Here is a 54,762-nt window from a genome sequence, read left to right as displayed (position 1 = left end):
AGCAGCACGACGACCGCGAGGGCGAGCCGCAGATATTCGGGCCGCGCACGATTGGCAAAGCGTGCGCCGATCTGCGCACCCGCGACCGATCCGACCAGCAACAACCCGGCCAGCACGATGTCGACCGCCTTGGTGGTGGTGGCGTGAACCATCGTCGCCACCATCGTCACGAACAGCGTCTGGAACAGCGAGGTGCCAACGACGACACTGGTCGCCATGCCGAGCAGGTAGATCATCGCCGGCACCAGGATGAACCCGCCGCCCACCCCCAGCAGCACGGTGAGCATGCCGACCCCGAGCCCGAGCAGCAGCGGCGCGAGCGGCGAGATGTAGAGCCCCGAGGCGTAGAAGCGCGTCCGCCACGGCAGGCTCGCGACCAGCGGGTGATGGCGGCGGCGGCGCGGGCGGGATGCGGCGGCACCATGCAGCACGCGGATCGAGCGGATCGCCTCCGTCGCCATCAACGTGCCGATCCAGCCGAGCAGCACGACGTAGATGATGCCGATCACCGTATCGATCTGCCCCGACGCCTGCAGGAAGCGGAACAGGAACGCGCCGACCATCGATCCGACCACGCCGCCCGCCACCAGGATCGCGCCCATCTTCACGTCGACGCCGCCGCGGCGGAAATGCGCGAACACGCCCGACACGCTCGCCCCGGTCACCTGGCTCGCCGCCGAGGCCGCCGCGACGGTCGGCGGGATGCCGTAGACGATCAACAGCGGCGTGGTCAGGAAGCCGCCGCCGACGCCGAACATTCCCGACAGAAGTCCGACGCCCGCGCCCAGCGCGATCATCACCAGCGCGTTCACCGACAGGTTCGCGATCGGCAGGTAGACGTCCATGGCGCCGGGTTAGTCGTTTACCGCCGGGCGCGATAGCCGCGGGCGGCGCACCACGCCTTCGTCACGTCAGAAATCGGTACCGAGCGACAGCACCGCACCCGATCCCGGCCGGGCGTTGCCGGCCACGCGCTCGCGCCATTGTATCCCGATGCGGATCGCGCGGCGGTCGACCGGCAGCACCACGATCGCCGCGGGGCCGAGATCGAGCCGCGATGCGCGGCGCTGCGCCGCGCCCCAGGCGCCGACGCCCAGTTCGACGTGCATGGCGTCGCGCGTCACCACCGGTCGCGCGATCACCAGGGCGCCGTCGACGTAACCATCGGCACGGTTACGCGCGACGACCCCCGCCTGCGCGTAGCCATCCGCTTGCAGGCCAGCGCCGAGCGGCAGCGCGCCGACGCCGCCGACGAGCCCCAGCGCGGGGCCGCCGCGGATGCCGGCGACACCGATCCGCTGTTCGGCGACGAGCCGGACCGGCAGGCGCGTCGGCTGCCATTCGACGCCCAGCGCGGCTTCCTGCTGGCGCGTACCGAGCGCGGCGGCGACACGCGCCACCGCCGCCACGCGACCGCTTCGATCGAGTCGGTAGGCAAGACGCGCGCCGACCTGACCGCCGCCCAGTTGCGGCGTCGCGACCCCGCCGGCCGCGCCGCTGCCGCGGACCAGCGCCCACCCGCTGCCGGACCAGCGCGCGCGGCGCGGCAGCGTGGCCGCGACCGGTTGCGCCGCGTCGCCGCCTGCTTGAGCATCGAGAAGCGGCGCAATTGGCGCGGAGGCAACGGTTGCGATCACGGGGACGAGCGGGGGTGAGATGCGGCGTGCAGGTGCTGTCGCCACCAAGGGTGTGGCACGGTCGCGGCGCGCGAGGGTGACGATCGCAGTCTCGCGCGGCAGCGACAGGCGCGCGATCGTCGACGCGGCAGCGCTGCCGAGCGCGATCAGCGGCGCCGGCGCGGGTTGCCTGGCGGGGGATGCGGCGGCGATGCGCCGTGCCGCGACGACCCGATCGAGCGCGGGATCGGGCCACAGCAGCGCGATGCGCGCGCCGCTCCAGCCGCCGACCACCAGCATCAGGAAGCGCAGGGGACGCCCCTCGCCGCCGATGCCGCGCGCGAGCATCCCGCGCGCGTTCATGCCGGGCCGGGCAGCGCTGCGGGGAAGCGATGCGCGGTCTTGTCCCAGCGCGGTGCGCGGCCCGCCAGCATGCCCATGTAGCGCCACACCGCGCGCCTGGCGGCGAGCAGCGCGATGACGTTGCCCAGCACCGCGCGCGGCACCGATCGCAGCCCCTCGCGCCAGCCATGTTCGTGCGCGGTGGCGCGCGCGCGCACCAGAAGCCGCCACGCGAGCAGCGCGGCGTTGATCGACAACAAGGCCGCGAGCAGATCGGTGATCGCGGGCGGCGCGCTGTCGAGCCAGGCGTGACCCAGCATCGACACGCCCCAGGCGACGAGCGCCAGGTAACCGACCGCGAGCGTCAGGACCGCGAGCGGCGCGCGCCGGTCACGCATGCGCATCCACAATTCGACGAGGCGCCAGCGACCGCCCCAGCCGGTACGATCCCAGCCGGCGAGCGCGATGCCCGTCATCCAGCGCGCTTTCTGCACCACCGCGGCGGCGACCGTGTCGGGGAAATAGGCGCGCACCGCCACCAGCGTGCCGTTCGCATCGCGCGCGCGCACGAAGCGGCTGCTGAAGCCGAGCGCCGCGACGCGCAGGCCGAGCTCGTAATCTTCGGTCAGGCTGGCAGGCTCGAACGGTGCGTCACCGGTCGCACGCGCGAGCCGGTCGAGCGCGTCGCGCCGGATCGCGCAGCCGACGCCCGCGAGCGGCATCGCCGCGCCGAGCGCATTCCGTACCGGCAAGGCAATCGCGTGCGCGAGCGCGAACTCGTCGGCGTAATGCCCCGTTACCATCGGTGCGGCGGGATCGATCAACGGGACGACGGGCAATTGCACCAGCGCGTGGTCGCCCAAGTGATGCGCGACCACGCGCAGCTCGCACGGATGAAGCACGTCCTCCGCGTCGTGGAGGATCACCGCGCGCGTTCGTCGTCCCGCACACGCGTCGTCGCGTTCGAGCGCGCGCCACAGCGTGTTGAGGCAATCGGCCTTGGTGGTCGGACCGGCGCGCTCACCCACCACCAGCCGGACGCGCGGGTCGTGCGCCGCCACCGCGCGTACCGCCGCAACCGTGCCCGGGTCGTTTGGATAGCAGCCGACGAAGATGCGGTAATCGGGATAATCGACCCGCCGGAGCGCCGCGGTCAGCATCGCACCGATCACCGCCTGCTCGTCCCACGCGCCAACGAAGATCGCGAGCGGCGGTGTCGCGCCGGCTGGCAGGTCGGTCACGAGGCCGGCGGGTTGGCGGCAGAACAGATACGCCAAGTCGACCAGCAGATCGTCGATGCCGCCGATGAAGAACATGATCGCGGCGAACAGCATCGTTTCGTGCAGCACGACCTCGCAGGCCGCGAGGCCCGCTGTGACAACGCTTTCCATTGGTGCCCCCGCGCCAATTACGCGCGACAAATCTGCAAAATACATGATCGGGGCACAAGCCGGAGAAATTTACGCTTTGTGACGTCGGGCGATCATTGTCCGGGGCCGCGGATGTACAGTGATCGCGCGTCGTGCGCGCTCCCCGTTCGTGTTCAAGGGGAAATCTATCGGGGGATGGAGAACAAAAGCGGCGCGGCTGCGTTCGCGATTTTGGTCCCTTTATCCCCCTTTCGGGACCGGTACCGTTCCCAAGCCGGTACAGGCCGCGCCGTCGCGTAACCAGCGGCGCGGCCGATCGGTATCGAACCGGGCGCGACGCCGACCGGGATCGGCGCCGTATCCTCACTTTACCAGTAGAAGTTGCGGATCACGTCCACCACGACGCCGCGGCGCGGGTCGACGAGGATCACGTCGTTGTAGTGGCGCACCCAGCGCGTGTAGCCGCGCGCCGGCGGCAGGCGGTAGCGCCACGGATCGTTGATGACGTAGCGCGACCCGTAGAAGTTGGGCGCGATGCGGACACCGGGCCGGAACGTCTGGTAGCCGAACGGCGCGCGCCAGTTGCCACGGGCGTAGAGCGCGCGGTTCTGCTGGCGGTAGGCCGACCAGTCGCCACGACCCCAGTCGCGTCCGCGATCGCCCTGCCAATCGCGGCCACGGTCACCGTAGCGGCCGCGCAGGTCCTCGCGATATTCCCGGCGCGCCTCGCGCAGGTCGCCGCGCTGGTCGCGGATGTCGCCGCGATCGCCGTAGCGATAGGCACGGTCGAGATCGCGCTGCTCGCGGCGGATGTCCTGGCGGTCGCGCCGCAACTCGTCGCGCGACTGCGCCGTGGCGACGGTGGGGATCGCGGGCAATGCCACGGCGGCGAGCATGGCGGTGGTGATCAGACGACGCATCAACTTGCTCCTCTTCACGGCCCCTCGCCGAACGGGCGAGTGGGCATGAAGCGAGGATTAGCCCTGCGCGACTGAACCGCGCGGGAATGCATTCGTCAGCGAAACGACAGCTTCGCGCGTGCAGCGGGACCGGCGGGCGTGGGGCGACGCCGTTACGGCTGGTCGCGACCGCCCGGACGCCCGCCAGCCCCGCCGCCCGCACCAGGCGCACCGACCGCGCCGATGTTGCCGAACAGTTCGGAGAAGAAACTGCGGCTGCGGCCCAAAGTCGGCGTCGTCTTCTTCGACGGATCGATCGAGACGACCTGATCGACGCCCGACTTGCGGATCGCGGTGACGTTACCCGCGGCGTCGAAGCTGATCCGCATGGTCAACTGATCAACCGCCTTAGGCGGGTTGAACGCGAGATTGCGGCTGTCGCGCGCGATATAATACCAGTCGCCCTGGTTGAACTGACTCGCGAAGCTCGGATGACCCAGCGTCGCCAGGACTGACTGGCGATTGTCGACCCCCGGCTGCACCGAATTCACCAGATCGGCGTCGACGATGTAACCCTGGTGCGAGCGCAGCGGCGTGCAGCCCGCGGCCAGCAGCCCGGCGGTGAGGGCGAGAGGAAGAAGGAAACGCATGGACTCTCCGGCGGACTCGGGTTCGAGGGTGCGCACCCGCCCGCGAGCACGCATCAACGAGGACGGTCGAGTGCCCGGACGTGGACAGGTGCGACCTTTGCCCCCAATATGCCCGGCGTGGGCGCGACACAAGCGCGCCCGCATCGACGCCATTGTTGTTGAAGTGTTGAGATATCTTGGGCTGGCTCAAATCCCTGTTCGCCGGGCGTGATCGCGCCGCTGCACTGCCGCTGTACGATGCGGTGATCGCGCGCGCGCGCGCGCCGCATTGGTATCTGGACGGCGCGGTGCCCGACACGCTCGACGGGCGGTTCGACATGGTCGCGGCGGTGCTGGCGATGGTGCAGCTGCGGCTGGAGCGCGATCCCGACGGAGCCGCGCCGTCGGCGTTGCTGACCGAGCGCTTCGTCGACGACATGGACGCGCAGGTGCGTCAGATCGGCTTCGGCGACATGGTGGTCGGCAAGCACGTCGGGCGGATGATGGGGATGCTGGGCGGACGGCTGGGTGCGTATCGCGAGGGGATCGCGCAGGGGACGCTCGATGCCGCGCTGGTGCGCAACCTGTACCGCGGCGAGGCACCCGATCCGGGAGCCGTCGCGCATGTCCGGCGCGAATTGCTCGCGCTCCACGCGGCGCTGGAGCAGACGTCGATCGACGCGCTGATGGAAGGACGGCTGCCATGAGCGTCGAGGGCACGCCCGAGTTCAGCCGCGTCGAGCGGCTAGACGCGATCGGATCGGAGCCGCGCGAAGTGATGATCAGCGCGCGCGAGGCCGAACGCACAGCACTCGCCGAACGATTCGGATTGCTCGCGGTCGAGCGGCTCGAAGGCCGCTTCACCGTGCGGCAGGAGGCCGCGGGCGTCGCGGTGCGCGGGCGGGTGACCGCAACCGTGACCCAGGCGTGTTCGGTGACGGGCGATCCGATCCCGGCGCAGATCGACGAAGGCGTCGAGCTGCGCTTCGTCCATCCGCAGGGCGCGCACGCGGGCGACGAGGAGGAGCACGAGCTTGCCGGCGAGGAGATCGACACGGTCGAGATCAAGGGCGGCGGCATTGATCTCGGCGAAACCGCGGCCGAGACGATGGTGCTGGCGCTCGATCCGTTCCCGCGCAGTCCGCGCGCGGCCGAGGTCCTGCGCGAGGCGGGTGTCATCACCGAGGAAGAGGCGCGACCCGCCAGCCCGTTCGCGGCGCTAAAGGCCAAGCTGGAAGGCGGCGCCTGAGCACGTCACCCCGGACCTGATCCGGGGTCCCGCTTACCCTCGCGATCGGAGACGCGCGACCTCGGGTGACATCCGCGCTTTCGCGATCCTATTCCGCGCCTTCGGCGCGCGCGCCGGTGATCATCCGCTGCGCGATCGCGCGCACCGCCGCATCGTCCTTGGTGTCGTCACGCGCCGGATCGCCGAGGTGGTCGAGGCTGCCTTCGAGAAAGTCGAGCAGACCGGGATGCCGCGCCTCGACGTACTCGATCAGCTTGAAGAGCAGATGCTCGCTCGCGATTTCGCGGCGGCGGGCCTGGACGGCGGTGTCGTCGGTCATGGTCTTGGCTCCGTTGGCGTGAGGACGCACAACGCACGGGCGCGCGGATGGGGGCATGTCTGCCCGACGCCGCCGCATCGATCGTCGCTGCGGCGCGCGCGGTGAGGCAGCCGGTCGGTCAGGCGGGCGTGGCGCTCACCCCACCGCCGCGCAGCCTGATCGCCGCCGCGAGCGCAAAGGTCGCGCCGAAGAAGGCCACCGCGGCCCACCAGTAATAATGCGCCGGGGTGAAATGCTCGACCATCATCTTGGTCAGCGACAGCAACGATCCGAGACTGGCGAGCAGCAGCGACACTTTCAGCGTCAGATCAATGAGACGGTCCACGGATACGCTCTGGCAGGATGATGCGGATCGGCCTAGGACGGCAACCGTTGACAAAGCCCTGGAAAGGCGAAGACCGGCCTGGCGCGCGATGTTCGAGCAAAGCCGGATTGCCGACACTGTGCCGGTCGGGCATCCTCGCGGCAAGCTGGCGGGAGGACGAGCATATGAGGGTGTTTCGCGTGCTGCTGATCACCGGCTGGTCCGCGCTCGTCGTCTATACGGCATGTGTCGTCGCGCGGCACGGCCTCGACCTGTTGCCCGTCTTCTTCGGCGACATCGCCGCGGTGACGTGGCCGGGCCAGTTCAACACGGATTTTCTCTGCTTCCTCGTTTTGGCGGCGCTGTGGACGGCGTGGCGCAACGATTTCAGCGCCGGCGGGCTGCTGCTTGCGGCGCTGGCGTTCATCGGCGGAGCGGGGTTCATGCTGCCCTATCTGCTGCTGCTCAGCATTCGCGCACGGCTTGGCATGCCGGAGGTGTTGATGGGCGCGGCGCGGGTACGCCGGTGGTTGGCGGCGCAGCGATCGGGCGAGGCGTGACCCGCCTTTCTACAGCAGTGCCAGCTCCACCAGCCGCCCGACCAGCACCGGCGGCATCGCCGCGACGCCGTCAACCGTATCGCCCGACAGATCCTCGGGTGCTTCGTGCGCCTCGAGATAGCGCCAGCCCTGGTGCGCGCGGCGCGGGCGGGCGTGGATGAGGTGAAAATCGGGCGAGAGATGGATCGTGACGCGGCCACCCTCCGCCTCACCGAACCCGGTAATCGGCGAGCGCGCGACGAGCTGGTGCTTGATGATCCAGTAGAGCGAACCGCGCCCCGCGACCTCCTCGTGCCGCTTGGGCAGGTAGCGCGTCGTCAGAAACAGCTCGCCCGCGGCGGCGCGCGCCTTCAGGCGGTCTGTCAGGACGTCGAGGCTGGTCGCGCCGAACGCGACCTTGGTTAAATGCAATGGTGGCAGGGACATGCCCTGCTGATGTGGGTCAGCCCGACAGCCCCCACAAGGCCGCGAGCCCCAGGAACGACAGGAACCCCATCACGTCGGTCGCGGTGGTCACGAACACCGCCGAGGATACCGCGGGGTCGACGTTCGCCTTGTCGAGCGCGACCGGCACGATGACGCCGACGAGCCCCGCAACGACGCTGTTGATCATCATCGCGATCGCGAACACGATCGAGAGCTGCAGGTGGCCGAGCACGAGATAGCTGCCGACCGCGCCGACGGTGCCGAGCGCGACGCCGTTGGCGAGCGCGATGCGGAATTCGCGGAACAGCATGCGCAGCGTGTTGGAGCTGGTGAGCTGGTTGGTGGCGAGCGCGCGCACCATGACCGCGAGCGTCTGCGTCCCCGCATTGCCGCCGAGCGCGGAGACGATCGGCATGAGCGCGGCGAGCAACGCGAAGCGCGCGATCTCGCCCTGAAACAACCCGACGACCGAGGCCGACAGGATCGTCGCGCCCAAATTGACCACCAGCCAAGCGACGCGCGTGCGCACGGTCAGCCGGATCGGCTCGTTGATGTCGCCCTCGCCCGCGCCCGACAGGCGCAGCACGTCCTCGCCCGCTTCCTGCTGGATGATGTGGACGATGTCGTCGACGGTGATCATGCCGACCAGCCGGCCGGAGCCGTCGACCACCGCCGCCGAGATCAACGCGTATTTCTGGAAGCGGAGCGCGACCTCCTCCTGGTCCATGTCGACCGGGATCAGCGTCTGCTCGCGCTGCATTACGTCCGCCATGGCGATCCCGCGCGGCGTGCGCAGGATCCACGACAGCGCGCAGGTGCCGACCGGACGGTGTGCCGGGTCGACCACGAAGATTTCCCAGAAGTCGGTCAACAGCTCGTCGTGGCCGCGCAGGTAATCGAGCGTATCGCCCACCGTCCAATGTTCGGGCACCGCGACCAGGTCGCGCTGCATCAGGCGTCCGGCCGACTCTTCGGGATAGGAGAGCGCTTCCTCGATCGCGGCGCGGTCGTCGGGCTCCATCGCGCGCAGGACCTCGCGCTGGTCCTCGACGTCCATGTCCTCGATGATCGCAACCGCGTCGTCGGTGTCGAGTTCGCTCGCGATGTCGGCGACCTGCCGCGCGTCGAGCGCGTCGATCAGCGATTCGCGAACATAGTCGTTCATCTCCGCGAACACGTCGGCATCGAGCTGGTCGGCGATCGCGGCGGCGAGGTCGCGGCGGCGGTCCTCGGGCGTCAGCTCGAACAGGTCGGCGATGTCGGCCGGGTGCAGCGGCGCGACGAGCGCGCGCGCGGCATCGACGTCGCCGTCCTCGACCGCGTCCAGCACCGCCGCGACGAAGGCGGGTTTCAGCCGGTCGTCCTCGTCGAGCTGATTGGGGGCGAGCTGGTCGCTCTGCTCGACGGCCTCGTCACGTTCGAGGTCGGGAAGCTCGGTCTCGCTCATGTCGCGTGCCTCCCTGCTGTGCGCTGACTGAGCGCGCCTTATCGTCGGGGCACGCGATTGACCATGCACCATTTGCCCGGCTCGGCCGTTTGCCTCCCGCGGCGTGCGACACTAACTGTGCGACACGAACACGAAAGGATTTTTGAGTGGCCGATACCTTTTCCACCCTGACGCTGACGCTTGACGGCGGCGACGTGACGATCCGCTTCCGCCCCGATCTCGCGCCCGAGCACGTCAAGCGTATCGGCGAGCTCGCCAACGAAGGCTTCTACGACGGCGTGCCCTTTCACCGCGTCATTCCCGGCTTCATGGCGCAGGGCGGCGACGGCGGAAACCACAACGGCACCGGCGGGTCGAAGAAGCCCAACCTCAAGCAGGAATTCAGCAAGGAGCCGCACGTGCGCGGCACCTGCTCGATGGCGCGGACGATGGACCCGAACTCGGCCAATTCGCAGTTCTTCATCTGCTTCGACGATGCGCGCTTCCTCGACAACCAGTACACTGTCTGGGGCGAGGTGACCGACGGCATGGAGCTGATCGACGCACTGCCCAAGGGCGAGCCGCCGCGCGAGCCGGGCAAGATCGTCAAGGCGAAAGCGGAGTAAGCATCCGCCCGAGGCTCGCCGCGTCGAGCGCGGCGGGTCAGTCGGTGCGCAGCGTCGCGATCAACCAGTCGCGAAAGATGCGCACCGGCTTCGTCTGCAACGCGCGCGGGCGGCAGACGAACCAGTAGGAATACGGGCTCTCTACCTCAAGCTCGAACAAGCGCACCAGCCGCGGATCGTTGGCGTCGTTGAAATGGCTTTCGAGCATGAACGCGACGCCCAAACCTTGCGCCGCCGCCTCCAGCATCAGCGCGCCCGAATCGAAATGATCGACCGCCTTGGGTTCGACCTCGGCAATCCCCGCACTCTGGCGCCAGGCAGTGAAATTGTCGGCCATGTCGCGGTGGAGCAGCACGCTATGGTCGGCGAGCTGTTCGGGCCGCAGCAGCGGGTCCGCGCCTTCCACCAGCGTCCGCGCGCCGATCGCGTACACCTTGTTGCGGTCGAGCCGCTCGGCATAGAGCGTCGGGTCGACCTCGCGCGCGAGCACGATCACTGCGTCGAGCCCCTCGCCCAGCCGCGAGATCGCGTTGCTGCCGGTATCGACGTCCAGGTGCAGCTCGGGCCGCGCGGCGCGCAGTTGCGCGAGCCTGGGGAACAGCCGCTGCGACGCGAATAACGGCAGCACGCCCAGGCGCAGCCGCAGCACCTCGCCGCCACTGGTCATCGATTCGACCGCGTCCGACAGGCTATCGAGCGCGGGTGCGATCGCGGCGAGCAGTCGGTCGCCGTCGGCATTGGGGGTCATCGCCTGGTGCCGGCGGTCGAACAACGGACGGCCGAGGAAGCGCTCCAAGGTCTGGATGCGTCGGCTGAGCGCAGGAGCGGAGAGCGCGAGCTCGGTCGCCGCGGCCTTGATCGAGCCCAGCCGCGCGACCGCGACGAAGGCTTCGATGGCAGTGAGCGGTGGCAGACGGCGCATGGCTGGTCCGTTTCGGGCGCGGCGCGAACCGCAAACTGTAAGCGCAGGGTGGCAGGCGATTGCCGTTTCTGCAATCGTACTACGACCTTTTCGCACTTGCAACATGACCTGCTGCGACGCAGAAAGATCGGGCCTTTCAGGCATCCTCTCCTAAAAACTTTCACGGGCCGGTCATCTGATCGGCCCTTTTTTTCGTTTGCGCTGGATCAGCATGCACGCCGCATGCGCTCGCAATCGGGAACCCGCCGCCTATCTCCTGCGCTCGACGCTTTCGAGCGAGTGAGGGACCGATGGCCGACGCCGAACAACCTACCAAATTGCAGGTCGCCAATGCGCGGCCCGAGGATTCCGGCCGCGGCATCGCGCATCTGCCGCGCGCGATCATGGCCGCACTTGGCATCACCGACGGCGACGTGATCGAGATTTCGGGCAAGAAGGTGACGCCCGCACGGGCGGTCGGCCCGTATAACGAGGACGAAGGGCTCGCGCTGATCCGCATCGACGGGTTGCAGCGCGCCAACGCCGGGGTCGGCTCGGGTGACTTCGTCGAGGTACGCAAGGCCGAGTCGAAGCCTGCAACGCGAGTCGTGTTCGCACCCGCGCAGCAGAACCTGCGTCTCCAAGGGTCATCCAACGCACTGAAGCGCACCTTTATCGGACGTCCGTTCGCGCAAGGGGATGTGGTGGCGACCGCGGGGCATCAGCGCGTGCAGAACATGCCGCCGGGCATGGCGCAGTTCGTCAACGCCCCCGCCTATGCGTTGCAGGAAATCCGCCTGCTCGTCGTGTCGGCGAGCCCCAAGGGAATCGTCCACGTCGACGAGAATACCGAGATCGAACTGCGCCCCGAATATGAGGAGCCCGAGGCTGCGCGCCGCGCCGACGTCACCTACGACGACATCGGCGGCATGGCGGCGACGATCGATCAGTTGCGCGAAATGGTCGAGCTGCCGCTGCGCTACCCCGAATTGTTCCAGCGGCTAGGCGTCGATCCGCCCAAGGGATTGCTGCTCTACGGCCCGCCCGGGACCGGCAAGACGCGCCTCGCACGTGCGGTCGCGAACGAATCGGACGCGCAATTCTTCCTGATCAACGGCCCCGAGATCATGGGCTCGGCATACGGCGAGTCGGAAGGCCGGTTGCGTCAGGTGTTCGAGGAAGCGGCCAAGAACGCACCCTCGATCGTGTTCATCGACGAGATCGACTCGATCGCACCCAAACGCGGGCAGGTTTCGGGCGAGGCGGAGAAGCGCGTCGTCGCGCAGCTTCTCACGCTGATGGACGGGCTGGAAGCGCGCGCCAACCTCGTCGTCATCGCCGCCACCAACCGGCCCGAGGCGATCGACGAGGCGCTGCGCCGGCCCGGCCGCTTCGACCGCGAGATCGTCGTCGGTGTGCCCGACGAGCGCGGGCGGCGCGAGATCCTGGGCATTCACACGCGCGGCATGCCGCTCGGCGATCGCGTCGATCTGGCCGAACTCGCGCGCACAACCTTCGGCTTCGTCGGCGCGGACCTTGCCGCCCTGACGCGCGAGGCGGCGATCGAGGCGGTGCGACGCATCATGCCGCAGTTGAATCTGGAGGAGCGCACCATCCCACCCGAGGTGCTCGACACGCTGGCGGTCACGCGCGAGGATTTCATCGGCGCGTTGAAACGCGTTCAGCCGAGCGCGATGCGCGAGGTGATGGTGCAGGCGCCGACGACCAAGTGGAGCGACGTCGGCGGACTGGACGACGCGCAGATGCGGCTGAAGGAAGGCGTCGAGCTGCCGCTCAAGAACCCCGACGCGTTCCGCCGTTTGGGTATCCGCCCGGCGAAGGGCTTCCTGCTCTACGGTCCGCCCGGCACCGGCAAGACATTGCTCGCCAAGGCGGTCGCGCGCGAGGCTGAGGCGAACTTCATCGCCACCAAGTCGAGCGACCTGTTGTCGAAATGGTACGGCGAGAGCGAGCAGCAGATCACGCGGCTGTTCCAGCGCGCGCGTCAGGTCGCGCCGACGGTGATCTTCATCGACGAGCTCGACAGCCTCGTCCCCGCGCGCGGCGGTGGGCTGGGTGAGCCGCAGGTGACCGAGCGCGTGGTCAACACGATCCTCGCCGAGATGGACGGGTTGGAGGAGCTGCAATCGGTTGTCGTGATCGGCGCGACCAACCGGCCCAATCTGGTCGACCCCGCGCTGCTGCGTCCGGGCCGGTTCGACGAGCTGATCTATGTCGGATTGCCGACACGCGAGGGGCGGCGCCGCATTCTTGGCATCCAGACGCAGAAGATGCCGCTGGCGAGCGACGTCGACTTGGACGACATCGCTGCGCGGACCGAGCGTTTCACCGGTGCCGACCTGGAGGACGTGGTGCGCCGCGCCGGCCTGATCGCGTTGCGCGAGCGGATCGACAATGCCGAGGTCAGCCAGGCCAATTTCGAGCGCGCGCTGGACGACTCGCGGGCAAGCGTCACGCCCGAGGTTGAGCGCGAATACGAGCAGATGGCAGCCAAGCTAAAACAGGAGGCCAACGCGATCCAGCCGATCGGCTTCATCGCGCCGGGCCAGCTTACCCCGCGCGGACCGAAGGGCAGCGACTGACCTGATGGGGGCGCCGCTGCTCCGCCGCGGTGGCGTCTTCACACCTCGGGATCGCTCCACACCTGCGCGTCGGCATCAGGCGTGCGCAATGCATGCCACGCATAGACCAGCAGGATCACGCATGCCGCGCCCGCGGTCAGGTACGGCAGTGAGTGCTGCACCTCGTACAAGCCCACCCCGATCGAGGGGCCGAGCACGAAGCTCGCGCCATTGACGCTCGTCACCTTGCCCGCGACCGAGCCTTGTGCGGCGGGGCCGACCGCGAGGCTTGATCCTGCGGTAAAGCCGGGGCGCGTGAAGCCGAAGCCCAGGCTTGCCAGCGCATAAGCGGTCGCGATGCCGTAGAGCGAGGTGGCGAGCCCCGTCAGCGCGGTACCCGCCGCGGCGAGCACCAATCCCACGAGTACCAGCGCGCGGGGTTTGAGGTTGAGCGTCGGGATCAGCCCCCATTGCGCGAGCAGCGCCGCGCCTGCACCCATCATCAGCACGATGCCGGTCGGCTCAAGCGCGGCGGCGGGCGCGACGTTCAGCCGGTCGATCACCAGAAAGCCGATCGCCTGTCCCGTCATCGCCTGCGCGTGCCCCATCACGAGCCCGGCGATCATCCATGCCCTGATCCGCGGGTCGGTGTAGCGCACCTCGGTTCGTCCCTCTGCGGTCGCGGCGGTCACGCTCGCGCCCGATGCCTGCCCACCGATCGAGGGATAAGCGTTCGCCGCGCCGTGGATTCCAGGGGCAATGCCGCGATCGTCGGGCAGCACGCGCCTCACCGTCACGAACACGATCAGCCCGAATATCGCGAAGACGAACGCCGGCCCTGCCAGCCCGACCTCGATCGTCCCGGCATGGCCGAGGATCAGATAGGGCGCGAGCGCCGGCCCCAGGATCGTCCCCAGCCCGAACGCCGAGGCGAGCAGGGTGAGTGCGCGCGTCCGCTCCTCGCGCGTGGTGTTGCCCGCGACCAGCGCCTGTACCGCGGGCGGTGCCGCTGATCCGAACGTGCCGTAGATCAGCCGGCCGAGGATGAAGAGCACGAACGCGGTCGTGCCACCGATCCAGCCGTTGATTCCGGCAGCCAGGAACACGCCGCACAAGGTCAGGCTGACGCAGAAGCCGCCCATGCCGAACAGGATCATCAGCCGCCGCCCGTGCCGGTCCGATCGCCTGGCCCAGAAGGGCGCGGCCACCACCCACAGCAGCGCCGACACCGAAAAGGCCGCGGCGACCGCGCTGTCCTTTACGCCCAGCGATCGCCCGAGCGCGGGCAGCACCGATTGCAGCGCGGTGTTCCCCGCCGCGATCGTCAGCATGACGAGGAACATGAGCGCGAAGCTCCGATCGAACCCGCGCTTCATGCCGCTTCCTCCTCTACCCTGCGCCAGCCGTAGCTGCGCGACACATGTGCGACGTGCAGGTCGTAGCGATCGTACCACCGCCCGCGGCCCGCCTCGCGCACCGCCGCATGCTCGGGGTGCTCACGCCACGCGACCGCGCTTGCCTCATCCGCCCAATAGCTGACGGTGACGCCGAATCCGTCGTCGCCGCGCGCGGCGTCGATCCCACAATAGCCGGGCTGCTTCGCGGCGAGCGCACCCATCGCCGTGGCCGCGGCAGCGTAGCCCGCCTCGTCCACGCGCGTGCGCCAGGCAGCGAAGATCACCGCCACCTGACCGCCCCTATCCTCCCGGGCCCTGTCCTCCCGCGCCGCTGTTCTGTCGTCCGGCATATCCAAGCGATTAGGCGCTTGGGGCCGCGGCGCAACCCCGCTATGGCAACCGACGCGCTTGACCAAGCGTTCGTCCAACCGGGCTGCGCGGAGCATGCAGCGCGGACATAACGGGAGCAGTGCTTTTCCTCATGCCCAGTTCGACCAACGCGATGCGTCGCGCCCGGCCCGCCGGTGTCCCCGGACCGCTGCAGATGTTCTTTCAGGGTTTCCTGAAGCACCCGGTCATGGTCGGCTCGATCATCCCCTCGTCCGACCGGCTGATCCGCAAGATGCTCGCGCCCGTCGACTGGGCCAATTGCAAGCTGTTCGTCGAATATGGCCCTGGTGTGGGCACCTTCTGCCGCCCGATCCTGGAGCGGATGGCGCCCGACGCGATGTTGATCGCGATCGACACCAACCCCGATTTCATCCGCTACCTCGACCACACGATCACCGATTCGCGCTTCGTCGCGGTCGAGGGGTCGGCCGCCGACGTCGAACGGATCATCGCCGAACACGGTCATCAATCGGCCGATTACATCCTGTCGGGCCTGCCCTTTTCGACGCTGCCCGACGGCGTCGGCCCAGCAATTGCGGCGGCGACGCACCGGGCGCTGCGCAAGGATGGCGCGTTCCTGGTCTATCAATTCAGCCCCAAGGTCCGCGACTTCATCGCCGCGCATTTCACGCGCATCGACCACGACATGGAATGGTGGAACGTGCCGCCGGCCCAGCTGTACTGGGCACATAAGGACTGAGGTGAAGCGCGCGCCGCGAGGATGATGCGGCAGGCGGTGCCGGACTGCTGGTGAACCTTTTCCTTACAGGTCCTCACCGCGAAAGTTCAGGCCGCGCGACACCGTGGGGTCGAGCACGCCGACGATCAGGTATGCCGCGAACTGCTTGGTGCGCTGCCACCAGCCGGTCGCCTGCGCGTATACGTCGCGCGTGATCTCATGCGAGTGTGAGATCTCGCCATCGACATAATCGCGCACCTGCGCAGCGAAATCCGCATCCTCGATCCGGAGCATCAGCTCGAGATTGATGAACAGGCTGCGCATGTCGAAATTGGCGCTGCCGACATAGACCGCGTCGTCGACGACGTAGAGCTTGGTATGCAGCTTGGTCGGCTGATATTCGTAGACACGCACGCCTTTCTTCAGCAGCCCGCGATAGGTGAAGCGTGCCGCGGCGATCGTCGCGTCATTGTCCGACTTGGCGGCGGTGACGACGCGCACCGACTGGCCCAGCCGCCCCGCGCGGTCGAGCCGCCGCAGGATCGTGGGGCTCGGCGTGAAATAGGCCGCGATCAGATCAATCCGGTGCGCGCGGCGCATGTCGGTACGGATCGCGCGCGCCCAGGGCGACAACCGCCGCGTCGGTCCGCCGATCAGCCAGCGCAGCCGGCCTTGCGTCTCGCTCCAGCGCGACAGCGCGCGGTTGAGGTGGCGCAGCTTGCCCTTGGGCTCGCGCACCCATTCTTCCAGCGCGTCGAAATAACCCGCCATGCGCGACGCGGCCTCGCCCTCCACCAGCAGGCCCAGATCGCGCCACGCCTGTTCGCGCGCGGTGCCGAAATAATCGTCCTCGACGTTGAACCCGCCGGTCAGGATGCGCGCGTGCGCGGTCCCCGCGTCCGCGAGCGCGAGTTTCTGATGATTGCGCAGCAGGTAGCGCCGGCCGAACCGCGGCGAGAAGCGACACACCGAGATGCCGGCGGCGCGAAGGGGATCGAAGAAGTGCGCGTCGGCGTCGTCGCTGCCGAAGCCGTCGACGATCAACGCCACGCGCACCCCCCGGGCTGCCGCTGCGACCAGCGCATCGTTGATCCGCCGCCCCGACGCGTCGTCGGCGTAGATGTAGAAGATCAGCCGCAGCGACGTGCGCGCCTGCGCGATCAGGTCGAGCAGTGCACGGCGCCGGTCGGGCCCCTCGGTCAGCAGCGTCAGGCGGTGACCGTCGACGGTTATTGGTCGGGCGGTGCCGGCGCCCTGTTCGGCGGATTGCGCGTTCGTTGACTTCATGACGCCCTCGTCATACACAGGCATCTTCCCGTTTCCGTTTTTTTGCAAGGAAGCCGCCCATGGCGCGCGTGACCGTCGAGGATTGCGTCGATAAGATCCCGAACCGTTTCGACCTGGTGCTGATGGCCGCGCAGCGCGCGCGCCAGATCTCGGGCGGGGCGGAACTGACGCTCGATCGCGACCGTGACAAGAATCCGGTCGTGGCGCTGCGCGAGATCGCCGAGCAGACCGTGCGCCCGCGCGACCTGAACGAGGCCGCGATCCAGGGCATGCAGCGGGTGCAGATCGACGACGAGGACGAGGCGGACGAGGTCGGCAGCCTGGCCGCGTCGGCGGAGGCGCTGCGGCTCACCGCCGCCGCCCCGCCGCGCAACCAGAATCTGGGCGCCGATTACGACGGCTGATCGTTTGGCGACGATTGCTGCGACGGCCGGCCGCTCGCCCGAGCGGTCGGCCGTTGTCGTCTCTGCCGTCCGGGATCATTGCCGGAGCGTCACCGACATGCTGATGCGCTTCGCATCGCCGGGGGCGATCAGGAACACGCCGGGCTTGTCGCGGAACTCGCCGGTGTAATCGACCGGGTCGGCGATCCCGTGCCACGGCTCGATGCAGACGAACGGCGCGCCGGGCTTGGTCCAGATGCCCAGCATCGGCGTGTCGGGAAAGGCGATCTCGAGCGCGGGTCCGGTATCCGCGCCGTAGCGGACCGACTGGCTGTGGACCCGGTCCCAGATCAGCGCGTCGCGCGCGAACAGATCGTCGGCGAGGTGCAGCGTCCGGTCGTCGAGCGGCGAGGTGCGCCGCTCCGCGGTGATCTGCCCATCGGAGTCGAGGACGCGCAGCGGCTCGAACTCGTCCGCGGCAAAGGTGATGCGATGATCCTCGCGCGTGGCGCCATATGGTAGCGGCCAGGCAAAGGCGGGGTGGAAGCCGAAGCTGGCGGGCAAGGGCGTATCGCCCGGATTGTGGATCGTGATCGCGAGTTCGAGCGTCGCCTGCACGATCGTGAACGCCGCTCCCAGTTGGAACGCGAACGGATAGGATGCGCGCGTGTCGGCATCGTCCCCGAGCGCGAACACGACCCGCGACTCCTCGTGCGACACGACCTGGAAGTCGCGGCGGCGCGCGAAGCCGTGCTGCTTCATCGGATATACCTGACCGTCGACGCGGATCGTCTCGCCCGCGGGCTTGCCGACGACCGGAAACAGCAGCGGCGCGCGCCCGGTCCACCAGCGCGGGTCGGCATCGGTCATCAACTCGCGCCCCTCACCATCACGGATCGACGAGAGTTCGGCACCGTGCGGGTTGATCGCGGCAGACAATTCGTCGGACGCGATGGTGAGCCAGCCGTTCTCGGCCGCGGAAGGGTGATCGGACATGCGAGGCGCAACGCGCGAGGCGCGATTTGGAACCCTTGCCCACGCCGGATCATTGACGAGCCGCAACGAACAAAGGGGTGCTATCAATGAAGACCGTTCTGAAGGCCGCGGGCGTGGCCGGCCTGCTGATGCTGGGCGCGTGCGGCGGCAATGCCGACGACAAGGCAGCCGACAACATCGAGGCGATGACCGAGAACCGCGCCGACGCGCTCGACGCGCAGGCCGACGCGACTGCGAACGAGCAGGTGTCCGACGCGCTCGAGGACCGCGCCGACAACGTGCGCGAGATGGGCGAAGACGCGGCGGACAAGGCCGACGACAACGACGACGCGCGCGTCGAGCAGCAGGTCAAGAACCAGTTGTGATCACAAGCGGCGGCGGGGCAACTATGTCCCGCCGCCAGCGATCGTACGCGCGGGCAAGTCGGCTGAGCGACGGTGCGTAGCGGCTGGAATGAGCGGCTGGAATGAACGATTGGGGTGAGCGACTGGGGTGAGCCGATCCGCTACAGCGTCGATATGACGCATCCCATTCGAGTCGGCATTGGCGGCTGGACCTTCGAGCCGTGGCGCGGCAGCTTCTATCCGCCCAAATGGCCGATCAAGCGCGAGCTGGATTACGCCAGCCGGCACGTTTCCGCGATCGAGGTCAACGGGACCTTCTATTCCTCGTTCAAGCCAGCGACCTTTGCCGCGTGGCGTGACGCGACGCCCGAGGGCTTCGTCTTCGCGCTGAAGGCATCGCGTTACTGCGTGACGCGCAAGGTGCTGGCGGAAGCGGGCGAGTCGATCGCGCGGTTCGTCAACCAGGGTATCGTCGAGCTGGGCGACAAGCTTGGTCCGATCCTGTGGCAGTTCGCCGACACCCGCCGCTTCGACGCGGACGATATCGCCGCCTTTCTGTCGCTGCTGCCCTCCGCGCACGAGGGCATCCGCCTGCGCCATGCGGTGCACGTGCGCCACGACAGTTTCTTCACCCCCGCGTTCGTCGCGCTGTGCCGGTCGGCGGGGGTCGCGATCGTCTACGCCGATGCGGCCGACCATCCCGCGATCGGCGACGTGTCGGGCGACTTCGCCTACGTGCGGCTGGAAGATGCGCGCGAGGACGAACCGACCGGCTACGCGCCCGCGGCGCTGGACGGCTGGGCGGAGATGGCGCGCACGCTCGCCGCCGGCGGCACGCCCGCAACGCTGCCGTGCGCTGCCGCACCGGCGCCGGTGCAGCCGAGAGAAACGTTCGTGTTCATGATCAACGGTGCGAAGATCCGTGCCCCGCAGGCCGCGATGGCGTTGATCGAGCGCGTCGGCACGCCGATCACCTGATCGCGCGCTAGAGGTAGTTTCCCAGATCGGCCGTCGGCGCCGGTTGCGGCGGGATCGTCGGCGCCGGCGCCTCGATCGCGCTGCCGGGCGCGGCAGCGGCAGCGGGCGTGGGCGCGGGTGAGGCTTGCGCAACCGGACCGACGATCGCGATCGTCTCCAGCTGGTCGAGCGCGCGGTGCGCGTCGACGTAGCGCTTCGCCGCCGCGGTCCAGCTGCCCGCATTCGCCGCGCCGGGCAGCCGCTGCGCCTCGGCGAGCGCGTCTTCGATCCGGTCCGCGTCGATCAGCCGGCGTACGCGTGCGAGTCGATCGGCCGGTAGCGGCGACGGCGTGCCAGCCTCATGGATCACGACCAGGTTGCGCAATTCGGCGCCGAGCCCGCCCCACCAGCTACTCTCGCGCGCGAGTAACGTCGGCGCGGCGGCATCGAGCCCCTCGCGCAGTGTTTCCAGCGTGACGGGATTGCGCGAGGCGCGGATCACCGCCGCCGCTTCACGCGAGGCAGCCGGGAAGCGCAGGCGCAACTGCTCCTCGAGATAGCCGAGCTCGAGCCCGCGATCGATCGCGCGGCGCGCGGCAAAGGCGATCAGGATCGCCTCGGCGCGGGCGGCGCGCCCTTCGGCGTCGCTGGCGCTGGTACCGATCGTCGCCGCGCGCGCTTCCAGACTGGCGATCTGCGCGGCGAGCGCGGTTTCGCGCGCCGACAGCGTCTGCGGATCGACGCTGGCGGACGGCGCCTGCTGCGCCGTCGCGCGCGCGGGCGCGGACACGTTCGATTGCGCTTCGCCGCGTCGCAGCCAGCCGGGTTCGTTGCGGATCGCGTAGATCATCAGGCCGAGCCCGACCGCGAGCACCAGCGCCGCGATCAGCACCGCCGGCCCCATGCGCGATCGCCGCGCGCCGTCGCCGAACGGATGGTCGTCAGTCATGCCGCGCGTTATCCTCGCGCCCGCGTGCCGGGTCAATCGCGAGCATGGCGGCGAGCGCGACGAGCCGCGCGTCGCTGGGGGCATCGGCGACGGCGACGCGCCGCCATCCGCTGCCGGCCGCCGCCGCGACCTTGGCACTGAGCACGGCGAGCACGATTTCCTTGCGCGGCAGGTCCGCCACCAGTGCCGCGAAGCGGGTCGCCGCGCGCGCCGAGTGGAGCAGCACGACGGCGGGAAGCGCCGCCGCGAGCGCGGCGGGCGCGACCGGTAGCGGCTCGCTGGCATAGACGACCGCACAGGCGACGCCGGGAAGCGCGACATGCTCTCGCCCGGCGAGGTGGAGCAGCCGCGGGTAGGCACGCGCGGCGGCGACCACGGCGGCCGCATCGTCGTGCCCGGTCACCGCGACCGTCAAACCCGCCGCGCGTGCCGCCTGCGCGGTGGCCGCGCCGACCGCGACGACGGGCAGGTGCGCAACGCACGCGAGTGTCGCACCTGCCATGCGGACCGCATTGGCGCTGGTGAGCAGCAGCGCGTCGAAGCGTCCGTCAGGCACCTGCCACGCGAGCGGTCGTACCGCGAACAAGGGAATACCCACGGCCACGACCCCGGCGTCGCGCAGCGCCGCAACCGTGCGCGTGTTTCCCGGCTCAGGCCTGAGCACCAGCGCGTGCGCGGCCCGACCGCCATCGTCGCTCACCCCGCGAACAATCGCCTGACCGCCGCGGGCGCGCGCGCGAGCAGATCGTGCGCCAGCGCAGCGCCGACCTCGTCGCCGGCGCGCATCACACCCTCGACCGACTCGTCGCCGCGCTCGGTCAGCAATTGTGCGCGCAGCGACACGCCACCCTCCTCTACCCGCGCGAGTGCCGCGACGGGCGAGTGGCAGTCGGCTGCCAGTACCGCGAGCAACGCGCGCTCGACCGCGACGGCGCGGTGCGTGTCGGCGTGGTCGATCGCCGCCACCAGCGCGCGCGCGCGCCCGTCCGCCAGCGTCTCGATCCCGACCGCGCCCTGCGCGGGGGCGGGCAGCATTTCGTCGAACGGAATCGCCACGCCGGTGTCGTGCCGGCCCAGCCGGTCGAGCCCCGCCGCCGCGAGCAGGGTCGCGTCGACCTCACCAACCGCCAGCTTGCCCAGCCGCGTGTCGACGTTGCCGCGGAACAGCACGGTCCGGATGTCGGGACGCAGCCGCCCGAGCTGTGCCGCGCGCCTGGGGCTGCTGGTGCCCACCACCGCGCCGTGGCGCAGGGCCGCGATCGACTCCGCGCCGATCAACCGGTCGCGCACGTCGGCGCGCTCCAGCATGGCGGCGATCGCGATCGCGCGCGGGCGGATCGTTTCCACATCCTTCATCGAGTGGACGCAGGCGTCGACCTCTCCCGCCAAGAGCGCGCGGTCGAGCTCCTTGGTCCATAGCGCCTTGCCGCCGATCTCGGCCAGCGCGCGGTCCTGCACGCGGTCGCCGGTGGTGCGGATCACGACGATCTCGACATCCGGCCAACCATGCGCTGACATCAGCGCGTCGCGCACCATCCCCGCCTGTATCAGCGCGAGCGGCGATCCGCGTGTCCCCAGTCGAAAGCTGTCAGCCATGTGCCGCCTATCGCCGACCGATCCGGCCTGAGCAACCCGCGCGTCCCGTCGCGCGAGTGTCGCCACGCCGGTGGCAGAGACGGTAGCATGGTCGCACCGCGTTCCCCTTTGCCGCGCGATCCCCTACATCGCGGCAATGCTGATCCTGGGTCTTGAATCCTCCTGCGACGAAACCGCTGCCGCGCTGGTCACCGGCGACCGCCAGGTGCTGGCGCATCGTCTGCTGGGGCAGGAGGCGGCGCACGCGCCCTATGGCGGGGTTGTGCCCGAGATCGCGGCGCGCGCGCATGTCGAGGCGCTGGAGCCGCTGGTCGCCGCAGCACTCGCCGATGCAGGGGTCACGCTCGCGCAGGTCGACGCGGTCGCCGCGACCGCGGGGCCGGGGCTGATCGGCGGCGTGATGGTCGGGCTCGTCACCGGCAAGGCGCTGGCGCATGCGGCGGGCAAGCCGCTGGTCGCGGTCAACCACCTCGAGGGGCATGCGCTGAGCCCGCGACTGTCCGATCCCGATCTCGACTTTCCATACCTGCTGCTGCTCGTGTCGGGCGGGCATTGTCAGTTGCTGCTGGTCGAGGGTGTCGCGCGCTATCGCCGGCTCGCCACCACGATCGACGATGCCGCGGGCGAGGCGTTCGACAAGACCGCGAAGATCCTGGGACTGGGGTTCCCGGGCGGCCCCGCGGTCGAGCGGGCCGCGCTGGACGGTGACCCGCGCGCGGTGCCGCTGCCGCGCCCGCTGCTGCGATCGAGCGAGCCGCATTTCTCCTTCGCCGGGCTGAAGGCCGCGGTGGCGCGCGCGGCGAACGATCACGCAGCGGTTGATCTGGCCGCGTCGTTCCAAGCGGCAGTGGTCGATTGCCTAGTCGATCGCACCCGCCGCGCGCTGGGGCGCGCCGGGCCGGTCACCGCGCTGGTCGTCGCGGGCGGAGTTGCCGCCAATTCGGCGATCCGCGCCGCGCTACAGTCGCTCGCGGCCGAGCACGACTTGCGCTTCGTCGCGCCGCCTTTGTGGCTATGCACCGACAATGCCGCGATGATCGCCTGGGCGGGGACGGAGCGCTTCGCCGCCGGGTTGACCGACCCGCTCGATGTGCCCGCGCGCCCGCGCTGGCCGCTCGACCCGCGCGCCGAGGCGGTGCGCGGCGCGGGGGTGAAGGCGTGATCGGCGTCATCGGCGGCGGGGCGTGGGGCACCGCGCTGGCGCAGGTCGCGGCAAATGCGGGCCACGCGGTGAGATTGTGGGCACGCGAGCCCGAGGTGGTGGCGGATATCAACGCGGCGCACCGGAACGCCGCCTTCCTGCCCGACATCGCGCTGTCACCCTCTATCAAGGCGACGCAGGACTGGTCCGCACTCGCTGGTGCGCGCGCCATCCTGGTCGTCACCCCGGCGCAGCACATGCGCGCGGTGCTGGCGCATCTGCGTGATCACACCGCGCCGCTGATCCTGTGTTCCAAGGGGATCGAGGCCGGCACGCTGCTGCCCTTGCACGAGGTCGCGCGGCAGGCGGTGCCCGGCGCGCCGATCGCGGTCTTGTCGGGCCCGACCTTCGCGCATGAGGTTGCCGCGGGTTTGCCCACCGCCGTGACGCTGGCAGCGGAGGACCCTGCGCTCGCCGCCGAACTCGCCGCATTGATCGCGCAGCCGGCCTTTCGCCCTTACGCATCGAGCGACGTGATCGGCGCGGAGATCGGTGGCGCGGTCAAGAACGTGCTCGCGATCGCGTGCGGCGTGGTCGATGGCGCCGGACTGGGACAGAATGCGCGTGCCGCGTTGATCGCGCGCGGATTCGCCGAGATGACGCGTTTCGGGCTGGCGCGCGGTGCCCGCGCGGAGACGCTCGCGGGGTTGTCGGGGCTCGGCGATCTGGTGCTGACGTGCTCGTCGACCAGTTCGCGTAACTTCTCGCTCGGGCGCGGTATCGGTCAGGGTAGCCCGGCGGCAACGCTGCTGGCGAACCGACTGACGGTCGCCGAGGGCGCGCACACCGCCCCGGTGCTGCGCGAGGCCGCGGCGCAGGCGGGCGTCGACATGCCGATCACCGAGGCGGTGTGCCGCTTGCTAGAGGGCGCGCCGGTCACCGCGACGATCGAGGCGCTGCTGTCACGTCCGCTCCGCGCGGAGGCGTGACCCGGTCGCGCGCTGGTTCGCGCTTATAAGCGGTCGGGCGCCAGCGCAGTGTTGGACGAGCGCTTGTCCGACACGACCGGCTGGACGAGGTTCAACCGGGTCAGCAGCATCGGCAGGTCTTCAGTCACGAAGGTGTCGAGCGGGGGTGCCCAAGCCTGGCGCAGCGCATCGCGTGCGGCGACGAATGGCGCACCGTGCGGGGCGTTGCCGGGGTTCGTCGGCGCGCCGTCGCGCTCCTGCAGGCGGAAATCGTGGTGAACGGGACGCTCGCCCCGCATTGGCTCGTTCATGGGTCACGCACTAACAAAAGAAACAACGAAGGCGGCGATGGCGACGCCATCCCCGTTCGATCATGCTGCACCAACGCACGACGCGGCTGACGGTTGCTACAAAGCTGCGGCGATCGCTCGCTTCGCCGCAGACGACTCGCCGATCGCCGCTGGCGCCGACGCCTCAGCGCGCGCAGGCGAGGCTTGCCGCGTCGATCGCGGTAGCGGCACCGTCGAGCGCGTAGGTGTCGGCGAACGGACGCCCGCCGGTCGCAACCCCCGACACGCTCATGCTGCGACCGCCGCGCATCGCCGCGACGATCGCGCGGTCGGCCGCGGCATCGGGCGCGCGCGCACCGCGCGTGTCGCCGCGCAGACCGAACCGCCGTTCGCCAATCGTCAGCGTGATCGGCGTACCGGGCTGGCGGAGCACCGAGAAGCGCACGAACACCGCGGGGCGTCGCGCCGCGTCGGTGCGCGCGGCCACGCTCGCGAAGCCGCCGCGCGTGTCGGTACCGCCGCTGGCAGTGACTGGTTGCGCAAGTGCGAAGCAGCGCCGCGGAGGCCCCGCGTCGCGGATCGCGCCCCAACGCTGCCACACGCCAATCGCGTCGCGCTCGCCCAGCAACAGCGCGAGCGCGAGAAGGATTACGCCGCCGCTCACGCGCGCGTCACGCCGGCGCGTAGCCGGTGCCGCGGTGCACCAGCGTCTCTTCCCCGCGCTCGATCAGCGACACGCTGCCCTGCGGATGTCCCGGCAGCACCGGAGCGCCGCACGCCCCGACGGGCGCGCCGGTCGCCACACCGCGCAGGACCCGGCTGGAGATACCGTGCATGACGACCAGCCGGTCGCCCGGATCATGGTCGGTGTCGGCGAGCCAGCCGCCTATCCGCGTCGCGATCGCCGGGTAGCTTTCCCCGTCCGGCGCGCAGCGGAGCAGTCCTTCGCCGTCCACTACCGGGCCGACCTCGGCGACGACGTCGGCGTAATAGCGACCGCCCCAGCTTCCCATGTCGATCTCGACCAGCCGTGCGTCGGTGCGCGCCTGGTGCCAGTCGAGTTCCAGATGTTCGGCGATGATCGCCAGCGTCTGGAGCGCACGCCCCGTCGGCGAGGCCCATAACGTCAGCGTCGGGCGCACGCCCAACCGGTCGCGCAGCGCCCGCCCCATTTCGTCCGCCTGCGCGAACCCCGCGCGGGTCAGCGGCGTGTGCGGGTGGTCGCCCTGCATCCGCCGCGCGGCGTTGAACACCGTCTCGCCGTGGCGCGCGACGAAGTCGCGGCCCTGCCGCCGCGCTGGCTGCACACGCTGATCGAACCCTGTTCCCATGACCGCGGTGTCAACCGGGTGTGGCGCGAAAGCAACGCGAAAAGCTGTTTAGGTGAGGTTCATGCAACCGGCAGCGCTGCTGACTATTTCCCGCATCCCGCCCCAGATCAGGGGCGCGAATGACATGGAGTTGCTCATGCGTACGCTCGTTCTCGCCACCACGGCCATCGCCGCCGCCATTGCCGCGCTTCCCGCCGCCGCCCAGACCGGCCCCGCCGCGCCGTTCACCGGCCCGCGGATCGAGGCGCTCGCGGGCTATGACAATCTGCAGGACGGCAGCGACGGCAGTTCCGAGGGCCGCGACGGTTTCCTCTACGGCGGCGCGATCGGGTATGATATCCAGGCGGGCGGCGTGGTGCTGGGCGCGGACGCGGAACTGACCGACTCGACGTCGCGCGCGCGCAGCTACAATGCGTTCACCGCGGGCGACCGCTTCTCTGTCAACGCCGGCCGCGACATCTACCTCGGCGGCCGCGTCGGCTACGTCATCTCGCCGCTCGCGATGATCTACGCCAAGGGCGGTTACACCAACGCGCGGATCGAATCGCGCTACACCGCGGGCACCACCGAATTCCGCGACCACACCAACCTCGACGGTTTCCGCGTCGGCGCAGGGCTGGAGTACAACATCACGCCGACCGCGTACGTGAAGGGCGAGTATCGTTATTCGCACTACGGCGACGTCGACGGCTACAACATCGACCTCGACCGTCACCAGTTGCTGGGCGGTGTCGGCATCCGCTTCTGACGCGATTTCATGCGCGATCGACGCTTTCCCCCAAGCTCTTAACGCTTTTCACAGGGTAAGCGCACAAGAAAGACGGCCGGGGCGCTTGCTCCGGCCGTTTTCTTTTGGCTAGGAAACATTGGCCATATCGCCCCTGGTAAAGACCTGCGGGCCGGGGGATTTTCGATGAAGGCGACGATCGAACGCGCAACGCTCCTCAAGGGGCTGAGCCACGTGCAATCGGTGGTGGAACGGCGCAACACCATCCCGATCCTGTCCAACGTGCTGATCGAGGCCGTGGAAGGCTCGCTCAGGCTGATGGCGACCGACCTCGACCTGCAGATCAACGAGAGCGTCGCGGCCGCGGTCGACCAGCCCGGTGCGATCACCGTGTCGGCGCACACGCTGTTCGACATCGCGCGCAAGCTGCCCGAGGGCGCGCAGGTGTCGCTGTCGGCGGCGGACGGGCGGATGGCGATCGTCGCGGGGCGCGCGCGGTTCAGCCTGGGCACGCTGCCGCGCGACGACTTCCCGGTGATCGCGGAAGGCGAGCTGCCGACCAGTTTCGAGCTGCCGGCCGAGACGCTCAAGCAGATCATCGACAAGACGCGCTTCGCGATCTCTACGGAAGAAACGCGTTATTATCTGAACGGCATCTTCCTGCACCTGTCGGACGACGTGCTGAAGGCGGCGGCGACCGACGGCCACCGCCTCGCGCGCGTGACGGTCGCGAAGCCCGAAGGGTCGGACGGGATGCCCGACGTGATCGTGCCGCGCAAATGCATCGCCGAGCTGCGCAAGCTGCTCGACGAGGTCGACGGCTCGGTCGGCGTGTCGCTGTCCTCGACCAAGATCCGCTTCGATCTGGGCAGCGCGATCCTGACGTCGAAGCTGATCGACGGCACCTTCCCCGATTACAGCCGTGTCATCCCGACCGCGAACGACAAGATCCTGAAGCTCGATCCCAAGAGCTTCATGGAGGGCGTCGACCGCGTCTCGACGATCGCGACCGAGAAGACGCGCGCGGTGAAGATGGGGCTCGACCGCGACCGCATCACGCTGTCGGTGACCAGCCCCGAGAACGGCACCGCGGCGGAGGAAGTGCCGGGCGAGTATGTGTCGGCGCCGTTCGAGATCGGCTTCAACAGCCGCTATCTGCTCGATATTCTGGGGCAGATCGACAGCGACCTGGTCGAGGTCCACCTGGCCGACGCCGCCGCGCCGACGCTGATCCGCGAGAACGACAAGTCGCCCGCGCTCTACGTGCTGATGCCGATGCGGGTGTGACCGCCACCTGACCGGGCGTCGCTGCGTCCGGCCACCATGGTCAAAAGTTCGAACGGGCGGGCGCGGTGGCACCCGCCCGTTTGCTTATCCGCGAAGCGTCGCGCCCTGCTTCGCGGCGGCGATGACGACCTTGTCGCTGATCGCCTTCAACTCCGCGTCGGTGAAGCTCTTCTCGCCCGGCTGGAGCACGATTTCGAGCGCGACCGACTTGGTATCGGGCTCGACGCCCGCGCCGGTGAACACGTCGAACACGCGCGCGGAGACGATCGCCGCCTTGTCCGCGCCCTTCACCACGCGGGTCAGCGCGTCGGCGCTCACGCCCACCGGCACCACGAACGCGAAGTCGCGGCGGACCTGCTGGAGCGCGGGCGGCGCGTAGGGCGCGCGCATGAAGCCAGACGCGCCGCGCTTCGCGGGGATGGCGTCGAGGTAGAGCTCAACTGCGGCGACCGGGCCCGACAGGTCGAACGCCTTCAACGTGCGCGGGTGGAGCATGCCGAAGGCGGCGAGCACGGTTTTCGGCCCGAGCCTGAGCGTGCCCGACTGGCCGGGATGCCACGCCTCGCCCGACCAGACACCGTCCGCGCCCAGCACCTGCAGATTGTCGACCGGCGCACCCGCGGCGGCGAGCAGCGCCAGCGCCTCCGCCTTGGCATCGAAGGCGTCGAACGCCGCCGCCTTGCCCGTCCGCCAGCCGCGCGCGCGCGCGTTGCCGGCGAGCACGAGGCCGAGCGTCGCGCGCTCGTCCGCCGCGCCGTCCTTGCCGCCGGCAAGATAACGGCGACCGAGCTCGAACAGCCGCACGCTTTCCGCCCCGCGCTTCAGGTTGCGCTCGGCCGCCGAGAGCAGGCCGGGCAGCAGCGACGGGCGCATGACCTTGAGCTCCTCGCTGATCGGGTTGGCGAGCGTCCAGTCGCCGCCGCCGAACACCGCCGCGGCGGGATCGGACACGAAGCTCCACGTCACCGCCTCGTCGAGCCCGCGCGCGGCGGCGGCGCGGCGAACGCGGCGTTCCAGCTTCTGCGCGGGCGTCGCGGTCGGCGTCGCGACGCCGGCGGGGCGCGGCAGCGCGACCGAGGGGACGTTGTCGATCCCCTCGATGCGGATCACCTCCTCGACCAGATCGGCGCTGCCGTCGATGTCGGGGCGCCAGGTCGGGACCGTTACCTGCCAGTCGTCACCGACCGTGAAGCCGAGCGACGTCAGGATTTCGCGCTGGCGCTCGGGCGCGACCGCGAGGCCGCCGAGCGTCTCGGCACGTGCCGGATCATAGGCGTAGCGGCGCGGCTCGAGCGGCGGCTCGCCAACGCGCGTCACCGCGCTCGGCTGCCCGCCGCACAGCTCGACCACCATGCGGGTCGCGATCGCGAGCCCGTCGTCGAGGAAGGCGGGGTCGACCCCGCGCTCGAACCGGGTGCGCGCGTCGCTGCTGAGTTGCAGCGCCTGTCCGGTGCGCGCGATCGCGTCGGGGTCGAAGTACGCGCACTCGATCAGCACGTCGGTCGTGTCGGCGGTGACACCCGAATGCTCGCCGCCCATGACGCCGCCGATGTCGTGAACCGCGGCGTCGTCGGCGATCACCGTCATGCCCGCTCGCAAGGAATAGCTGCGGCCGTTGAGCGCGAGCACCTCCTCGCCGTTGCGCGCGGGACGCGCGACCAGCGCGCCCGACAGCTTGGCGCGATCGTAGACGTGCAGGGGACGGCCAAGGTCGATCATCACGTAGTTGGTCACGTCGACCAAAGCGCTGATCGGCTTCTGCCCGATGGCGGTGAGTCGGCGACGCAGCCATTCGGGTGACTCGCCGTTCGCGACGCCGGTCACCGATTGCGCGTAGAAGGCGCGGCAGCCCGCCGTGTCCTCGATGCGCACCTCGGGTCCGGCACCCTCGCCCGCGACCGCATGCACGTCGAGCGGCTTCATCGTGCCGAGCCCGGCGGCGGCGAGGTCGCGCGCGATGCCGCGCACGCCCATGCAATCGGGGCGGTTGGGGGTGACCGATACGTCGATCACCGGATCGTCGAGCCGCGCATAGGCGGCGAAGTCGGTGCCGACGGGAGCGTCGGCGGGCAGTTCGATGATTCCGTCGTGGTCTTCGCCCAGCTCCAGTTCGCGGGTCGAGCACATCATGCCGTTCGATTCGACCCCGCGGATCGCGGCGACGCGCAGCACCATGCCATTCGACGGGACCGTCGCGCCGGGCAGGCCGAACACGCCGACGAGGCCGGCGCGCGCGTTGGGTGCGCCGCAGACGACCTGGAGCGGTCCCCCATTATTTATATTGGCGCCGGCATCGACCGACAGCACCTGGAGCTTGTCCGCCTGCGGGTGACGCTCGGCGGTCAGCACGCGCGCGACGCGGAAGCCCGACAAACGCTCGGCCGGGTTCTCGACGCCCTCGACCTCCAAGCCGACGCGGGTCAGCGCGGTCAGGATGTCAGGCAGCGTCGCCTCGGTGTCGAGGTGGTCCTTGAGCCAGGAAAGCGTGAACTTCATGGATTTGACTTCCGTGATCCCGCGGGGCGGGTCGGTAAAAGAATAGGCTGGTTCAGGCGGTGCCGACGCCGCCCGACCCAACGCCTGCGGAAAGGGTCGGCACGTCGAGCGCGGCGAAGCCGTAATGCTTCAACCAGCGGATATCGCCCTCGAACACCGGGCGCAGATCGTCGATGCCGTATTTGAGCATCGCGAGCCGGTCGATCCCGCAGCCAAAGGCGAAGCCCTGCCACTCGGCGGGATCGAGCCCGCAGGCCGCGATGACCTTGGGGTGGACCATGCCCGAGCCCAGCACCTCCATCCAGCCGCCGCCCGGCCCGTTCGGATCGCCACCGATCACGCGCTTGCCCTTCTCCATCGTGAAGCCGACGTCGACCTCCGCCGAGGGTTCGGTGAACGGGAAATAGCTCGGGCGCAGGCGGAGCACGACGTCGTCGCGCTCGAAGAAGGCGCGCAGGAACGTCTCCAGCGTCCATTTGAGGTGGCCCATGGTGATGCCGCGGTCGATCACCAGCCCCTCGATCTGGTGGAACATCGGGGTGTGCGTCGCGTCCCAGTCGGAGCGGTAGACGCGGCCGGGCGCAATGATGCGTAGGGGCGGCTGCTGCTGCATCATGGTGCGGATTTGCACGGGCGAGGTGTGGGTGCGCAGGACCAGCGGCGCTGGTCCTGCGCGGCCCGCGCCGTCGGACGACGGGCTCTGCCCGTCACCGGCCGCTCTCGCCTGTGGCTCGAGGTAAAACGTATCCTGCATCGCGCGCGCGGGATGCGTGTCGGGAATGTTGAGCGCGCCGAAATTATGCCAGTCGTCCTCGATCTCCGGCCCCGTCGCGACCGCGAAGCCGAGGTCGGCGAAGATCTCGGCCAGCTCGTCCATGACCTGGCTGACCGGATGCACGCTGCCGATGGGAGCGGCATCGACCGGCAAGGTCACGTCGACGCGCTCGGCGGCGAGCTTCGCTTCGAGCGCGACATTCTCCAGCTTGGCGCGGCGGGCTGCGAGCGCCGCGGTCACCGCCTCGCGCAGGCCGTGGATCGCGGGGCCCTGTACCTGCCGCTCGTCGGGCGACAATGCGCCCATCGTCTTCAAGAGCGCGGTGACGCGGCCCTGCTTGCCGAGCGCCTCGACCCGCACGGTGTCGAGCGCGTCGAGGCTCGCGCACGCGTCGATCGCGACGAGATAGTGCGCCTTCAACTCTTCGATATCGGTCATGCGCGCTGCCGTCCGCGAGGACGCCGCGGAAATCAAGCCCCGCGCGCCTCCACCCGCCCCGACAATCCCACACCGGACCTTCCCGCTCGCCCCCCGATCGGCTAGGCGGATCGGCGATGCGCTCCACCATCCTCTGCGATGTCGCGATCGTCGGCGGCGGGCTGGCCGGGTCGCTGATCGCGCTCGCGCTTCATGCGCGCCGGCCCGATCTCGACGTGCGCGTGATCGAGGGTGGCGCCGTATTTGGCGGCCATCACCTGTGGTCGTTCTTCGGCGCCGACGTGGTGAAGGCGCACCGCCCGCTGATCGCGCCGATCGTCGCGCACGCCTGGCCCGATTACGACGTGCGCTTTCCCGCGCACGAGCGGACGCTGGCGCAGGCTTATTATACCGTCCGCTCCGAACGGCTCGACGCGCACGTCCGCGCGACGCTGCCGGGCATTGCGCTGATGACGGAACGCAAGGTGCTGGCGTGCAGCGCGACCGCGGTGGTGCTGGCGGACGGTGACCGGGTCGAGGCGCGCGGGGTGATCGACGCACGCGGTCCCGGCGACCTCGCGGCGCTCGAATGCGGCTGGCAGAAGTTCGTCGGACAGGAGTTGAGCGTGTCCGCCGGCCACGGCGTTGCGCGCCCGGTGGTGATGGACGCGACGGTCGAGCAGCGCGACGGCTATCGCTTCGTCTACCTGCTGCCCTTCTCCGCCGACACGTTGCTGGTCGAGGACACCTATTACAGCGACACGCCCGAGCTCGATCGCGCCGCCATCCGCGAGCGGATCGGCGATTACGCGCGCACCAAGGGCTGGACGGTCGGCAATCCGCTGCGCGAGGAACACGGTGTGTTGCCCGTCGTGCTCGGCGGCGATTTCGAGGCCTACTGGCGCTCGACCGGCAAGGTCGCGAAGGCGGGTGGGCGCGCGGGGATGTTCCATCCGACGACCGGTTACTCGCTGCCTGACGCCGTGCGGTTCGCGCATCTGATCGCGAACGCGAACGACCTGTCGGGTGCCGGCTTGCACGAGCTGACCCACGCCCATGCCGCGCAGGCGTGGCGTGCGCGCAAATTCTACCGCATGCTCGACCTGATGCTGTTCAAGGCGGCCGAGCCCGCGGAGCGTTACCGCGTGCTGGAACGTTTCTACCGCCTTCGTCCCGGGTTGGTGTCGCGTTTCTACGCGGGCCGTTCGACGACGCTCGACAAGATGCGCGTGCTCGCCGGCAAACCGCCGGTCCCGATCGGGCGCGCGATCCATGCTTTGAAGGATGCATCATGACGCGTGCAGTGGTGATCGGCGCAGGCTTCGGCGGCCTCGCTCTCGCGATCCGGCTCCAGTCCGCCGGGGTCGAGACAACGATCCTCGAGTCGCGCGACAAGCCGGGCGGCCGCGCATATTATTGGGAGTGTGACGGCTTCACCTTCGATGCCGGGCCGACCGTCATCACCGATCCGGCGTGCCTGGAAGAATTGTGGGCGCTGTCGGGCAACCGCATGGCCGACGACGTCGTGCTGGAAGCGGTGCAGCCCTTCTACCGGCTCCACTGGCCCGACAGCACCAGCTTCGATTACACCAACAACGACGAGGTGCTGCGCGCCGAGATCGCGAAGCTCAACCCGGCCGATGTCGCGGGCTATGGCCGCTTTCTCGATTATTCGGCCGGCGTGTACCGTGAGGGTTACGAGAAGCTCGGCCATGTCGCGTTTCTCGATTTCGCATCGATGGTGAAGGCGGCGCCCGCGCTCGCCAAATATCAGGCGTGGCGCTCGGTCTACTCGATCGTGTCGAAGTTCGTTGAAAGCGAGAAGCTCAGGCAGGCGCTCAGCTTCCACACCCTGCTCGTCGGCGGCAATCCGATGACTACCAGCGCGATCTACGCGCTGATCCACAAGCTCGAGCGCGACGGCGGCGTGTGGTTCGCCCAAGGCGGGACCAACCGGCTCGTCGCGGGCATGGTCGCGTTGTTCGAGCGGCTGGGCGGCAAATTGCGCCTGAACGATCCGGTCTCTAGAATCGAGACGCTGGGCGACCGCGTGACGGCGGTGGAAACCGCGGGCGGGTATCGGCAGGAGGTCGACCAGGTCGCGGCCAATGCCGACATCATGCACGTCTACCGCGACCTCTTGCCCGAGTCGGGCGCGGCCAGGCGGACCGCGGAGAAGCTGGAGCGCAAGCGCTACTCGCCGTCGCTGTTCGTGGTCCACTTCGGCGTGACGGGAACGTGGCCCGGCATCCCGCACCACATGATCCTGTTCGGCCCGCGCTATAAGGGGCTGCTCGACGACATCTACGATCACGGCGTCTTGAGCGAGGATTTCTCGCTCTACCTTCACCACCCGACCGTCACCGACCCGAGTCTCGCACCGGAGGGGCATTCGACCTTTTACGCGCTGGCGCCGGTGCCGCACATGGGCAAGTTCACCGGTGATTGGGAAACGGTCGCGCCGATCCTGGAGAAGCGCATCCTCGACGAGGTCGGTCGGCGGCTGATCCCCGACATCCATTCGCGCATCGTCACCAAGTTCAGCTACGCGCCAACCGATTTCCAGCACGATCTGAACGCGCATCTGGGCAGCGCCTTCAGCCTCGAACCCGTGTTGACGCAGAGCGCCTATTTCCGCGTCCACAACCGCGACGACGCGATCTCGAACCTGTTCTTCACCGGCGCGGGGACGCACCCTGGCGCGGGCATTCCGGGCGTGGTCGGCAGCGCCAAGGCGACGGCGGCGCTGATGCTGGAAGGGTATCGCACGCCCGTCGCGGCGTGACCTTCACGCGGCGCACGGTTGTCGCCGTGCGCTGCTTGGCCTAGCGGGGCGGGCATGAAGCGTCTCGCCGTTTATTGTGGCTCCGCCACGCCCGCCGATCCCTCCTACGTCGACCTCGCCCGCAACGTGGGTGAGGGACTCGCGCGGCGCGCGATCGGCCTCGTCTACGGCGGCGGGCGGCTGGGGTTGATGGGCGCGGTCGCCGATGGTGCGCTGGCGGCCGGCGGCGAGGTGATCGGCATCATCCCGCAGGCGCTGGTCGACGCCGAGGTCGCGCACCGCGGGCTTAGCGAGCTCCACGTCGTCAGCGGCATGCACGAACGCAAGCGCGCCTTCACCGACCTGTCGGACGGGTTCGTCACGCTGCCGGGCGGCACGGGCACGATGGACGAATTGTGGGAAGCGCTGAGCTGGGCGCAGCTCGGCTACCACGCCGATCCGGTCGGGCTGTTGAACGCCGGCGGCTATTACGACCATCTGATCGCGTTCTGGGTTAAGATGGGCGAGGTCGGCTTCCTGCGCGCGCAGCACCGCGACCTTCTGATCGTGGCCGACACGTTCGACGCGCTGCTTGATCGAATGGCGGATCACCGCCCGACGCAGCCGATCGTGCGCATGGCGGCGGAGGACCTTTGAGCCACGAACCCGCGCTGCCCTCGCGCGACGCGATCGTCGCGGCGGCGGAGGAGTCGATCGCGCGCGGGTCGAAGAGTTTCGGTGCGGCGTCGAAGCTGTTCGACCGCGAGACGCGCGAGCGCGCGTGGCTGCTCTACGCCTGGTGCCGCAAGTGCGACGACATCGTCGACGGGCAGGACCACGGCCACGGGATGCGCCGCGTGGCGGACGCGGAAGCGCGCGTCGCCGAGGTGCGGCGGCTGACCGACCTCGCCCTCGATGGTGAGGTGGTGGGCGACCCGGCGTTCGACGCGCTGCGCATCGTCGCGGCCGAGGTGAAGCTGCCGCGCGCGCTGGCGCACGACCTGATCGACGGGTTCCAGCTCGACGCCGAGGAATGGCGCCCGCGCAGCGAGGCCGATCTGTACCGCTATTGCTACCATGTCGCGGGCGCAGTCGGGTGCATGATGGCGCTCGTCATGGGGGTGTCGCCCGACGACGAGGAAACGCTCGACCGCGCGTGCGACCTGGGACTCGCTTTCCAGCTCGCCAACATCGCGCGCGATATCGAGGAGGATGACCGCGCAGGGCGCTGCTACCTGCCGGTCGAGTGGCTGGTGGAGATGGACATGCCGCCGGGGCAGCACATGAAGCCCCCGTTCCGCGACCGGCTGGCGGTGCTCGCGCGCCGGCTCGCGACACGTGCCGAGATGCACGAGGCGAGCGCGCGGGTGGGGACCAAGGCGCTGTCCAGGCGATCGGCCTGGGCGGTGCTGGCCGCCGCGGGCATCTACGGCGACATTGCGCGCAAGGTGGCGGCGCGCGGGGGCGCGGCGTGGGACCACCGGGTGACGACGAGCAAGTGGGAGAAGCTGGCGTGGATCGCGCGCAGCTGGGTCGCGGCGCGGAGGCGGATGGCGATCGCGGACACGCCGCGCCCGGCGGAATTGTGGACGCGGCCGCGAAATTAGAACGTCATCCCGGGCCTGATCCGGGATCCCGCGTCTTCAACCGCGCAAGATAGCGGGACCCCGGATCAAGTCCGGGGTGACGGTGCATTAGCCGGAAGCTTAAGCGACCATCCGCCGCCGACCGCGCATCACGGTGGCGGTGTGGCCGACGCTGGCGGCGGGGTTGCGCTGGCGGATCGTGTCGACGAACAGCCAATCGTTGCTGACCCGGTCGGGCGTGATCGTCATCGCCATATAGCCGCGGCGCGACGTGTCGCACCATTTGAGCTCGGGATTGGCCGAAACCAGCGTGCGCGCGACGAGCGCGGGGTCCTGCGTCAGCGCGCTCTCGTAGCCCGGCGAGCTGACCGCGTGGCCCGCGAACTCGACGCCTGCCGCCCCGTCCTGCGCGAGGTCGAACGCCCAGGCATTGTGGCTGTCGCCGCAGATCACGACCAGCTCGGCGTTGGCCGATTGCGCCGCCTGCAGGAAACGCCGCCGTGCCTCAGGGTAGCCGCCCCATGAGTCAAGGTTCGACGGCAGCCCGTTCTGCGCCGCCATGATCCCGGCCTTGATATAGCCCTGCGCGCGCGGGCTCGATCCCGCGAGCCAGTCGCCCGCCGCCTTGGGCGTCGACAGATTGCCCATGATCGTACCGAAGCCGACGACCTGCCAGCGCTGCCCCGCCTTCACCGAGCGTGCAAGATCGTGGAACAGCCACGATTCCTGTTGCGTCCCCATCATCGTCACCGCGGGGTCGCTCCACGCGCCGTCGCGGAACGCGCGCATGGCGGCCGCAGGGTCGGGTGCCTTGAGCAGCTCGGCGATCTCGGTCTGGCGCGTGCGCGCGAACAGCCGCGTCTCGGTGCGCCACAAGGTCGCGAGCTGGCCGATCTCATACGCTTTCCACGGCTCGTCGGAGACGGGCATCCACTCGCGATAGGCCTGGACCGAGGCGGCGCGGCGCGCGTTCCAGTCGCCTTCGCTTGCCGAGTCGTGGTTCTGCGCGCCGCCTTCCCACGAATCGTTCGCGCTCTCGTGATCGTCCCATTGCACGATCCACGGCACGCGCGCGTGTAGCAGTTGGAGGTCGGGGTCGGCGCGGTAGCTGGCGTAGCGCAAACGGTAGTCGGCGAGGTGGATCGTCTCGCCCATCGGCTGCGGCACGCGGCCGGGCACCGCGACGTTGGCGGGTGGATAGGTGCCGGGCGAATATTCGTAGAAATAATCGCCGAGGTGGACCGCGAGGTCGAGATCATCGCGCGCGGCGGCGTGCGCATAGGCGTTGAACCAGCCGTAGCCCATGTTCGAGCAGGAGAAGATCGCCGCCTTGAACGAGCGCGCCGCGCCTTGCGGCAGCGTCCTGGTGGTGCCGGTGGGCGAGCGCGTGCCGTCGGGCGCGACGAAACGGTAATGGTAGCGCGTGCCGGGTTTCAGCCCCCAGACGGTGATCTTCGTGGTCCAGTCGCGCCATGGACCCGTGATTTCGCTGCCGGTAGCGACGACGCGCGCGAAATCGGGCGTTTCGCTCAACTCCACCACCAGCTTCGCCGAGTCGCCGCGCGGCGCCACGTAGCGCGTCCACAACAGCATCGTGTCCTGCCCCGGCTCGCCGCTCGCGACCGAGTGGGTGAAGCCGGTCGCGCCGAGCATGGGTGCGACTTGCGCCAGGCCGGGGATCGACAGCGCGCCGAGCCCGAGCGTGCCCGTCGCGATCAGCGCGCGCCTGGTGGTGGTGAGCGTCACGTGTGTCCCTTCCCCGATTACGACATCACCCTTGCCGCAGATCGATGATGCTATCGTGACAGCGCCTTGCTGCGCCCGCGTTCGTGATCGGCTAAGGCAGGCGGCGATGAAACGCCTGCTCGCCTCGATCCACGACGTCTCGCCGCGCTTCGAGCGCGAGGTCGATCAACTGCTCGCGCACCTTTACCCGCACGTCGGCGAGCGGCTGGCGATGCTGGTCGTGCCCGATCACTGGGGGGCGGCACCGCTGACCCCCGCGTTTAAGGCGCGGCTGCGCGCCTGGTCGGATCGCGGGGTCGAGATGTTCGTCCACGGCTGGTTCCACCGCGACACGTCCGCGCACGCCGGCACCGCCGCGTTCAAGGCGCGCCACATGACCGCGGGCGAGGGCGAGTTCCTGGGGCTCGACCATGCCGAGGCACTGGCACGGATGCGGCGCGGCAAGGCGCTGGTCGAGGACACGATCGGCCGCCGGGCAGCGGGTTTCATCGCGCCGGCGTGGCTCTACTCCGATGACGCGCGCCGCGCGCTCGGCGACGCGGGCTTCGCGCTGGCGGAGGATCACGCGCGGGTGTGGCAGCCGGGTGGGCGCATCGTCGCGCGAGGGCCGGTCATCACCTGGGCGAGCCGGTCGCGCGCGCGGCAGTTCAGTTCGCTTGCCGCCGCCGCGGTGCTGCGCCGCGCGTTGCAGCCGACGCGCACGGTGCGGGTCGCGGTTCATCCCAGTGACACGCGCGTACCCGCGCTGATGGCGAGCATCGACCGGACCTTTGCTGCGTTCCGCGGCCACGCGCCCGTCGCTTACGCCGACCTTCTCGCCTGAGCCGGTGCACCTGCTTCGCGCTCGGCGATGCGGTGCGCGTAGAAGGCGACGAGATCGGCGGCGTGCTGCTCGTCCGAACGGACGTGCGCCGCGGCGACGCGCGCCGCGCGGTGCAACAGCGCCTGATCGCGCGCGAACAGCCGCAGGATCGCTGCTGCGCAGTCGTAGGCGTCGCCGGCGCGGTACGTCTCGGCATAGGTCGGCCGCGCGACCTCGAACGCGCCGCCCGCGTCGGGCACGATCAGCGGCAGCCCGCTCGCGAGCGCCTCCGAGGCGACCAGCCCGAACGTCTCGTTCGACGCGCCGTGGATGAACGCGTCGGCGCTCGCCATGAAGGTCGCGAGCTGCGGGCGATCGTAGACCGGGCGGTACAGGCGGATGTGCGGGCTGCTGCCGATATGCCGCTCGAGCGCGGCGGTGTCGGGACCCTGCCCCAGCATCATCATGCCGACGGGCGCGCGCGCGCCGGCGCGCTGCACCGCGTCGATCACGGTCGGCCAGCGCTTCTCCGGGTGGTGGCGTCCGACTGCGAGCAGCAGGTGGGCGTCGGGCGGCAGGCCGCACTGCGCCAGCATCGACGCGCGCAGCGCCTCGTCGCGCAGGTCGGGCGAAAAGCGCACGCGATCGATGCCGAGCGGGATCGCCGCATCGACGCGCACGCCGCGCGCGCGATAGCGTTTGAACAGCACCGGGCCGTTGGTGATCACCGTGTCGTAGCGCTCGAAACAGCGGTCGAGGTAGCGATTGTACCAGTCAAAGGCGCGTTCGATCCGCTCGGGCGAGGCGAGCCGGCCGAGCCAGCGCTTGGGATAGGCTTCCAGATTGTCGTTGTGGAGGAACCAGCTCTTGAGCGCTGGCCCCTGCCAGTCGGCGACGATCCCGGCCGAGCGCCACGGCGAGCAATTTTCCACCACGTCGGGCTGCAGGTCGTCGAGCAGCGAGTGGATCGGCGCGGCGTCCCAGAACAGGCCGTAGTTGCGGTCGATCGGGATGGTCGGCGACTTCACGTAGATGACGCGTCCGCCGGTCGGGCGTTCCTCGACCCGCGTGGCGCGGCCGGGTGCGATCACGACCAGTTCGTGGCCCTGTTTGGCCAGGATCGCCATTTTGGCGTCGATATAGGTCCTGACCCCGCCGCCGGTCGGCGAATAGAGTTCGTTGACCTCGACGATCCGCATCGCCTCAGAACCCGAACCCGCCGAGCCCACGCAGATATTGCGCGCGGATCGTGGTCTGCATGACGCCCGCGCCGACCTGGATCAGCGCGTCGGACAATTTGGGGCGCGAGCGGCCGATCTTGCGGTTGCCCGGAAAGCCGGCGCCGTCGCTCCAGAAATCGAACTTGCGCTTGCCGTCGCGGTCGTGGCCGAAGAACAAGGCGTAGCGGCCCGGACGCGGCACGCGGATGCACAGGCGCGCGACACTGGTCGCAGGCGCCGCCACCGTGATGCGGCGGAACACCTTGCCCGCGGCGAGCAGTTTCTTGTCGTCTTCCAGGAAATCGGTTTCGTTGGCGGGATAAAGCTCGAGTTTGATCGTGCCGCGTGCGTCCTTCAACCCGGTGACCGTCGCCAGGATCGCGGGCCCCTGCCCGCCGTTGCACGCCCCCGCATCGGGCCCGAGCACCTGCGCACTCGCCGGAACACTCGCGAGCCCCGCCGCCGCGATCAGCGCGACGCGCCAGAAACTCACCCGAGCCTTCGCCATGCCTTCAGCCTTTCCCACACGAATCCGGCACCAAAGATGCCGACAACGGCGATATGCGCCAGCAAGGTTGACGCGGCGGTGAACGCCATCAACTCGGACAAGGCGCGATCGTGTCCGATCACCAGGATCGCGAAATTGGCGAACAACAGGTCCTTGTTGGGCAGAAACGGCAGGCGCGAGACGAGCAACCGCCCAGCCATCAGGAATACCCACATGAACACCGACACGCTCGGCATCGCGAAATGCCACGCGACCGCGAGCGCCAGGCTGCTCAGCGCGATGCGATAAAGCGACCAGCGATAGATCCACCACAGCTCACGCCGGGCGAGCGAGAAGACGATCGGCGACAGGAACAGCACCGCGCCGACCACCAATCCGGTCAACCCCAGGGACCATAGCATCGCGCGCAGCACGTCCGGATCGATCAGCTTGTAGCCGAGCGGCAGCGCGATGGCGCCGAGCAGGATCGCGGCGGTGTTGCCCGCCAGGCCCGACAGGATGCTGACATCCTTCACCGCACCGAACGGCGCGGTCACCATCTTCAACCGTTCGCGTGCCCAGGCGTAGAAATAGGCGTCGCCGGTCACGCCGATCAGCAGATCGTTGGCGACGCGTTTCAGGTTCAACGCGCCGAACGCACGCGCGGGCACCCGCCACAAGCGGCGGAAGATCACGAAATCGACGATCGGCGTGGTGAAATAGGACAAAAGAAACAACAGGTAAAACCAGCCGTTGCGCGGCAGCATCCGTGTCAGCCCGGCAAGCCCGTGATCGAGCAGCTCGTGCGCCAGTCCGATCAGCATCACGCCCGTCAGCGCGGTCGCGAGCGCGCGTGGCCAGCGCGGGCGATGCCGGCGGATCGGCTCCAGCGCGCGCAGTTGATCCGCGTCGGTCATGCGCGCACCGTGACTAAGGTCGACGGGACCACGATCACCCGGGTCGCCGCGACCCGCCCGCTGCCTCTGCTCCGCCGCCATGACGCCGGGCGTCGCAATGCCGCGTGACGCTGCGATGTCGGCGACGATGAAAAGGCCGTTACGACCTGCAACACGCGCGTGCCCGGCTCAGTGCGGCACGCGATCGGGGTGCGCGGCCGCGACCTCGGGCAGCGCCGCCATCGCCGCGTCGGCGGCGCACAAACGCGGAAAGGCGTCGAGCGGGACGTTGAAGCGGCGCGCGTTGTAGAGCTGCGGCACGAGGCAGAGGTCGGCGATGTCGGGCGCCGCACCGCCCAGGAACGGCCCCGCGGGCGTGTCCGCCGCCATGATCTCGAGCGCGGTCAGCCCCTCGACCACCCAGTGGCGGTACCAATCGTCGCGCGCGGCCTGATCGGCGCCGAACTGCTGCTCCAGCCGTTTGAGGACGCGCAGATTGTCGATCGGGTGGATGTCCGCCGCGACCACCAGCGCGCGTGCGAGCTGACCCGAGCGGACGAAGGGATCGGACGAGACCATCGCCGGTTCGGGATAGGTCGCATCGAGCCAGTCGATGATGGCGAGACTCTGCGTCACGATGCGGCCATCGACCACCAGCGTCGGCACCAGTCCTTGCGGATTGATCGCCCGGTTGTCCGCTCCTCGCTGCGCCCCGTCCAGCAGATTGACCGCAACGGAGGTGTAGCGGACGCGCTTGAGATTGAGGCAGATCCGCACGCGATACGCCGCCGACGAACGCCAGTAATCGTGCAGCACGATCGTGCTCATGCCGGTTCCTCGGCCTTCTCCGAGCGGCGTTCCATCGCCGCCTTGATCATCGCGGTCATCGGATCGGCCAACGCCAGGCCGATGATCCCGAACAGCGCGCTCGCGAGGATCTGCGCACCGAGCGTCAGCGCGGGCGGCAGGTCAACGGTGCGTTTCGCCACCATCGGGATCACGAGATAGCCGTCGATCACCTGCACCGCGACGTAGATGAGGATCGCGAGCACGCCCGTATGCATACCGGCGGAGAAACCGACCGCGATCGTCATCGCCCCCGAGACGAACGCGCCCACGTTGGGAATGAAGGCGAGCAGCCCCGTCACGATGCCCAGGATCAGCGCCATCGGCACACCGGCGAGCGCGAGCGCCACGCCGACGAATGCGCCCTCGAACGCCATCCCGAGCAGGCGCCCGGCGAGCAGGCGGCGCAGCGTGCGCGCCGTCCGCTGCGTCGTGATCGCGACTTCCGCGCGGCTTTCCTCGGGGATCATCCACTGAAACCCGCGATCATAGACGCGCGGATCGATCGCGACGAACAACCCGATCACCAGGATCATGAACATGGTGGTGAGCGCACCAAAGGCGGTGCCGACCCACGCGGTCACCTTTCCGACCGAGCCGAGCGCCTGGCGCGCGATGCCGTTCAGATCGGACGCGCCCGGCATCAGCCCCTGCGACGACAGCCAGCCCGACAGACGCACCACCTGCGTCTCGACGGTGGAGCGTAACTGCATCACCTGCTGCGTGATCTGAACGCCGGCGAGATAAAAGGTACCGACCAGGAACGCGAGCGTCAGCAGACACACGATCAGCAACCGCCACCCGCGCCCGATCGGCAGCACGCGGCCGAGCAGTCGCACCCCGCCGTCGAGCAGAGCGGCGAAGACGAGCCCGGCGAAGATGACGAGCAGCGGCTGGATCAGCAACACCACCAGCGCGATCGCGCCGGCGAGGCCCAGCCACACCGCCGCCCGCTTCAACTCGGCGCGCACTGCCGGATCGCGCACCTCGTGCGGGCTCGCGCCCGATACGACCGCGACGCGGTCGTCGTGCTTGGCGTCGCTCACTGCGTGCGCTCGGGATGGAGCGAGGTGCCCGCGCGCCCACCGCGCAGCGACGACCACCAGGTCAGCGGGTTGAGCGTCGCGTCGCCATCGACCGAGAAGGTGATGAACTCCGCGCGCCCACCCAGGTTCTCGACCGGCACCGGCCCGCCCAGCCCGCGCTCGAACCCGCCCAGCGCGAAGCGGCTGTCGGCGGAGCGATCACGGTTGTCGCCCATCAGAAACACGCGCCCGGCAGGGATGCGGACCGGACCGTAATTGTCGCCGGGCGAGTCGGGCTGAAGGTCGACGGTGTCGTAACAGCGGCCGTTCGGCAGCGTTTCGGTGATGATCGGCAAGTGACAGACGGTGCGCCCGTCGCCGAGCACGCGCTGCGCCCCCGGATATTGCAGCGGGTCGCAGGTCGCGTTCGCGTCGACGGGCAGATCGCGGAAGTGCAGCGGCCCGCGCGGCACCGCGACGCCGTTCAGGAACACGACGCCGCCGCGCACCTCCAGCGTGTCGCCGGGCAGACCGATCACGCGCTTGATGTAATCGCTCGACGATCCGGGCGGGGTCACGATCACCACGTCGCCGCGCTCGGGCAGGCTGCCGAACACGCGCCCGGGAATGAAAGGTAGCTGGACCGACCAGCTCTCCACCGGCTGGTGCAGCACCAGGTCACGCGCGATTGCGACCGGATCGGGGATCGTCGGCGAGACGAACGACCAGCCATAGGCGAATTTCGATACCACCAACCGGTCGCCGACCATCAGCCCAGGCAGCATCGATTCGCTGGGAATGTAGAATGGCTTGGCGATAAAGGAATGGAAGCCGAGCACCGCCAGCACCAGCCAGAACAGCCCTTTCGCCTCGCTCCACCAGTCGAACCCGGCACGCTCGCGCGGCGCGTCGCCTGAAGGGACATCACGGGTGAGCGTCAGGTCGTCGGCCACGTCAGCTTATCCGATGGGTATTGCTTCGATGATCACGAAGGCCTGCGCCCACGGATGATCGTCGGTCAAGGTCAGATGGATGCGTGCTTCATACCCGGCCGGGACCATTGCGTCGAGCCGCGCCTTTGCCCCGCCGGTCAGCGCGAGCGTCGGCGCGCCCGAGGGTGCGTTGACGACGCCGATGTCACGCATGAACACGCCGGCCTTGAACCCGGTGCCGACGGCCTTGGAGAATGCTTCCTTCGCGGCGAAGCGCTTGGCAAGCGTGCCCGCGCGGGTGAACGGCCGCCTGGCCGCCTTGGCGCGCTCGACCTCGGTGAACACGCGCTGCTCGAACCGCTCGCCGAACCGATCGAGCGAGGCTTGAATCCGCTCGATGTTGCACAGGTCGGAGCCCAATCCGATGATCAAGCGCGCGTCCTCATCGCGCGGCCGCCATCTCGGCCTTCATGCGCCGGACACTCTCGTACAGCCCGACGAAGATCGCCTCGCCGACCAGGAAATGGCCGATGTTCAGCTCGACCACCTGAGGGATGGCGGCGATCGGCTGGACGTTGTCGAACGTCAGCCCGTGGCCGGCGTGGACCTCGATCCCGTTCTTGGCGGCGAGCGCGGCGGCGTCGCTTAATCGGCGCAGCTCGCCGGCGCGCGCCTCGCCCTCGGTGTCGGCGTAGCGACCGGTGTGGAGCTCGACCACCGGCGCACCGAGCGACACCGCCGCGGCGATCTGTTCGGGCGACGGTTCGATGAACAGCGACACGCGTACGCCTGCCTCGCGCAGCGCGCGCACCATCGGGGCAAGGACATCGTGCTGCCCCGCCACGTCGAGCCCGCCCTCGGTGGTGCGCTCCTCGCGCTTTTCGGGCACGATGCACGCGGCGTGCGGACGGTGGCGCAGCGCGATGCCCAGCATCTCCTCGGTCGCCGCCATCTCGAGATTGAGCGGGATCGCGCGATCGAGCGCAGCGAGTTGGCCGACCAGCCGCGCGATGTCGGCGTCGGTGATGTGGCGGCGATCCTCGCGCAGGTGCGCGGTGATCCCGTCCGCGCCGGCCGACGCGGCGAGCAGCGCGGCGCGGACCGGATCGGGCACCACGCCGCCGCGCGCGTTGCGCACGGTGGCGACATGGTCGATGTTGACGCCCAGACGCAGCGGCAGCGCCATGTCAGGCTGCCGCCCGGCTGCCGGGCTTGATCGCCGGGATCGCCTGCAATTCGGGCGGCAGCGCGTCGGCGGCGTAGCTCGGCACGTCGAGACGGAGCAGCGGGAAGAACGGCACGCCGATGTCGGCGGCACCGTTCGAGCGATCCACCAGCGCCGCGCCCGCGATCACCCGCCCGCCTGCCGCCTCGATCGCCGCGATCGCCTCGCGGCTCGACAAGCCGGTGGTGACGACGTCCTCCATCATCAGCACCTCCTGCCCCTCGGCCAGCCGGAACCCGCGGCGAAGCTCGAACGTCCCGCTCGGGCGTTCGACGAACATCGCCTCGACGCCCAGCGCGCGCGCCATTTCGTAGCCGACGATCACCCCACCCATCGCAGGCGCAACCACCGCCGAGATGCGGGCGCGCAGATCAGCCGGAATCGTCCGGGCGAGCGCCTCGCACAGCCGCGCGGCACGGCGCGGGTCCATCAGCACGCGCGCGCATTGCAGGTAGCGCGGGCTGCGCAGACCCGACGACAGGATGAAATGGCCTTCGAGCAGCGCGTCGGCGGCGCGGAACTCGGCCAGTACCTCGTCCTCGGTCATCGCGCGCGCACTCCGTCCCTGTTGCTGGTGGCGCAGATACGGGTGCGAAGGGGCGGGCGCAACGCAAGGAAGCTGCGAAAATTCGCGCAATCGCGCCCTCTTGAGGCAAAAGGGGGCGCCGCGTATAGGCGGAGGTAATGGGCGAGAATGCCCGCAAGGTATCTGGGGGGGCGCTCCCGTGCCGCGATGCAGGGGTGATGGAAGCACGATGAACCGCTTGAAGACGATGATCTTGGCAGGCGGGCTCGCGCTCGCCGGCCTCGGACTTGGCACGGGGGGCGGCGCATATGCCCAGACGCCGGCCGCCGCGCCCGAGATCAAGACCGCGCAACCGGGCGCGCCTAGCGCGCTTGAACCCGCCAACACGGCCGATCCTGCCGCACCCAATTTGAACGCCGCGGCTCCTGCGGTGCTCAACCAGAAGGCGCCCGCCTCGCTCGAGCTGGCGCAGGACGGTGCGCCGACGATGAGCGCCAAGCCGATGATCGGTCAACCGACCGACGGGTTGATGCGCATCCAGCCGCAGGTGACAAAAAACGGCCTGCGCGCGCACTGGTTTCACGATCGCATCCTGTTTCCGCTGATCACGATCGTGTCGCTGTTCGTGCTGGCGCTGCTGGTGCTGGTCATGGTGCGCTTCCGCGCGGCGCGCAATCCGATCCCGTCGAAGACCAGCCACAACACGTTCATCGAGGTGGTGTGGACGCTGGCGCCGGTGCTGATCCTGGTCGCGATCGCGGTACCCTCGATCGGGCTGCTGCAGGCGCAGTTCAAGCCCGCACCCGCTGGTGCTGTGACGTTGAAGGCAATCGGCAACCAGTGGTTCTGGAGCTATCAATACCCGGACAACGGCGGGATCGAGATCACCGCCAACCTGCTGAAGGAAAAGCAGGACGTGGCCGCGGGCGAGCGGTATCGCACCGACGCCGACGGCCCGCGCCTGCTCGCCACCGACAACCGCGTCGTGCTGCCGGTCGGCGTGCCGATCCGGCTGATCACCACCGCCAACGACGTGATCCACAGTTGGGCGATGCCCGCGTTCTGGATCAAGCTGGACGCGATCCCCGGCCGGTTGAACGAAACGAGCTTCACGATCGACAAGCCCGGCCTTTATTTCGGCCAGTGCTCCGAGCTGTGCGGCGCGCGTCACGCTTACATGCCGATCGCGGTTGAGGCGGTGTCGCCGGCGCAGTTCGCCGCCTGGGTCCGCGCCAAGGGCGGCACGATGCCGACGCCGGGCAAGCCGTCCGACGCGGTGATCCCGCAGCCGGGCTCGGACAATTCGGCAACGGTCGCGTCCGAGGCGGCGATCGTCGACAATTTGACCAGCCCGACCGAGAACGGCACCGCCACTCCCCCCGTCATTCCGCAGGGCGCGACCGGTAACCCCGGTGGCGTCGGCGAAGCTGGACGCTGACCATGACTGACACCGCACTCCATCCATCCGCCTTTCAGGCGCACGACGCGCATCATCACGACGCGCATGCCGACCATCTGCCGGGCTTTTTCGCGCGGTGGTTCATGTCAACGAACCACAAGGACATCGGCACGCTCTACCTGATCTTCGCGATCGTGGCCGGCATCGTCGGCGGCGCGATCTCGGGGCTGATGCGCGCCGAGCTGGCGCATCCGGGCATCCAGTATCTGCCGACCTGGGTCGCGATGCTTCACGGTGGGCAGACGCAGACGTTCGATCAGGCGCTTCACCTGTGGAACGTGCTGGTGACCGCGCACGGCCTGATCATGGTGTTCTTCATGGTCATGCCCGCGATGGTCGGCGGGTTCGGCAACTGGTTCGTCCCCATCATGATCGGCGCGCCCGACATGGCGTTTCCGCGCATGAACAACGTCAGCTTCTGGCTGCTGGTGCCGGCGTTCATCCTGCTGCTCGCCTCGCCCTTCTTCGGCGGTGCGGGTACCGGCTGGACCGTCTATGCGCCGCTCTCCACCTACGGTGAGCCGGGACCGAGCGTCGACATGGCGATCCTGTCGCTCCACCTGGCGGGCGCGAGCTCGATCCTGGGGGCGATCAACTTCATCACCACGATCTTCAACATGCGCGCCCCGGGCATGACGCTGCACAAGATGCCGCTGTTTGCCTGGGCGATGCTCGTGACCGCGTTCCTGCTGCTCCTGGCGCTGCCGGTGCTCGCGGCCGCGATCACGATGCTGCTGACCGACCGCAATTTCGGCACGACCTTCTTTGATCCGGCGGGTGGCGGTGATCCGGTGCTGTACCAGCACCTGTTCTGGTTCTTCGGCCACCCCGAAGTGTACATCATGATCCTGCCGGGGTTCGGCATCATCAGCCACATCGTCGCAACGTTCAGCCGCAAGCCCGTCTTCGGCTATCTCGGCATGGCGTACGCCATGGTCGCGATCGGCGTGGTCGGTTTCGTCGTGTGGGCGCACCACATGTTCACGACCGGCCTGTCGGTGAACGTGAAGATGTACTTCACCGCCGCGACGATGGTGATCGCGGTGCCGACCGGCATCAAGATCTTCTCGTGGATCGCGACCATGTGGGGCGGCAGCCTGCGCTTCCCGACCCCGATGGTGTGGGCGATCGGGTTCATCTTCATGTTCACGGTCGGTGGCGTGACGGGCGTCGTGCTCGCCAATGGCGGCGTCGACGATTACATGCAGGACACCTATTACGTCGTCGCGCACTTCCACTACGTGCTGTCGCTCGGCGCCGTGTTCTCGCTGTTCGCGGGCTTCTACTACTGGTTCCCCAAGATGTCGGGGAAGATGTACTCGGAGGCACTCGGCCAGGCGCACTTCTGGGTATTCTTCGTCGGCGTGAACATCATGTTCTTCCCGATGCACTTCTTAGGATTGCAGGGCATGCCGCGTCGCTATCCGGACTATCCGGACGGTTTCGCGCACTGGAACAACGTCGCCTCGATCGGTTACATGATCATGGCGGCAGGCATGGCGATCTTCTTCGTCAACGTGGTCTGGTCGCTGATCGCGGGCAAGAAGGCCCCCGACAATCCCTGGGGCGAAGGCGCGACCACGCTCGAGTGGACGCTGTCGAGCCCACCGCCGTTCCACCAGTTCGAGACGCTGCCCAAGATCGACTGATCGACGGCATAGATCGACCAACCTTCGAGCGCCCCGGCTTCCACGCCGGGGCGTTTTTTATGCGCTACCGTGATCCCGGACTTGATCCCGGGATCCCGCTTCTTGACCGCCATCGCGGAAAGCAGCGGGACGCCGGATCGAGTCCGGGGTGACGAGACGATGGAAGGCCGCACCGAACCCGCGCTCGTGAACGCGTGCGCGAAGCGTGCCGCAACGGGACGTGGCAAAAGCGCCACTGGAACGGGCCCGCCGCTCGCGCGATCTTCGCGCATGATCCGCGCCGTCCTGCTCGCCTGGCTGATCGCCGCCGCGCCGCTCTCCGCCGCTGCCGCGCGCGGCATCCCGCATCGTAGCGGCGATCCTGCGGTTCACACGATCCTGGATGTCGGCCACGCGCTCGAGCCGGGCGATTACGTGTGGGACGACGATGGTGCCCCGGCCGGTGCCACCCACATCGTCGTCGATGTCGCGCGGCGTCAGCTCTACGTCTATCGCGGCGGGGTCGAGATCGGCCGCTCGTTCGCGGTCGCAGGTCCGCCCGAGAACCCTACCCCGCTCGGCCGTTTTCCGATCCTGGAAAAAGACGCCGACAAATATTCGCGCAGCTACGATGCGGCGATGCCGTACGCGCTGCGCCTGACGCGCAGCTATGTCGCGATCCACGGCAGCAAGGTCGAATGGGACTGGGTCACGCACGGCTGCATCGGCGTGCCGCTGCCGTTCGCGCGCATCCTGTTCCGCAACGTCCGCGTCGGTGACGAGGTACTGGTGACGCGCAACTGGCTGCCCGCCGCGTACGACTGACGCGGCGGCCCGGCAGCGCGCGAGCGCACAACGATGCACGCGCGTCAGTGCTGGCGCTCGGCACGCAACTCGGCTTCACTGCGTACCGGTACGATGATCTTTATCGCAGGAGAGCGTGATGCCCGACTTCTGCATGATCGACACGGGCGCGGCACGGTTGCGCGTCGCGGTGGAGGGGTCGGGTCCGCTGATCGTCATGGTCCACGGCTTTCCCGAGAGCTGGTATTCGTGGCGCCACCAGATGCCGGTGCTGGCGGATGCGGGCTATACCGCGGCGGCGATCGACGTGCGCGGCTATGGCGGGTCGGACAAGCCGGCGGAGGTGGCGGCCTATTCGATGGAAGCGCTGACCGCCGATGTCGCGGGCGTGGCGGACGCGCTGCAACCAGGGGCGCCCGCGATCCTGCTCGGCCATGACTGGGGTGCGCCGATCGTGTGGAACACGATCCTGTCGCGACCCGAGCGGTTCCGCGCGGTCGCCGCGCTCTCGGTGCCGTTCGTCGGCGTCGCCAAGCGGCCCTTCAACGAGACGTTCCGCCGCGCTTTCACCGACAAGGGACGCTTCTTCTACCAGGAATGGTTCGCGGCCGTCGGCCCGGCCGAACGCGAGGCCGAGGCGGACGTGCGCGATTTCCTGCGCAAATTCTATTACGCGATCTCGGGCGATGCGCCACCGGGCACGTGGCCCGACAAGCCGGCAGGCGCGACCTTGCTGGAAGGGATGGTCGATCCCGGCACGTTCCCCGCGTGGCTGAGCGACGCCGATCTCGATTATTACGTCGCCGAGTTCGAGCGCTCAGGCTTCTTCGGACCGCTCAGCCGTTATCGCAATCACGAGCGCGACTGGGCGTGGCAGCAGCAGTTCGCGGACCGCCGGATCGAGGCACCCGCCTTGTTCATCGGCGGCAGCAAGGACCCGGCGACCACCGGCTTTGGCGCGATGGCCGATCCGATCGCGGTCATGCGCCCGCACGTGCCGAAGGTCGAAGGACATATCCTGGACGGCGTCGGGCATTGGACGCAGCAGGAGCGACCGGCCGAGGTCAACCGGCTGCTGCTCGACTGGCTCGCGCGGCTGCCCGATTGATTCTCCTCTCACCCTCTCCTCAAGAAGGGGGTCTCGGCGTTGACTCGCCCTACTAGGCTACGAAAAAGCGAGCCTTTCGCGCTGCGCCCGCGACGGGTATAGCCGCGGGCTCGCGATGACCACTGCCGCTCCCTTGTTGCCGCCCGCCGACTGGCGCGACTTCCTGGCGCTGACCAAGCCCCGGGTGATGACGCTGGTCGTCTTCACCGGATTGTGCGGGATGCTGGCCGCGCCGCGCGGCATCGCGCCCGTGCTCGCCTTTACCGCGATCCTGTGCATCGCGCTCGGCGCTGGCGCGGCGGGGGCGCTCAACCAATGGTACGAAGCCGACCTCGACGCGGTGATGAAGCGGACCGCCAAGCGCCCGCTGCCCGCAGGGCGGATGGACCGGCAGTCGGCGCTTCATTTCGGCGTCGGGCTCGCCGCTTTCTCGGTCATCCTGATGGGATTGGCGGTCAACATGGCCGCCGCGGCGATCCTGACCGTCTCGATCCTGTTCTACGTGCTGATCTACACCGTGTGGCTGAAGCGACGCACGCCGCAGAACATCGTCATCGGCGGCGCGGCGGGCGCGTTTCCGCCGTTGATCGGCTGGGCAGCGGCGACGGGCGAGGTCGCGGTGCTACCCGTGCTGTTGTTCGCGCTCGTGTTCCTGTGGACGCCCCCGCATTTCTGGGCGCTCGCGCTGTTCATCGAGTCCGATTACGCCAAGGCCGGGGTGCCGATGCTGCCGGTGGTGGCGGGCGAGCGCGCGACGCGGCGGCAGATCGGGCTGTACACGATCCCGATGGCGCTGGTGGCGGTGGCGCCGTGGCCGCTCGGGCTGACCGGCGCCTTTTACGGCGTCGCGTCGATCGCGCTGACCGCGATCTTCGCCGCACTCGCCGCACGCGTCACGATCGGGCGCAACACCCCCGGCATGAAGCCGGAGAAGCGGTTGTTCGCTTATTCGATCATCTATCTTTTCGTGATCTTCGGCGCGCTGGTCGTCGATCGGTGGCTTGCATGACGGATGAACCCATGAGTGACGAACAGGAGCTGATCCAGCGGCGGCAGAAGGCGCGCGCGATCGTGACCGCGGTGCTGCTGCTCGCCTTCGTGGTGCTGACCTTCTTCATTACCATCGCGAAGATCAGGGAGGGGATGGCGCAGTGATCGGACGGCTCGACCGGCGGGTGCGCACCGCGCTGCTGGCGGTGCTGGGCATCTGTTTCATGACCGGTGTCGCCTTCGCCAGCGTGCCGCTCTACCGCCTGTTCTGCGAGGCAACCGGGCTGAACGGCACCACCAACCGCGGGCTCGCGGCGCCGGGCGGCGTTCACCGCGCGATCCGGATCGCGTTTGACGCCAACACCAGCCCCAAGCTGCCGTGGCGCTTCACGCCCGAACAGGAGGAGCAGGAAGTCGACATCGGCGCGCGTGACATGGCGTTCTTTCAAGCGACCAACCGCGGCGCGCAAGCGGTGACGGGGACTGCCACCTACAACGTGACGCCGGCGGTGGCGGGCAAATATTTCACCAAGATCCAGTGTTTCTGCTTCACGCAGCAGACGCTCAAACCCGGCGAGACGCAGCGGATGCCGGTGATCTACTTCGTCGACCCGAAGATCCTGACCGATCCCGACACCAAGGATGTCGAGACGATCACGCTCTCCTACACGTTTTACCCGGTGGATTCTGCCAAAACGGCGGGTTAAAGCGTGAAGAAACGCCTTTAGGGGGATGCCACGCATGGCCGGCGCGAAGAACCACGATTACCATATCCTTCCACCCAGCCCGTGGCCGCTCATCGGATCGATGATGGCGCTCGTCATGGCCGCGGGTGGCATCATGTACATGCACAGCGCGGTGGGCGGCGGTTGGGTGTTCCTGATCGGTCTGGCCGGCGTGCTCGGCACGATGTGGGGCTGGTGGCATCAGGTGATCCGCGAGGCGCATGCGGGCGATCACACCCCGGTCGTCCAGCTTCATTTCCGCTACGGCATGATCCTGTTCATCGCCTCGGAGGTCATGTTCTTCGTCGGCTGGTTCTGGGCGTACTTCGATTTCGCACTGTTCCCGACCGCGATGAGCTTCGTCGACGGGCAGGTCGAGCGCGCCGCCGAGGGTGCGGCCGCGATCGCGGCGCAATGGCCGCCCAAGGGGCTGGAAGTCATCAACGCGTTCGAGCTGCCGCTGCTCAACACGCTGATCCTGCTGACCAGCGGCACGACCGTCACCTGGGCGCACCACGCGCTGATCCACAACCAGCGCGGCGGGGTGAAGCGCGGTTTCTGGGGTCTGCTGGGTGTCGGCGACCGCGACGGCGTGTTGAAGGGCCTGTGGCTGACGGTCGCGCTCGGCGTGCTGTTCAGCTCGATCCAGGCGTATGAGTACATGCACGCGCCGTTCCCGTTCAAGGGCCTCAACTACGGTGCGTCGTTCTTCATGGCGACGGGATTCCACGGTTTCCACGTGCTGGTCGGTACGATCTTCCTGATCGTGTGCCTGATCCGCGCCTACAAGGGCGACTTCACGCCGAAGCAGCATTTCGGGTTCGAGGCGGCGGCCTGGTACTGGCATTTCGTCGACGTGGTGTGGCTGTTCCTGTTCGTCACGATCTACGTCTGGGGCGGCTGGGGCGCGCCGGTCCACGGCGGCTGATCGACCGGTCATCGGCTCGACAAGGGGGCGCGGTTCGGATGCGAGCCGCACCCCTTCTTTGTTGCGCGACGCGTCGGGCATGGCGGGGTAAGAGGCGCACGTGATGAAGCGCATACCGGTCGTCCCCACCATCATCGTCGTGCTCGCCGTGTGCGGCATGATCGCGCTCGGCATTTGGCAGATCACGGTTCGCCTACCCGAGAAGGAAGCCTATCTGGCGCAGCTCGCGGGCAATCCCGCCAAGCCCCCGGTCGCTTTTCCGCGGCAGAGCGACGACACCTTGCTGTTCCGCCGCAGCAGCATCGTCTGCCTGTCACCCGTCACGATCACGCGCGCGGGCGCGGGCAACGCGGGTTTTCGCCTGATCGCGGCGTGCCGCACCGGCGCGGAAGGGCCGGGCGTCAAGGTGCAGCTCGGCACCACGCGCGATCCGAACAAGCGGGTCGACTGGCGCGGCGGCGCGGTGTCGGGTTTCATCAGCCACGCGCCCGACGCCCGACCGCTGATCGCGGGGCTGTTCGACCATGCGCCGCAAGAGATGCTGCTGGTCGCCGATCGCCCGGTCGCGGGGCTTTCTGCCAACACCCGGCCCGACGTCGGCGTCGTGCCCAACAATCACCTGGCCTATGGCGTCCAATGGTTCCTGTTCGCCGCCGTCGCCGCGATCATCTACGCGGTCGCGGTGCTCCGGCGTCGCGCGCCGGTTGCGGGGCCAGGGGCTTAGGGCTACCCCGCGCGGCCATGCGCTACGTCAGCACGCGCGGCCAGGCGGCCGCACTCGACTTTCGCGAGGTCACGCTCGCCGGACTCGCCAGCGATGGCGGGTTGTACGTGCCCGAAACGTGGCCGACGTTCAGCCGGGACGAGATCGCCGCGCTCGCCGGGCTGTCGTACGTCGACACCGCGGTCGCGGTGATGATGCCGTTTGTCGGGAACGTGATGACACGCGACGAGCTGCACGCGCTGTGTGCGCAGGCATACGGCCGCTTCTCGCACGCCGCGGTCACGCCGCTCGTCCAGCTCGATCACGACCAGTGGCTGCTCGAGCTGTTCCACGGCCCGACACTCGCGTTCAAGGACGTGGCGTTGCAGTTGCTCGGATTGCTGTTCGAACGCTTCCTGACCGGCAGCAGCGATCACCTGACGATCGTCGGCGCGACCAGCGGCGATACCGGGTCGGCGGCGATCGACGCGGTGGCGGGGCGCGCGGGCGTCGACATCTTCATGCTCCACCCCGAGGGCCGCGTCAGCGACGTGCAGCGGCGGCAGATGACGACGGTGGGTGCGCCCAACGTCCACAACATCGCGATCCGTGGCGATTTCGACCAGGCGCAGGCGCTGGTGAAGGTGATGTTCAACGATCCCGCCTTTGCCGGCCGCTTCCACCTGTCCGCGGTCAATTCGAT

At 69.0% G+C, this 54,762-nt stretch carries 60 protein-coding genes (2 of these 60 running past the window's edge); 28 read left to right on the top strand and 32 right to left on the bottom strand.

Going from position 1 to position 54,762, the window contains the following annotated elements; translation table 11 throughout:
• The 5 genes from Q0579_RS10110 to bamE form a co-directional block, all read right to left on the bottom strand.
• Positions 1-845, bottom strand: partial view of a sulfite exporter TauE/SafE family protein gene (locus tag Q0579_RS10110; protein WP_298811838.1) — the 5' portion only. Its footprint begins 70 nt before the window's first position; only the first 845 of its 915 coding nucleotides appear in the window; its start codon is at positions 843-845; its stop codon lies beyond the left edge, outside the window.
• Positions 846-911: 66 nt separating this feature from the next.
• On the bottom strand, positions 912-1,979 hold the full coding sequence (locus Q0579_RS10105; RefSeq protein ID WP_298811837.1) for a hypothetical protein: 1,068 nt from the start codon (positions 1,977-1,979) through the stop codon (positions 912-914).
• Positions 1,976-3,349 carry a glycosyl transferase family protein gene (locus Q0579_RS10100; protein WP_298811835.1) on the bottom strand — a complete coding sequence of 458 codons (1,374 nt, stop codon included), beginning with the start codon at positions 3,347-3,349 and terminating at the stop codon, positions 1,976-1,978. The genes Q0579_RS10105 and Q0579_RS10100 overlap by 4 nt, the downstream gene beginning before the upstream one ends.
• Positions 3,350-3,696: 347 nt before the next feature.
• Positions 3,697-4,248 (bottom strand): RcnB family protein, encoded by a 552-nt coding sequence (locus Q0579_RS10095; protein ID WP_298811834.1) that lies wholly within the window; start codon positions 4,246-4,248, stop codon positions 3,697-3,699.
• Between the two features lie 152 nt (positions 4,249-4,400).
• Entirely contained in the window at positions 4,401-4,877 is a 477-nt protein-coding gene (gene bamE, locus Q0579_RS10090; protein WP_298811832.1) for an outer membrane protein assembly factor BamE, read from the bottom strand.
• A gap of 176 nt (positions 4,878-5,053) precedes the next feature.
• On the opposite strand from bamE, the gene Q0579_RS10085 reads away from it, so the two are divergent.
• Both Q0579_RS10085 and Q0579_RS10080 read left to right on the top strand, forming a co-directional pair.
• Positions 5,054-5,563 carry a ubiquinol-cytochrome C chaperone family protein gene (locus Q0579_RS10085; RefSeq protein WP_298811831.1) on the top strand — a complete coding sequence of 170 codons (510 nt, stop codon included), beginning with the start codon at positions 5,054-5,056 and terminating at the stop codon, positions 5,561-5,563.
• On the top strand, positions 5,560-6,105 hold the full coding sequence (locus Q0579_RS10080) for a DUF177 domain-containing protein (RefSeq protein ID WP_298811830.1): 546 nt from the start codon (positions 5,560-5,562) through the stop codon (positions 6,103-6,105). The genes Q0579_RS10085 and Q0579_RS10080 overlap by 4 nt, the downstream gene beginning before the upstream one ends.
• An 88-nt stretch (positions 6,106-6,193) precedes the next feature.
• Here Q0579_RS10080 and Q0579_RS10075 read toward each other — a convergent pair whose 3' ends face one another.
• Complete coding sequence (locus Q0579_RS10075) at positions 6,194-6,424, bottom strand: hypothetical protein (RefSeq protein WP_298811828.1); 231 nt, start codon at positions 6,422-6,424, stop codon at positions 6,194-6,196.
• Between the two features lie 118 nt (positions 6,425-6,542).
• Positions 6,543-6,749, bottom strand: a complete 207-nt coding sequence (locus Q0579_RS10070; protein ID WP_298811826.1) for a hypothetical protein — start codon at positions 6,747-6,749, stop codon at positions 6,543-6,545.
• Positions 6,750-6,928: 179 nt separating this feature from the next.
• Between Q0579_RS10070 and Q0579_RS10065 the strand changes: the two genes are divergently transcribed.
• Complete coding sequence (locus tag Q0579_RS10065; RefSeq protein ID WP_298811824.1) at positions 6,929-7,288, top strand: hypothetical protein; 360 nt, start codon at positions 6,929-6,931, stop codon at positions 7,286-7,288.
• 9 nt (positions 7,289-7,297) lie between these two features.
• Here the strand turns inward: Q0579_RS10065 and Q0579_RS10060 are convergent, their stop codons facing one another.
• Together Q0579_RS10060 and mgtE are read right to left on the bottom strand one after the other, a co-directional pair.
• Positions 7,298-7,714: a DUF1489 domain-containing protein gene (locus Q0579_RS10060; RefSeq protein ID WP_298811823.1), complete on the bottom strand. Its 417-nt coding sequence runs from the start codon at positions 7,712-7,714 to the stop codon at positions 7,298-7,300.
• 16 nt (positions 7,715-7,730) lie between these two features.
• The gene (mgtE, locus tag Q0579_RS10055) at positions 7,731-9,161 is read right to left on the bottom strand and encodes a magnesium transporter (protein WP_298811821.1); all 1,431 of its coding nucleotides are present in this window, start codon (positions 9,159-9,161) and stop codon (positions 7,731-7,733) included.
• 146 nt (positions 9,162-9,307) lie between these two features.
• On the opposite strand from mgtE, the gene Q0579_RS10050 reads away from it, so the two are divergent.
• Positions 9,308-9,766 (top strand): peptidylprolyl isomerase, encoded by a 459-nt coding sequence (locus Q0579_RS10050; protein ID WP_298811820.1) that lies wholly within the window; start codon positions 9,308-9,310, stop codon positions 9,764-9,766.
• A gap of 37 nt (positions 9,767-9,803) precedes the next feature.
• Here Q0579_RS10050 and Q0579_RS10045 read toward each other — a convergent pair whose 3' ends face one another.
• Positions 9,804-10,688, bottom strand: a complete 885-nt coding sequence (locus Q0579_RS10045; protein ID WP_298811819.1) for a LysR substrate-binding domain-containing protein — start codon at positions 10,686-10,688, stop codon at positions 9,804-9,806.
• Positions 10,689-10,978: 290 nt separating this feature from the next.
• On the opposite strand from Q0579_RS10045, the gene Q0579_RS10040 reads away from it, so the two are divergent.
• Positions 10,979-13,270, top strand: a complete 2,292-nt coding sequence (locus Q0579_RS10040; RefSeq protein WP_298811818.1) for a CDC48 family AAA ATPase — start codon at positions 10,979-10,981, stop codon at positions 13,268-13,270.
• Between the two features lie 38 nt (positions 13,271-13,308).
• Here the strand turns inward: Q0579_RS10040 and Q0579_RS10035 are convergent, their stop codons facing one another.
• A complete protein-coding gene (locus Q0579_RS10035) occupies positions 13,309-14,625 on the bottom strand; it encodes an MFS transporter (protein WP_298811817.1) in 1,317 nt (438 codons plus the stop codon).
• Entirely contained in the window at positions 14,622-14,936 is a 315-nt protein-coding gene (locus Q0579_RS10030) for an antibiotic biosynthesis monooxygenase (protein ID WP_298811815.1), read from the bottom strand. Before Q0579_RS10030 ends, Q0579_RS10035 begins: the two co-directional genes overlap by 4 nt.
• A gap of 191 nt (positions 14,937-15,127) precedes the next feature.
• On the opposite strand from Q0579_RS10030, the gene Q0579_RS10025 reads away from it, so the two are divergent.
• Positions 15,128-15,736, top strand: a complete 609-nt coding sequence (locus Q0579_RS10025; protein ID WP_219769274.1) for a methyltransferase domain-containing protein — start codon at positions 15,128-15,130, stop codon at positions 15,734-15,736.
• A 63-nt stretch (positions 15,737-15,799) separates the two neighbouring features.
• Here the strand turns inward: Q0579_RS10025 and Q0579_RS10020 are convergent, their stop codons facing one another.
• On the bottom strand, positions 15,800-17,002 hold the full coding sequence (locus tag Q0579_RS10020) for a cardiolipin synthase B (protein WP_298811813.1): 1,203 nt from the start codon (positions 17,000-17,002) through the stop codon (positions 15,800-15,802).
• Between the two features lie 59 nt (positions 17,003-17,061).
• Here Q0579_RS10020 and rpoZ point away from each other — a divergent pair, with 59 nt between their 5' ends.
• A complete protein-coding gene (gene rpoZ, locus Q0579_RS10015) occupies positions 17,062-17,406 on the top strand; it encodes a DNA-directed RNA polymerase subunit omega (protein WP_298811812.1) in 345 nt (114 codons plus the stop codon).
• Positions 17,407-17,481: 75 nt separating this feature from the next.
• Here rpoZ and Q0579_RS10010 read toward each other — a convergent pair whose 3' ends face one another.
• Positions 17,482-18,381 carry an aldose 1-epimerase family protein gene (locus tag Q0579_RS10010; RefSeq protein WP_298811810.1) on the bottom strand — a complete coding sequence of 300 codons (900 nt, stop codon included), beginning with the start codon at positions 18,379-18,381 and terminating at the stop codon, positions 17,482-17,484.
• 86 nt (positions 18,382-18,467) lie between these two features.
• On the opposite strand from Q0579_RS10010, the gene Q0579_RS10005 reads away from it, so the two are divergent.
• On the top strand, positions 18,468-18,746 hold the full coding sequence (locus tag Q0579_RS10005; protein WP_298811809.1) for a hypothetical protein: 279 nt from the start codon (positions 18,468-18,470) through the stop codon (positions 18,744-18,746).
• Between the two features lie 153 nt (positions 18,747-18,899).
• Positions 18,900-19,703 (top strand): DUF72 domain-containing protein, encoded by an 804-nt coding sequence (locus Q0579_RS10000; protein ID WP_298811899.1) that lies wholly within the window; start codon positions 18,900-18,902, stop codon positions 19,701-19,703.
• A 7-nt stretch (positions 19,704-19,710) separates the two neighbouring features.
• On the opposite strand, the gene Q0579_RS09995 is transcribed toward Q0579_RS10000, so the two are convergent.
• Genes Q0579_RS09995 through hemC form a run of 3 tightly spaced genes read right to left on the bottom strand, consistent with a single transcriptional unit; the run spans position 19,711 to position 22,227 of the window.
• Positions 19,711-20,631: a hypothetical protein gene (locus Q0579_RS09995; RefSeq protein WP_298811808.1), complete on the bottom strand. Its 921-nt coding sequence runs from the start codon at positions 20,629-20,631 to the stop codon at positions 19,711-19,713.
• Positions 20,624-21,331 carry a uroporphyrinogen-III synthase gene (locus tag Q0579_RS09990; protein WP_298811807.1) on the bottom strand — a complete coding sequence of 236 codons (708 nt, stop codon included), beginning with the start codon at positions 21,329-21,331 and terminating at the stop codon, positions 20,624-20,626. The genes Q0579_RS09995 and Q0579_RS09990 overlap by 8 nt, the downstream gene beginning before the upstream one ends.
• Entirely contained in the window at positions 21,328-22,227 is a 900-nt protein-coding gene (gene hemC, locus Q0579_RS09985) for a hydroxymethylbilane synthase (protein ID WP_298811806.1), read from the bottom strand. The genes Q0579_RS09990 and hemC overlap by 4 nt, the downstream gene beginning before the upstream one ends.
• A 136-nt stretch (positions 22,228-22,363) precedes the next feature.
• Here hemC and tsaD point away from each other — a divergent pair, with 136 nt between their 5' ends.
• Both tsaD and Q0579_RS09975 read left to right on the top strand, forming a co-directional pair.
• Complete coding sequence (tsaD, locus tag Q0579_RS09980; protein ID WP_298811805.1) at positions 22,364-23,389, top strand: tRNA (adenosine(37)-N6)-threonylcarbamoyltransferase complex transferase subunit TsaD; 1,026 nt, start codon at positions 22,364-22,366, stop codon at positions 23,387-23,389.
• Positions 23,386-24,357 (top strand): NAD(P)H-dependent glycerol-3-phosphate dehydrogenase, encoded by a 972-nt coding sequence (locus tag Q0579_RS09975; protein WP_298811804.1) that lies wholly within the window; start codon positions 23,386-23,388, stop codon positions 24,355-24,357. Before tsaD ends, Q0579_RS09975 begins: the two co-directional genes overlap by 4 nt.
• A gap of 23 nt (positions 24,358-24,380) precedes the next feature.
• Here Q0579_RS09975 and Q0579_RS09970 read toward each other — a convergent pair whose 3' ends face one another.
• From Q0579_RS09970 to Q0579_RS09960, 3 genes are all read right to left on the bottom strand, one after another.
• Entirely contained in the window at positions 24,381-24,647 is a 267-nt protein-coding gene (locus tag Q0579_RS09970; RefSeq protein ID WP_298811803.1) for a hypothetical protein, read from the bottom strand.
• Between the two features lie 163 nt (positions 24,648-24,810).
• Positions 24,811-25,290, bottom strand: a complete 480-nt coding sequence (locus tag Q0579_RS09965; protein ID WP_298811802.1) for an invasion associated locus B family protein — start codon at positions 25,288-25,290, stop codon at positions 24,811-24,813.
• A 7-nt stretch (positions 25,291-25,297) separates the two neighbouring features.
• Positions 25,298-25,957: a histidine phosphatase family protein gene (locus Q0579_RS09960; RefSeq protein WP_298811801.1), complete on the bottom strand. Its 660-nt coding sequence runs from the start codon at positions 25,955-25,957 to the stop codon at positions 25,298-25,300.
• 136 nt (positions 25,958-26,093) lie between these two features.
• On the opposite strand from Q0579_RS09960, the gene Q0579_RS09955 reads away from it, so the two are divergent.
• Both Q0579_RS09955 and dnaN read left to right on the top strand, forming a co-directional pair.
• Complete coding sequence (locus Q0579_RS09955) at positions 26,094-26,705, top strand: outer membrane beta-barrel protein (RefSeq protein ID WP_298811800.1); 612 nt, start codon at positions 26,094-26,096, stop codon at positions 26,703-26,705.
• A gap of 165 nt (positions 26,706-26,870) precedes the next feature.
• Positions 26,871-27,971 (top strand): DNA polymerase III subunit beta, encoded by a 1,101-nt coding sequence (dnaN, locus tag Q0579_RS09950; RefSeq protein WP_298811799.1) that lies wholly within the window; start codon positions 26,871-26,873, stop codon positions 27,969-27,971.
• 84 nt (positions 27,972-28,055) lie between these two features.
• On the opposite strand, the gene pheT is transcribed toward dnaN, so the two are convergent.
• Both pheT and pheS read right to left on the bottom strand, forming a co-directional pair.
• The gene (pheT, locus tag Q0579_RS09945; RefSeq protein ID WP_298811798.1) at positions 28,056-30,467 is read right to left on the bottom strand and encodes a phenylalanine--tRNA ligase subunit beta; all 2,412 of its coding nucleotides are present in this window, start codon (positions 30,465-30,467) and stop codon (positions 28,056-28,058) included.
• Positions 30,468-30,519: 52 nt separating this feature from the next.
• Positions 30,520-31,680: a phenylalanine--tRNA ligase subunit alpha gene (gene pheS / locus Q0579_RS09940; protein WP_298811797.1), complete on the bottom strand. Its 1,161-nt coding sequence runs from the start codon at positions 31,678-31,680 to the stop codon at positions 30,520-30,522.
• Between the two features lie 116 nt (positions 31,681-31,796).
• On the opposite strand from pheS, the gene crtY reads away from it, so the two are divergent.
• From crtY to Q0579_RS09920, 4 genes are read left to right on the top strand one after another with little or no spacing between them, the layout of a single operon-like run.
• Complete coding sequence (gene crtY, locus Q0579_RS09935; RefSeq protein WP_298811795.1) at positions 31,797-32,954, top strand: lycopene beta-cyclase CrtY; 1,158 nt, start codon at positions 31,797-31,799, stop codon at positions 32,952-32,954.
• Complete coding sequence (locus Q0579_RS09930) at positions 32,951-34,444, top strand: phytoene desaturase (protein WP_298811793.1); 1,494 nt, start codon at positions 32,951-32,953, stop codon at positions 34,442-34,444. Before crtY ends, Q0579_RS09930 begins: the two co-directional genes overlap by 4 nt.
• Positions 34,445-34,498: 54 nt before the next feature.
• Positions 34,499-35,080: a TIGR00730 family Rossman fold protein gene (locus Q0579_RS09925; protein WP_298811791.1), complete on the top strand. Its 582-nt coding sequence runs from the start codon at positions 34,499-34,501 to the stop codon at positions 35,078-35,080.
• On the top strand, positions 35,077-36,030 hold the full coding sequence (locus tag Q0579_RS09920) for a phytoene/squalene synthase family protein (protein ID WP_298811789.1): 954 nt from the start codon (positions 35,077-35,079) through the stop codon (positions 36,028-36,030). Before Q0579_RS09925 ends, Q0579_RS09920 begins: the two co-directional genes overlap by 4 nt.
• Positions 36,031-36,129: 99 nt before the next feature.
• On the opposite strand, the gene Q0579_RS09915 is transcribed toward Q0579_RS09920, so the two are convergent.
• A complete protein-coding gene (locus tag Q0579_RS09915) occupies positions 36,130-37,755 on the bottom strand; it encodes an alkaline phosphatase D family protein (protein ID WP_298811787.1) in 1,626 nt (541 codons plus the stop codon).
• Positions 37,756-37,861: 106 nt separating this feature from the next.
• On the opposite strand from Q0579_RS09915, the gene Q0579_RS09910 reads away from it, so the two are divergent.
• On the top strand, positions 37,862-38,578 hold the full coding sequence (locus Q0579_RS09910) for a polysaccharide deacetylase family protein (protein ID WP_298811786.1): 717 nt from the start codon (positions 37,862-37,864) through the stop codon (positions 38,576-38,578).
• Here Q0579_RS09910 and Q0579_RS09905 read toward each other — a convergent pair.
• The 9 genes from Q0579_RS09905 to pyrE form a co-directional block, all read right to left on the bottom strand.
• Entirely contained in the window at positions 38,557-39,756 is a 1,200-nt protein-coding gene (locus Q0579_RS09905) for a glycosyltransferase (RefSeq protein ID WP_298811785.1), read from the bottom strand. The genes Q0579_RS09910 and Q0579_RS09905 overlap by 22 nt on opposite strands.
• 4 nt (positions 39,757-39,760) lie before the next feature.
• Complete coding sequence (locus tag Q0579_RS09900) at positions 39,761-40,285, bottom strand: DUF2141 domain-containing protein (protein WP_298811784.1); 525 nt, start codon at positions 40,283-40,285, stop codon at positions 39,761-39,763.
• Positions 40,267-41,181, bottom strand: a complete 915-nt coding sequence (locus Q0579_RS09895; protein WP_298811782.1) for a hypothetical protein — start codon at positions 41,179-41,181, stop codon at positions 40,267-40,269. The genes Q0579_RS09900 and Q0579_RS09895 overlap by 19 nt, the downstream gene beginning before the upstream one ends.
• Before the next feature lie 168 nt (positions 41,182-41,349).
• The gene (maiA, locus tag Q0579_RS09890; RefSeq protein WP_298811780.1) at positions 41,350-41,988 is read right to left on the bottom strand and encodes a maleylacetoacetate isomerase; all 639 of its coding nucleotides are present in this window, start codon (positions 41,986-41,988) and stop codon (positions 41,350-41,352) included.
• Complete coding sequence (locus Q0579_RS09885) at positions 41,985-43,052, bottom strand: AI-2E family transporter (RefSeq protein WP_298811778.1); 1,068 nt, start codon at positions 43,050-43,052, stop codon at positions 41,985-41,987. The genes maiA and Q0579_RS09885 overlap by 4 nt, the downstream gene beginning before the upstream one ends.
• On the bottom strand, positions 43,049-43,984 hold the full coding sequence (gene lepB / locus Q0579_RS09880; RefSeq protein ID WP_298811776.1) for a signal peptidase I: 936 nt from the start codon (positions 43,982-43,984) through the stop codon (positions 43,049-43,051). Before lepB ends, Q0579_RS09885 begins: the two co-directional genes overlap by 4 nt.
• Positions 43,985-43,990: 6 nt before the next feature.
• Positions 43,991-44,395: a holo-ACP synthase gene (gene acpS / locus Q0579_RS09875; protein ID WP_298811774.1), complete on the bottom strand. Its 405-nt coding sequence runs from the start codon at positions 44,393-44,395 to the stop codon at positions 43,991-43,993.
• 10 nt (positions 44,396-44,405) lie between these two features.
• The gene (locus Q0579_RS09870; RefSeq protein ID WP_298811773.1) at positions 44,406-45,149 is read right to left on the bottom strand and encodes a pyridoxine 5'-phosphate synthase; all 744 of its coding nucleotides are present in this window, start codon (positions 45,147-45,149) and stop codon (positions 44,406-44,408) included.
• Between the two features lies 1 nt (position 45,150).
• Positions 45,151-45,735, bottom strand: coding sequence for an orotate phosphoribosyltransferase (gene pyrE / locus Q0579_RS09865; RefSeq protein WP_298811772.1), 585 nt, complete (start codon positions 45,733-45,735; stop codon positions 45,151-45,153).
• A gap of 208 nt (positions 45,736-45,943) precedes the next feature.
• On the opposite strand from pyrE, the gene coxB reads away from it, so the two are divergent.
• From coxB to thrC, 10 genes are all read left to right on the top strand, one after another.
• A complete protein-coding gene (coxB, locus tag Q0579_RS09860; protein ID WP_298811771.1) occupies positions 45,944-47,152 on the top strand; it encodes a cytochrome c oxidase subunit II in 1,209 nt (402 codons plus the stop codon).
• A gap of 2 nt (positions 47,153-47,154) precedes the next feature.
• Complete coding sequence (gene ctaD / locus Q0579_RS09855) at positions 47,155-48,822, top strand: cytochrome c oxidase subunit I (RefSeq protein WP_298811770.1); 1,668 nt, start codon at positions 47,155-47,157, stop codon at positions 48,820-48,822.
• A gap of 270 nt (positions 48,823-49,092) precedes the next feature.
• Positions 49,093-49,626 (top strand): L,D-transpeptidase family protein, encoded by a 534-nt coding sequence (locus Q0579_RS09850; RefSeq protein WP_298811769.1) that lies wholly within the window; start codon positions 49,093-49,095, stop codon positions 49,624-49,626.
• 118 nt (positions 49,627-49,744) lie between these two features.
• On the top strand, positions 49,745-50,713 hold the full coding sequence (locus Q0579_RS09845) for an alpha/beta hydrolase (RefSeq protein ID WP_298811767.1): 969 nt from the start codon (positions 49,745-49,747) through the stop codon (positions 50,711-50,713).
• Positions 50,714-50,828: 115 nt separating this feature from the next.
• Positions 50,829-51,722, top strand: a complete 894-nt coding sequence (locus Q0579_RS09840) for a heme o synthase (RefSeq protein ID WP_298811765.1) — start codon at positions 50,829-50,831, stop codon at positions 51,720-51,722.
• An 11-nt stretch (positions 51,723-51,733) separates the two neighbouring features.
• Positions 51,734-51,868, top strand: a complete 135-nt coding sequence (locus tag Q0579_RS09835; protein WP_298811764.1) for a hypothetical protein — start codon at positions 51,734-51,736, stop codon at positions 51,866-51,868.
• The gene (locus Q0579_RS09830) at positions 51,865-52,410 is read left to right on the top strand and encodes a cytochrome c oxidase assembly protein (RefSeq protein WP_298811762.1); all 546 of its coding nucleotides are present in this window, start codon (positions 51,865-51,867) and stop codon (positions 52,408-52,410) included. Before Q0579_RS09835 ends, Q0579_RS09830 begins: the two co-directional genes overlap by 4 nt.
• A gap of 34 nt (positions 52,411-52,444) precedes the next feature.
• Positions 52,445-53,356 (top strand): cytochrome c oxidase subunit 3, encoded by a 912-nt coding sequence (locus Q0579_RS09825; protein WP_298811760.1) that lies wholly within the window; start codon positions 52,445-52,447, stop codon positions 53,354-53,356.
• A 103-nt stretch (positions 53,357-53,459) separates the two neighbouring features.
• A complete protein-coding gene (locus Q0579_RS09820; protein ID WP_298811759.1) occupies positions 53,460-54,080 on the top strand; it encodes an SURF1 family cytochrome oxidase biogenesis protein in 621 nt (206 codons plus the stop codon).
• A gap of 17 nt (positions 54,081-54,097) precedes the next feature.
• Positions 54,098-54,762, top strand: the 5' end (the start) of a protein-coding gene (gene thrC, locus Q0579_RS09815; protein WP_298811758.1) for a threonine synthase. Its footprint extends 727 nt past the window's final position; 665 of the gene's 1,392 nt are visible here — the first part of the coding sequence; it begins with the start codon at positions 54,098-54,100; its stop codon lies off the right edge, out of view.

The organism is uncultured Sphingomonas sp. (assembly GCF_936927845.1).
In the GTDB taxonomy this organism is placed as follows: Bacteria; Pseudomonadota; Alphaproteobacteria; order Sphingomonadales; family Sphingomonadaceae; genus Sphingomonas.
Note: the sequence above shows the minus strand (reverse complement) of the source record. Positions and strands in the feature narration are given on the sequence as shown.

What these genes read in the sequence shown, in the direction of transcription:
- Q0579_RS10105 (WP_298811837.1), bottom strand. Translation starts at nt 1,979, where the DNA reads ATGAACGCGCGCGGGATGCTCGCGCGCGGCATCGGCGGCGAGGGGCGT.
- Q0579_RS10100 (WP_298811835.1), bottom strand. Translation starts at nt 3,349, where the DNA reads ATGGAAAGCGTTGTCACAGCGGGCCTCGCGGCCTGCGAGGTCGTGCTG.
- Q0579_RS10095 (WP_298811834.1), bottom strand. Translation starts at nt 4,248, where the DNA reads ATGCGTCGTCTGATCACCACCGCCATGCTCGCCGCCGTGGCATTGCCC.
- bamE (WP_298811832.1), bottom strand. Translation starts at nt 4,877, where the DNA reads ATGCGTTTCCTTCTTCCTCTCGCCCTCACCGCCGGGCTGCTGGCCGCG.
- Q0579_RS10080 (WP_298811830.1), top strand. Translation starts at nt 5,560, where the DNA reads ATGAGCGTCGAGGGCACGCCCGAGTTCAGCCGCGTCGAGCGGCTAGAC.
- Q0579_RS10075 (WP_298811828.1), bottom strand. Translation starts at nt 6,424, where the DNA reads ATGACCGACGACACCGCCGTCCAGGCCCGCCGCCGCGAAATCGCGAGC.
- Q0579_RS10060 (WP_298811823.1), bottom strand. Translation starts at nt 7,714, where the DNA reads ATGTCCCTGCCACCATTGCATTTAACCAAGGTCGCGTTCGGCGCGACC.
- mgtE (WP_298811821.1), bottom strand. Translation starts at nt 9,161, where the DNA reads ATGAGCGAGACCGAGCTTCCCGACCTCGAACGTGACGAGGCCGTCGAG.
- Q0579_RS10045 (WP_298811819.1), bottom strand. Translation starts at nt 10,688, where the DNA reads ATGCGCCGTCTGCCACCGCTCACTGCCATCGAAGCCTTCGTCGCGGTC.
- Q0579_RS10040 (WP_298811818.1), top strand. Translation starts at nt 10,979, where the DNA reads ATGGCCGACGCCGAACAACCTACCAAATTGCAGGTCGCCAATGCGCGG.
- Q0579_RS10035 (WP_298811817.1), bottom strand. Translation starts at nt 14,625, where the DNA reads ATGAAGCGCGGGTTCGATCGGAGCTTCGCGCTCATGTTCCTCGTCATG.
- Q0579_RS10025 (WP_219769274.1), top strand. Translation starts at nt 15,128, where the DNA reads ATGCCCAGTTCGACCAACGCGATGCGTCGCGCCCGGCCCGCCGGTGTC.
- Q0579_RS10020 (WP_298811813.1), bottom strand. Translation starts at nt 17,002, where the DNA reads ATGAAGTCAACGAACGCGCAATCCGCCGAACAGGGCGCCGGCACCGCC.
- rpoZ (WP_298811812.1), top strand. Translation starts at nt 17,062, where the DNA reads ATGGCGCGCGTGACCGTCGAGGATTGCGTCGATAAGATCCCGAACCGT.
- Q0579_RS10010 (WP_298811810.1), bottom strand. Translation starts at nt 18,381, where the DNA reads ATGTCCGATCACCCTTCCGCGGCCGAGAACGGCTGGCTCACCATCGCG.
- Q0579_RS10005 (WP_298811809.1), top strand. Translation starts at nt 18,468, where the DNA reads ATGAAGACCGTTCTGAAGGCCGCGGGCGTGGCCGGCCTGCTGATGCTG.
- Q0579_RS10000 (WP_298811899.1), top strand. Translation starts at nt 18,900, where the DNA reads ATGACGCATCCCATTCGAGTCGGCATTGGCGGCTGGACCTTCGAGCCG.
- Q0579_RS09995 (WP_298811808.1), bottom strand. Translation starts at nt 20,631, where the DNA reads ATGACTGACGACCATCCGTTCGGCGACGGCGCGCGGCGATCGCGCATG.
- hemC (WP_298811806.1), bottom strand. Translation starts at nt 22,227, where the DNA reads ATGGCTGACAGCTTTCGACTGGGGACACGCGGATCGCCGCTCGCGCTG.
- tsaD (WP_298811805.1), top strand. Translation starts at nt 22,364, where the DNA reads ATGCTGATCCTGGGTCTTGAATCCTCCTGCGACGAAACCGCTGCCGCG.
- Q0579_RS09970 (WP_298811803.1), bottom strand. Translation starts at nt 24,647, where the DNA reads ATGAACGAGCCAATGCGGGGCGAGCGTCCCGTTCACCACGATTTCCGC.
- Q0579_RS09960 (WP_298811801.1), bottom strand. Translation starts at nt 25,957, where the DNA reads ATGGGAACAGGGTTCGATCAGCGTGTGCAGCCAGCGCGGCGGCAGGGC.
- Q0579_RS09955 (WP_298811800.1), top strand. Translation starts at nt 26,094, where the DNA reads ATGCGTACGCTCGTTCTCGCCACCACGGCCATCGCCGCCGCCATTGCC.
- dnaN (WP_298811799.1), top strand. Translation starts at nt 26,871, where the DNA reads ATGAAGGCGACGATCGAACGCGCAACGCTCCTCAAGGGGCTGAGCCAC.
- pheT (WP_298811798.1), bottom strand. Translation starts at nt 30,467, where the DNA reads ATGAAGTTCACGCTTTCCTGGCTCAAGGACCACCTCGACACCGAGGCG.
- pheS (WP_298811797.1), bottom strand. Translation starts at nt 31,680, where the DNA reads ATGACCGATATCGAAGAGTTGAAGGCGCACTATCTCGTCGCGATCGAC.
- crtY (WP_298811795.1), top strand. Translation starts at nt 31,797, where the DNA reads ATGCGCTCCACCATCCTCTGCGATGTCGCGATCGTCGGCGGCGGGCTG.
- Q0579_RS09930 (WP_298811793.1), top strand. Translation starts at nt 32,951, where the DNA reads ATGACGCGTGCAGTGGTGATCGGCGCAGGCTTCGGCGGCCTCGCTCTC.
- Q0579_RS09925 (WP_298811791.1), top strand. Translation starts at nt 34,499, where the DNA reads ATGAAGCGTCTCGCCGTTTATTGTGGCTCCGCCACGCCCGCCGATCCC.
- Q0579_RS09910 (WP_298811786.1), top strand. Translation starts at nt 37,862, where the DNA reads ATGAAACGCCTGCTCGCCTCGATCCACGACGTCTCGCCGCGCTTCGAG.
- Q0579_RS09905 (WP_298811785.1), bottom strand. Translation starts at nt 39,756, where the DNA reads ATGCGGATCGTCGAGGTCAACGAACTCTATTCGCCGACCGGCGGCGGG.
- Q0579_RS09900 (WP_298811784.1), bottom strand. Translation starts at nt 40,285, where the DNA reads ATGGCGAAGGCTCGGGTGAGTTTCTGGCGCGTCGCGCTGATCGCGGCG.
- Q0579_RS09895 (WP_298811782.1), bottom strand. Translation starts at nt 41,181, where the DNA reads ATGACCGACGCGGATCAACTGCGCGCGCTGGAGCCGATCCGCCGGCAT.
- maiA (WP_298811780.1), bottom strand. Translation starts at nt 41,988, where the DNA reads ATGAGCACGATCGTGCTGCACGATTACTGGCGTTCGTCGGCGGCGTAT.
- Q0579_RS09870 (WP_298811773.1), bottom strand. Translation starts at nt 45,149, where the DNA reads ATGGCGCTGCCGCTGCGTCTGGGCGTCAACATCGACCATGTCGCCACC.
- pyrE (WP_298811772.1), bottom strand. Translation starts at nt 45,735, where the DNA reads ATGACCGAGGACGAGGTACTGGCCGAGTTCCGCGCCGCCGACGCGCTG.
- coxB (WP_298811771.1), top strand. Translation starts at nt 45,944, where the DNA reads ATGAACCGCTTGAAGACGATGATCTTGGCAGGCGGGCTCGCGCTCGCC.
- ctaD (WP_298811770.1), top strand. Translation starts at nt 47,155, where the DNA reads ATGACTGACACCGCACTCCATCCATCCGCCTTTCAGGCGCACGACGCG.
- Q0579_RS09850 (WP_298811769.1), top strand. Translation starts at nt 49,093, where the DNA reads ATGATCCGCGCCGTCCTGCTCGCCTGGCTGATCGCCGCCGCGCCGCTC.
- Q0579_RS09845 (WP_298811767.1), top strand. Translation starts at nt 49,745, where the DNA reads ATGCCCGACTTCTGCATGATCGACACGGGCGCGGCACGGTTGCGCGTC.
- Q0579_RS09840 (WP_298811765.1), top strand. Translation starts at nt 50,829, where the DNA reads ATGACCACTGCCGCTCCCTTGTTGCCGCCCGCCGACTGGCGCGACTTC.
- Q0579_RS09835 (WP_298811764.1), top strand. Translation starts at nt 51,734, where the DNA reads ATGAGTGACGAACAGGAGCTGATCCAGCGGCGGCAGAAGGCGCGCGCG.
- Q0579_RS09825 (WP_298811760.1), top strand. Translation starts at nt 52,445, where the DNA reads ATGGCCGGCGCGAAGAACCACGATTACCATATCCTTCCACCCAGCCCG.
- Q0579_RS09820 (WP_298811759.1), top strand. Translation starts at nt 53,460, where the DNA reads ATGAAGCGCATACCGGTCGTCCCCACCATCATCGTCGTGCTCGCCGTG.